This window comes from Gardnerella sp. c23Ub_4 (assembly GCF_055804115.1).
The window spans coordinates 691,179-748,849 of record NZ_JANUYO010000001.1 but is presented as its reverse complement, the minus strand read 5'-3'; the positions used below and the strand labels follow the sequence as shown (position 1 = coordinate 748,849).

Here is a 57,671-nt window from a genome sequence, read left to right as displayed (position 1 = left end):
TGCAATCTTTTGCAAGCTACCAGTCTCCGTGCTTGGTTCCATCTTAGAAACCTGCTCGCGAAGCTGTTCTTCTCGCTTATGCGATTCTTCAAGCTGCTTGTTAAGATCTTGAACCTTAGCATTTTCTTGCTGAGTTACAACAAGCTGCTGGCGAACCTCTTCTAGCTCACGACCCAAGTTTTCGCTGCTTGCACGGAAGTCATCGCGCTCGCGCGTAACGTTTTCAAGCTCTTCTTGAATCTTCTTATCAGCGTCTGCCTTAGCATTATCTGCATTTGCAGCTTGAGCGGTAAGCTGATCTACTTGAGCACCCAATCCATCCAGTTGCTCCTTAAGCTGCTGATTTTGCTCGCTCAATGCACGGTTGTTTTCTTCCGCTTCCTTAAGCTTTGCTGCAAGATCGTTATCACTCTTGCTTGCATTGCTGGATGCTTCTCGCAAATCATTATTTTCTTTAGTTAAAGATTCAACCTGATTTGTTAAGTCTGCAATCTTATTGTTTAAGCTAGCAACATCAGCGCCAAGAGACTGCGTAGAAGCCCCAAGTCCTTGCACGGCCTGCTGACCAAGCGCTTCGATTGTTTCTGTAACCTGATCTAAAAAGTCATCAACTTCGTCAACGTCATAGCCTCCCTTGAATCTAACGATCTGGAAGGTATGCTCGCGAATGTCTTTAGGCGTTAACAGAGCCATAATGCATTACACCTCACTTTTGGGCGCGCAGCCCTTTTGATATATCTCTTCGATGCTATCACGTCCATAGAAAAAATTGTGTAAAAAGCAATTATTTTTTACGAAATCTGCCAATATTTTATTATTCAGACTTATGTTGAGTAAATGTTAAGTAAATAATGCTGATTAAATAACGTGATTAATAGATAATAATACGAATATCATTTAAGAATAGTAGCGATTGCGCGCATATAGTAAACATTCTTAATGTCTTAATAAAAAATCTTAATAAATCATAGATAAAAGCATTTGTAAAACAATTATCAAAAAGTAAACAACCATAAAACTTACGTCTAAACTTATGTTACCAAGCCTTACAGGTGGTATGAATCTACGCGCAAATCTTAAAAGCGGTTCCGTTAAATAATATATAATTTGAGCAAATTTTCTAACAATCGCATTTGGCCTAAACGAATGAAATACGATTGGAATCCAGTCTAAAATTGCGCGAATAAATAGCACTGTTAAATATGCGCTTAGAAAAAGATTAATGATTAATATTAAGCTGTTAAAAATCATAAACTCACTTCCGTAAATAAACTTTCTTAAAACTTTCACAAGTAAACAATCATCACAATAAAAGTTAAGAAGATTTTTGTTATTAGATAATTTTTATTCGATAATTGATATTAGATAATTTAAGGCAGAAATCTCAAAGAGACTCTGCCTTAAATCTAAATAACGCATAAAGCAAATGCTATAGAGCGGTCTTTGCTACTAAGCTTGTATCTTTACGAGAACAATTCTCTAGCAGAACCGCCATTAGGAGCGTCTTCTACCTTTATGTTTACTTGCGAAGGACTTAGAAGAAACACTCTTGGCGTTACTCGCTCAATAGACCCACGAACACCAAACACAACTCCAGCAGAAAAGTCAACAATGCGATACGCAACAGATTCACTAACACCAGTAAGATTCAAAACAACTGGAGTTCCATCTCTTAACGCACGCCCAACTAATTGAGCATCGTCATAAGACTTTGGATGAATCGTTGTAATGCGACTCATGCGGACTGCTCCAGCACGAGAAGAAGTGCCATTACCCAACTGCGATTCTGAATTATGCAGACTTATAGGAGCAACGTTGTGATCGTTGTCAAACGAAGTTTCTTGCGCTTGAGAATCAACGAAGTCATCGTCGTCTTGAACATCACTCATGCCTACGTAAGACATCATGTTCTTCATAAAGCCAGCCATTAAGCTGCCCTCCTATCGCTATGCTTAACGTAGAAAATCAGGAATATCCAATTCGTCTGGTTCATCTTGAGGCTTATCTTTAGAAGCCGATGCTTGGTAATTCTGGCTTGGTGCAACAGAATCAAACATGGAAGAAACAGGATGCGAAGATTCTTCAGCAACAACAGGCTTTGCGGGAGGCGCGACTGGAGTTGTTGACTGAGCTGGGGCAACAGAATCAACTCCTGCTTGCATATCTACAAAAGCACCAGCCTTATCGTCTTCCACCTTAGGGTGGGAATCAAAACCAGCGGCAATAACCGTAACGCGGACTTCGTCTCCGTAAGAATCGTCCAAAGAAAGACCCCAAATAATCTGGGCTTCTGGATGAATCGCCTTGCGAACAAGTTCTGTTGCAGCACTTGCTTCTTGCAACTTCAAATCGCTTGGACCTGCAATGTTAATCAAAGCACCGTGAGCACCTTCAATGCTCTCTTCGAGCAATGGGGAGCTAATAGCAATTTCAGCAGCTTGAGTAGCTCTGTCTTCTCCCTTTGCAGCGCCAATTCCAAACAGCGCGGTTCCAGCACCACGCAAAACGGCGGTAACGTCCGAAAAATCAACATGAATATAAGAATTCATGGTAATCAAATCGGTAATACCTTGCACGCCTGCAAGCAATGCGGTATCTGCCGTCTTAAAAGCTTCAATAATTCCGATAGTTCGATCTGAAATTTCCAACAAACGATCGTTTGGAATAACAATCAAAGCATCGACTTCTTTACGAAGATTTTCAATACCAAGTTTTGCCGATGCAGCACGCTGAGGTCCTTCAAACCCGAAAGGACGCGTAACTACTGCGATTGTTAAGGCACCCTGCTGGTGTGCAGCTCGCGCAACTATTGGGCTTGCACCTGTACCAGTTCCGCCGCCCTCGCCGCAAGTTACGAACACCATATCGGCGCCCTTTAATGCTTCTTCAATGTCGGATTGATGATCTTGTGCAGCTTTTGCACCCTTTTCTGGATCAGCACCAGCACCGAGACCACGACTTGAAGCATCAGATAATGAAATCTTTACATCAGCGTCGGAACGCAACAAATCCTTAGCATCAGTGTTGATTGCTACGAATTCTACGTTCTGTAAACCCTCGGTGATCATTCGGTTGACGGCGTTACCACCGGCTCCACCGACGCCGACTACCTTGATTATGGTTTTGTCGTTGAAATTGTCAGTCTGGGCAATCTCGCTCACCGTTGTCTCCTGTCACTCACACGCACGTTTTACGCAATACTTTAGCGCAAAACGCTCGATAATGGCGACGTTTTACAAATAAAAACTTAAAAAATGTCACCGATTCGATAATACACCGTGCTATACGCAAATATTTAAGGCGTTTTACCAACAAAAGTTTTGAACATTAAGCAATAGCTTAGACGCCATTTTTAACAGCCGCTAAACCCTAGAAAACTCTAGAAAAACGCTAGTAGCTAGCATCCATCGGGTCATTGCCAAAAAGCTCTTTGCGCTCCTCGCTAGTGGTAATTCTTGAATCCAACCAGCCATATGGCAAATGAACTTTTTTAGCAAAACGAACTCGGCCGCGCGGCGTGTCTAAAACCTGCTCAGGAAGCTTAAGCGATAAATCCAATGCATCAATATTGCGTTGAACATCCTCAATAGACTCGCATTCCATAAAGCTTTTGCGAGTTCCTCCTCCAACTGGGAAGCCTTTCAAATACCACGCAATATGCTTTCGCAAGTCATGAACTGCCATTCGTTCGTCGCCATCATAAAAGTCAACAAGAAGCTCCAAATGCCTTAAAATCACTTTGCAAACTTCGCCAAGACTTGGATTAACGCGATTATCGCTGCCATTGCAAGCAGAACGAATATCAGCAAAAATCCAAGGACGCCCCTGGCATCCGCGGCCAATCGCAACGCCTGCACATCCTGTTTCTTTAAACATTGCAAGAGCGTCATCCGCGCCCCAAATATCTCCATTACCAAAAACAGGAATATCTAAAGCCTCTACAAGCTCGCTAATACGGCTCCAATCGGAATGGCCACCATAATATTCTGCAGTCGTACGCGCATGCAAAGTAACAGCCGCACAACCCTCTTCTTGCGCAATATGACCAGCTTGCATAAAAGTCTCGTGGTCTTCGTCAATTCCAACGCGGAATTTAGCTGTAACTGGGATTCCTGCTGGATTACACACGCTTACAACGCGATGCAAAATCTCTTGAAGCAGATCCGTTTTCCAAGGAAGAGCAGATCCGCCACCGCGCCTTGTAACTTTAGGAACTGGGCAGCCAAAGTTTAAGTCAACGTGATCTGCCATATTTTCGTCAACAACAATTCGAGCAGCTTGCTCCACAATTAAAGGATCCACTCCGTAAAGTTGCAAGGAGCGCACTTTTTCGCTAGGCGCAAAACGGCATAAACGCAAGGCTTTTGGATTTCTTGCGACTAGTGCGCGTGCAGTAATCATTTCTGCAACATACAAGCCATCTGGCCCGTACTCTCGGCAAATCACGCGAAAAGGCCAGTTAGTAATACCAGCCATTGGAGATAAAACAACAGGAGTTGCAATATGAATTTTCCCTAAATCCACTGGTTTAATAGAAAAATCCATATTGCTTTAACTCCATTCACTTTAATATTTTTGCTAGATATATTTTTGCTGGCGATTTTACGCGACTTTTCACTAGCGACTTTTTACTAAATACTTATTAGTACAATCCGCCAGCTTGAGCAATCTTTACAGGCTGCGACTCGTCAACGCCGCTTTCCTTAGAAACATCCACACCGCCGTCTGCAGCACGAGCTCCAACAATCTCTACAGGACCTTGCGGATACTTAACGCGCTTTTCGTTAATGCGGCTTGCTACGTAATCTGCAACCTTGTCTAAGGAAACACGCTCTTGTTGCATAGTGTCGCGCTCGCGGATTGTTACAGCATGATCTTCCAAAGTATCGAAGTCAACTGTTACACACAAAGGAGTACCAATCTCGTCTTCGCGGCGATAGCGGCGACCAATAGCACCAGCCTCATCGTAGTCAATAACCCAATCATGCTGTCGAAGATCCGCAGCCAAATCTTGAGCAACCGATTGCAATTCTGGCTTCTTGCTTAATGGCAAAACAGCAGCTTTAACAGGAGCCAAGCGAGGATCAAGTCTAAGAACTGTACGCTTATCCACTCCACCCTTAGTGTTTGGAGCCTCATCAACATCATAAGCATCAACCAAAAATGCCATAAGCGAGCGCGTAAGACCAGCAGCAGGCTCAATAACGTAAGGCACGTACTTTTCGCCAGTAGCCTGATTAAAGTAGCTCAAATCCTCGCCAGAATGCTTAGCGTGAGCAGACAAATCGTAGTCGGTACGGTTTGCAATTCCTTCAAGCTCTCCCCAGTCAGATCCTTGGAAGCCGAATTTGTATTCAATATCTACAGTGCGCTTGGAATAATGGCTTAGCTTCTCTTTAGGATGCTCATACATGCGCAAATTCTCTGGCTTTACGCCCAAATCAACATACCAATTTACGCGCGTATCAATCCAATACTGATGCCAAGCTTCGTCTGTTCCAGGCTCTACGAAGAACTCCATTTCCATCTGCTCAAACTCGCGAGTGCGGAAGATGAAGTTTCCAGGCGTAATCTCGTTACGGAAAGACTTACCAATATTCGCAATGCCAAATGGCGGCTTCTGGCGAGTAGAAGTCATAACGTTCTTAAAATCAACAAAAATACCTTGCGCTGTTTCTGGTCGCAAATAATGCAAGCTGTTTTCGTCTTCTACTGGCCCCAAATGAGTGCGAAGCATCATGTTAAAATCGCGAGGCTCCGTCCAATTTCCGCGAGTTCCGCAATCTGGGCAAGCAATGTCTTTTAAGCCATTTTCTGGCATTTTATCGCCATGCTTTTCGGCATAAGATTCTTCGAGCTTATCTGCACGATGGCGCTTATGGCAATTCAAGCACTCAATAAGAGGGTCGTTAAACACAGAAACGTGACCAGACGCAACCCAAACTTGAGAAGGCAAAATAACAGACGTATCTACGCCAACAACATCGCCACGAGTAGTGACCATATAACGCCACCATTCGCGCTTGATATTATCTTTTAACGCAACGCCCAAAGGGCCATAATCCCACGCGGAGCGAGTTCCGCCGTAAATCTCTCCAGCTGGAAACACAAATCCACGACGCTTAGCCAGCGACACAACTTCATCAAGCTTTGAAACAGCCACAATACACCTTTTTCGTAAATCTAGAAAATTCGGGTGAAACGGTGTTTATTATAGAAAAACCCTGTGACGCTAACGCAACATATAAAGCTACATAAACATATAAAGCTACATATATAAGCTAAACGAATACAATAATGTATAAGCATAATTTTTCATACACATTTATATTTTGAAAGGCCTTAAAATGAGCGAAAACAATGTTGAAAAGACTAATAATAACAAGACTTGCGATACTTGCGATACTTGCAATAACAAAAATTCCCACAAAACTAATACAGTTGCAGCATTATGCATTGCTCCTAGCGGAGTTGGCGAAGAACTCAGCGAATACGTAGCAGATTGCGTTAAAGTGATTCGTGATTCTGGATTAAAAAACGAAACAAACGCAATGTTTACAAACATCGAAGGCGAATTCGACGACGTTATGCGCGTTGTAAAAGACGCAACTATGGTTCTTGTAGAAAAAGGCTACCGCACAGGCGTTATATTAAAACTAGACATTCGTCCTGGTTTTAGCGGTCAAATCGACGCAAAAGCTGCTCTTGTAGACAAGATTCTTGAAGAACGCGAAAACAAGTAATTTGTTAATAAATAATTTATAAATAAAACATAAAATAGAGCTAAATTGCAATAAGCAAAATAAGAAAGCAGAAATTAATGCTGCAAATTAAATCAGTTAAGCAAATATTGTCCAACATGAAAGAAACTCAAGCAGATAGAGAAAAGCAGTATAAATACCTGCATCAGCATCCTGAATTATCTATGCAAGAAACGCATACAGCACAAGCAATCATAGATATTCTTACTAAAGATGGAATTGAAGCAAAGCGCGTTGGAAAAACAGGAGTTGTAGCAATAATCAAAAATGGAGAAGGGCCAATAGTTGCTATGCGAGCAGATATTGATGCTCTTCCTGTTACAGAAAATTCAGGAAAAGACTACGCTTCAACAGTTACAACACAAGATGAAAATGGTAAAACAGTTGGAGTTTCACACGCTTGCGGTCACGATTTTCATATTGCAAGTTTACTTGGATCTTTACAAGCTTTTAACAATCATAAAGAAGCATGGCATGGAACCTACATTGGAGTGTTTCAACCAGGAGAAGAAACAGCTCAAGGCGCAAAAAGCTTGGTAGAAAATGGCATTACACGCATTATTCCAAAGCCAGATGTTTATCTTGGTCAGCATGCTCTTGCAGCAATTCCTGCAGGAACAGTTGGTATTAAATCAGGAGCATTTTTAACTACCGCATCTTCAATCCGCGTACACATTTTTGGTAAAGGATCTCATGGATCTATGCCAGAATTAAGCGTTGACCCTGTGGTTTTAGCTTCGTCTATTGTGTTGAAATTGCAAACGATTGTGTCTCGTGAAGTAGCTGCTAAAGATTACGCAATAGTTACAGTCGGCGCAATAAACGCTGGAAGTAAGTCAAACATTATTCCAGACGATGCGGAACTTTTGATTAATACTAGAACATACAGCGAAGATACTCAAAAATTTGTTCACTCTGCCATTGAGCGAATTGTGCGCGGAGAGTGCAATCTAGCACGATGCCCAAAGGAACCAGAATTTACATACTATGACCGCTATCCATTAACCAATAATGACGAAGCATCAGTTTATCGCGTGCGCGAAGCTTTCGACGAATATTTTGGTGAAAATTCTGTACAAATCAGCAAACAGTCTGCTTCTGAAGATTTTTCTATTGTTGCAAATGCTTTCAATACACCTTACGCATACTGGGGATTAGGTGGATTTGAAGATATGAAAAATGCTCCAGGAAACCACAATCCAGCTTTTGCTCCAGATTTGCAACCAACTCTAAATCGTGGACTTGAATCAGCTGTTGTTGCAGCTTGCGCATGGCTAGCTTGCGACTAATAAATTAATTCTACTAACAGATAAGTTTAAGCGTTTTTTACGCCACCAAACCTGCGGTCGCGATGCGCATAACGGTCAATTGACCTCCACAACGCTTCGCGACCATAATCTGGGAAGAGTTCTGGAACAAAATCAAGCTCCGCATAAGACGCTTGCCAAGGCAAAAAGTTGCTAGTGCGCTGCTCTCCCGAAGTGCGAATCACAAGATCGCAATCTGGAATATCTGGATTATACAAATGTTCTGCAATCATCTTCTCGCTAATGCGATCACCCTTAATTTTGCCGCTTTTAACTTCCCTAGCAATTGCCGCGCAAGCATCTGCGATTTCCGCGCGACCTCCATAGTTTAAGCAAAAAACAACGTCAATCGTAGTGTTATTTTTTGTGATTTCTTGAGCTTTTTCCAACTCGTCAATAACAGACTTCCACAATTTTGGCCGTCTTCCAGCCCAACGCACGCGCACTCCCCACTCGTTCATTTGCGCAACTCTGCGGTGAATAATATCTCTAGAAAATCCCATCAAAAAATGCACTTCTTGAGGAGATCTCTTCCAATTTTCGGTAGAAAACGTGTACAAGCTTAAGTAGCGAACACCTGCTTCTATGGCTCCTGCAATAGTGTCAAAAACCACTGGTTCCGCCGCTTTATGCCCTTCAGTGCGAATCATTCCGCGCTCTTTAGCCCATCTGCCATTGCCGTCCATAATCACGCCTACATGGCGAGGAACTTTACCTTTAGGAAAATCTGGCACACGGCTAGGATCACTAAATGGAGCTGCTGGAATATTTAACGAAGTGTAGTCAACGTTTTCAAAACTCATAGTTAAAATCTAACAACCCCATTGAACGAATAGCTAAAGCGTTTTGCAAAGCTAAATAAAAGCATGCAAAATCAAGTAAAAAATCAAGTAAAAAATCAACTAAAAAATCCGCTATAGTTCTTGTAAAGCTTCCAATAAATAGTTCAAATATCTTTTCCCAAAGCAAGATTTGTACCATCTAGCATGCTCTAAGAATCCAGTATCGTAGCCCCAAATCTTAAAATCGTAAGATCCATTTGACTTTAAGTAATAGTCTACAAATTCCACACATTGCTCGATTTGACTTACGCTAAGAACAAGCGGAAGCAACTCTTTTTCAACATCTGCTAATGGTTTAACGCTAGAATATCCTTGCAAAATTGACTTAACTAAGTCCGTTCTAAATGAATCTTTTTTGCCATTCGCAATATCTACCCATTGAATTGTGTTGCGTTCTAAAGTCATTGCTAAATCGTAGATTGCTGTGTTTTTATACGACATTCCAAAGTCAAATACTGCGCTTGGAGCGCTACCTTCCCACATAAAATTAGATATATGCGGATCTCCATGAGTCCACTGCTTTTTTAGATTCGCGTACCCTAAATCGTAAATTTTTTTGCATGTTGGAGCAAATTCGCTTAAATCTTTTACAAAATCACGATTCTGCTCTTTTAAGAATTTTGCTAAATCAGGTCTATTTTTTAACCAAACTTCTGCAGCTTTTTGTACGTCTTCGCTTGCACAAAGACTAAATCTTGATTGAAAAGCGTTGATTTCCTTAGGATTTGGCTCGTCAAAACTTTGCGAAGCTAAGGCGATTCTTGCCATCATTACTCCAAGATTTTTGGCTTCTTCGCACGTTTTAGGCGGATCCCAAGTGTACGCGTCTTTGTACCGGTCTTCCCCACTAGCTTTTAAAGTCACTTCGTAAGCACAATCGCCTATTACAAGAAGAGTGCCGTCTACGTAAATATCGCCAGAAGTATCGCCACAAATATTCTTTTCTAAACCTAAAGTCTCGCTATTTTTATTAAAATACAAGTACTTTGGCGTGCTTATTTTGTTTTGTAAAAGATGCTCCGCAAAACGATGATACGGCCTAATTGTGCTTGCTTGCCTCACTTTTGTGCTGCATCTTTTAATATAAACGTCTAAACTTTGCGATTTTCTTGGCGAATCATCTTTGTAATGCGCGCGAATCAATGAACCTGCAGCCATCGGGCGCAAACTATGGCTTAAAACGCAATCTGCTTCTAGCGGCTCCTCTAAAAGCGAGCACACAGTATTTGCCTCATCTAAATCAACATTTGCCCATCTTTGAGCAACAATATCTAGTTGAGGGTCGTTGCTTTCGTTTTCCATATTTGCTCCAATTATTGCCACAGGTTCATTGAATTGTGATATTTATTTTCGATTGTAATTGCGTTTGCAATCGTTATTATGCTTGCGATTCAAGCACATGCTGGCCGACTATTCTGGCAAATACTCGTTTGTTACGCATCCGCTTTCTAGGCTCTTTAGCGCGCAATCAAGAGGCACACTTAAGTGGCCATTTTCACCCATCCAACGAGTGTAGTTTTCCACCAAAGCCATGTCTGCTGTACCCCAACGACCATTCTTGTCGTACCAAGACGGAATCACTTCGTCTAGCGAGGCGCGCAAAGCCTCTGGGCTAATATGGCAAAGCGCATTTTGCAAAGCATCAACGCCAGCCTGCGGGTCTTTTCCTGCAAGTTCATAGCCCTTAACGGTTGCGCTTGCAAAGTTGCGTATTAATTGCGGATTTCGCTCAATCATCTCTTGGCGAGCGCAAACATAGTAAGAATGATGCGGAGCTACGCCAATAGAATCGAATGGAAGAACAACAACTTGATCAAATGGAAGCGAACCCTGGTATGGCTCCCACCAAGCAACGTTAATAAAAGCGTCGCACATTCCGCGCTCTACTGCTCGAATGTCTGGCTCCCATGGGCCTGGGTCAATTGTAATCAGCTTGCTAAAGTCGCCTCCGTCGGCAGCAACCGCCTGCTGAAGCTCCGTGTATAAGCGCTTAACGCCCATAGGGATTACTACGCGCTTTCCTTCTAGATCTTTAAATCGCGTAATGCCCGTGTTTTTATTTGTTATGATTCCACCAATTTGAGATTGATTCATTACAGCAAACGACGTTAGCTTGTTTGCGCCATTTTGATGAGCAAAAAGCTGATTTAAGCGAACAAGAGCTATGTCTACTTCTCCGCGCTCCAAGCATGCTGGAACATCTCCACGCTCCGTATCTGTGCTTGTAAACTCTACGTCTAATCCGTATTGCGCATATAATCCGCGCTTTCTTGCAAGGTACATTCCTGCGTGATTCGTCCATGGATGCACATATTCAAGACGTACTCTTAGCATACTAACTCCTTTGTTTTATAGTGATTTGTGATTTTATCTTGACTTTTATTTGCGACTTTTCTTGCGACTTTTGCGCGCTGCTAACTTGCGATTTTTCTTGCGACTTTACAAAAGTGGGCGAGGTGATTAATCCCCCGCCCACAAATCAAATCTTACTAGCAAAAGTTAAGACTTAAGCGCGTACTTCTTTGCCAGAAGCAAAACGGCTCAATGCGCCAGTAGCAGCAATACCCTTGTACAAGTACCACATAACTACACCACCAATTACAGCACCAGAAATCATGCTGCAAAGTGTGTGAATCATCATGAATGCGCCGAAGATTGGAACACCTGCGTAGTAGAACGGATAGGTTGAAACGATTCCACCCAAACCAGCTAATGCGCCAGAAAGTGCAGTCAAACCAACGTTCCACTTGCGATACATAACAAACAAGAATGCAAACTCAGCAAACAAGCCCTGAACAAAGCCAGGAAGAACGGTACCAATACCGCCCCAGTGGCTACCAACAGTCAACTCAACCATTGCAGCAATAAACTCGCCGAATAGTGCAGCGCCTGGCTTGCGAACCATAATAGCAGCTAAAGGACCAGCGAAGTAGAACAAACCATAGTACAATGCGCTAACGCCTGGAACTGGAATAAGCTTAAGAGCAGCAGAAATAGGCTCACTAATCAAGCCGATGCCCCAGAAGATAATACCAGAAGCTACAGCAATAACAACCGTGAGCGTAACATCAGCCACGTTCCAGCGCAAGGATGGACGCACGGTCTCTTCTTCAACAGATGTACCCATTAGGGTCTCCTTTCATCTTTAACCAATCAAACAAAGGCGACCCTGCAGAAAACTCCGTACGTCGGCATTACCCGATTCACGTTAAACGGTTAGACAGTAATCTTCTCAGCTCTTAAAAGAGCACCCGTGCCTGATATCATTCATATTGCATCAGACAGCGAGGACAAATTTTATAAAATTCAAACATAAAATTAACAAAATCGCTCATTAAGATAATAGAAACTCTAATCAAAATACAGCGAATTAGAATTTTTTTCGCTTAAACGCATAGATCTAATAGGCTTTTCTAACCAATATTCGCACCATTGTTCAACGCATTTAGACGTTAAATCGTCAATACTTGTTCCGTCTAAATTTTGCCAATCGCCATTAATTAATGAAATCATTTGAAAACGCGCTAAATCATTGCACTTAATAGACTCTAAAGCATGATCTTTAGAGCACATAACTCCACCACTAGCTGCCGAAAAATAGTCTAAATCATTGCGTGTTGAACAAATAACGCACTCATTTAACCTAGGAGACCATCCAGCTAATTGCAATGCTCTTAAAACGTACGAAAGCGCGATTGATTCAGCACTATGCAAACTTTTAGAAAGAGCAGACAAAGCAGCTATAAGAAGATTGTATTGTGAGCAAGAATCCGAATATTGTGCGCAAGACGAGACCAAATCGTCTGCAATCTCTGCAATCATGCTAGCACAACTATACAGATTGTAATCCGCACAAATGCTACCAGCATAAGGCGAAACTAAAACCGCTTGAGAAATAACATCAAAAGTTTTGCCAGTTGCAAAAAGTGCATTAACACGCATAAATGGCTCTAAGCGCCCACCAAATCTAGATTTTAACCGCCTTACACCTTTTGCAACAGCTCGAACCTTGCCATGCTTTTTAGTGAGCATAACAATAACTCGATCAGCTTCCCCAAGAGGAAAAGTCTTAAGAACAACAGCTTCATCGTTATATAACGGCATTAATCAATAACTCTTAGCTTGTATAATCCCTAAATCTAAGTGAAAAATAGATTATTAATTATGATTTGGGTTTACAAATCCGCCAAAATTAGATTCGCCAGTATCGTCAAAATCATCTGAATCATTATTTGCTTCGCGAGAAGAATCTTCAACCGAAGTGTCAAAATGGTTCATAACAGGGAACGAAAGATCTGGAATATCTAAATTAAGACTTTGCGAAGGCTCGAACTTAGGCGAAGCAAGAAGTGAAAGATTCAAATCTCCAATGGATTTAGAATCATTTGCATTGTTATTACTTGCATTGTTAGCATTTGCATTATTTACACCATCAGCATTCGCACTAACAACATTCGCGCTATCTTCCTTCTTTTCTGCATCTTTAACTTTTCCAAAATCATTATTGTTAGTAGCAAAATTGTTGGAAGCAGCATTAGGAGCATAAGACGGAGGGAATGCTGGAGGCATAACAGTAGACGCTTGCGACATTTCGTCGTCTGTATCGTCACTTGCTTCAACACTCGCAGAGTGAGGAGTAAAAATCGCCTTCTGCGCATGATGCTCAACAGGAATAGATGGAGGAATTGCTGGAGGCATTAATGGAGATGGAGCTGGAGCTGCCGCAGGTTCAACAACACTAGGTTCAACAACACTAGGTTCAACAACACTATGTTCAACAACACTAGGCGCAGAAGATGTTTTAGAAACAACATTTTCTTGTAAATCATTATTAGACTTAGCAGAAACGCCAAAATTAGCAGAATCAACAGAATCACTAGGATCGAAGTCTGTATACTTAGCAACTCGATCATAAGACTCAAGTCTGCTTAATAAGCGAACGCAAGCATTTAGATAATAGTCCACCTGGCGCTCGTCATATCCTCGTTTTCCAGAACGTTGAGTAAACAGAACATTAGAAACAAACATTGCGTCAATTTTGTCTAAATCGCTTAAACTGCTTCCCCAAACTGGATTATATCCAAGAAGAACAGCAATCTTATCTAGAGACTTATTTACAACATTGTCTACTTGTTTTTTATCGTAAGAAGGCTTACGCGATTGCGCAGAATCAAAGCGCATTTTATAATCGCGCTGGGAATGAGAAAGCAAAACTCTATATTCTTCGTCTGCTTGTGCCTTCCAAACAACCTTGCCGCGATTAGAAATCTCGTACTGCGTAGTCTTATCTACAACTGCACGCTCTAATCTAGAAAGAGCAGCATCTACTTGAGGAATAGCATATCCTTCATCTTCTAGATCGAAAGATACGTCTTGAATATCTTTTTGAGTAAGACTAATGTCGCTAGATTCATACAAAGAATGAGCACGCTCAAGAAAATCATTAACTTGCTCTACGCTGTAACCCTTCTTGCGCTTACCTACACGCTCAATACCCGAAGAATTACGCGCGGTATCAGGTTTACTCGCCATAAACAATAGACCTCCTGAACAGATTCTTATTCAATACACTTTACGCGATTGTTAAGACGCATAAACAAAACACGCAAAACACGCAAATGATATATGCGCAAAACACGCCTAAAACACAAATCAACGTTCTAGTACACACCATACTGTATCTTGTTTCAAGCGGGCGATTAGCTCAGCTGGCTAGAGCGCCACCTTTACACGGTGGATGTCGGGGGTTCGAGTCCCTCATCGCCCACTTTCCGCTTTACAAGTTCTTAAAGAATCTAGATTCTTCCCAGCCTTTATTTTTACTAACGCTTTGTATGCGTCATCCAATGTTTTTACGCTTACAACTTTTAAGCCTTGCGGAATATTCCCAGCAACTTCATTGCAATTGCTGTTTGGCGCTAAAAACCATTTAGCTCCGTCTCTTTTTGCAGATATCATCTTTAATCGAATACCGCCAATTGGACCAACTTTCCCAGAGTTATCAATGGTTCCCGTTCCAGCGATTATTTTCCCACCAGCCAAATCTGTGTTTGTAAGCTTGTTCAAAATACCCAAAGCGTACATCATGCCTGCAGAAGGTCCACCAATATCGTCTATATGCAACTTAATTTTTACGTTTTTTACATTCACATTAAGATGTTTCTTCGCATAATCCAAAGCCGCCACTTGCGCAGAAGATTGCGAAGAAGTCATTTGCTTATTTGTTTCTTTCTTATAATCGCTTGCGTTTTGATTTACTGGAACAAGAACTTCTCTAGGTAAAACTTGCTTTTTAGAATCGAACCAAGATGCAATCGCATATATATTTGGAATCTCGTAACCTGGTATTCCAGACGTATTTACTGTTACTAAAAGAAGCTTTCCACTTTTTGACGAAGATTTATAGTCAGTATTCTTAACAGCGCTATTTTTAACATTAATCACATATTTTCCAAAAGACTTTCCCAGAACATCTTGAGTTGGCCCAGGTTCTTCAACAACATACGCACTTGGTAGAAAAAGCGCGATAATCGACATAACTACAATAAATAACCCAACAAAATACCTAAATGACTTAGCGGAAAAATATTCAATAAGATCCCCAACAGTATTTTTAAGAGTAGTGAATATATTTTTATTGATTTTATTAAACACGTATGTAATCTTATTAGGCATCTTATTAGACATAAAATTAATAGTATATGTAAATGTGCATAACCTACACTCTAAAAACCCTCACAAGATGCGGTTTTTGAAAAAATTTGAAAAAGTTATACACATTATTAATTTATTAGCAAAAATCACCATGTATCGAGTAGAATCTTTTATACGTGGTTAAAACTGTATAGTTAAAAACTATGTAAACAAACATAAAATATACGCAAATATATTTAACTTAGGTACAAACTTCATAAGGATTGAATATGAGCGAAGAAGAAATTCACCAATGGCTTGTTAGCTGCTTTGGCCCCGAAGAAGGAGAAAGAGCTTGGTCTAACTTTGAAAATCTTCCTTTTGAAGTTCGCGATGACATTCTTACAAGATGTTCAAACGGAGGCCTTCCATCTCCAGAAGAAGTTCATTCGTTAATGAGTGCCTTTGCCAATGGCGGCTTAAACACGCCTTTTGAGATGACGGAAACACTTAAAGAAGGTCCAATCAATAAAAGACTTGCTCAATTGCTTGCTTGCCAAAAAGCAACTGGAGATGGCGGTACAGTAAACGCACAAGTTGCAGATGCAACAAGAAGAGCGCTAAGTGAAGCAAACTTATGGCTAGACGCTAATTGCAATCTAAATCCAGTATCTGGAACCCCCGATGTTCTTTCAAGAGAAGACTGGGTTAATGGAACTATAGATTCGTGGATTAAGTTTGCAAACCCTGTTGCCAAATCGGTTAGTAACGCTTTTTCGGATGTTATTGCCGAAAAATTTGGAGAAGACCAAGACTTAGAAGTAGAAGGATTATACGACGGCGTTATGCCAATACCTATGCCAGATGGCGTAAAAAAGCCAGAACAAATGATGAGCCTTCTTGCTAACACGTCTTTTGCAATGCAATTAGGATATGCTGCTGGAAATTTATCTCACGAGATTCGCGGAAGCTTTGATCAAGGTATTTCACTTCTTAAAAACCCTGCAGGCGGTCTTGTTCCTTACAATTGCATAGATTACGCAAAAAAGTGGGGATTAGACATTAACGAAGTTATGAATTATCTAGCATTGCGAGAGCTTGCTCACGCACGATTGTTTGCATCTGCACCTTGGCTTATGCCTCGTTTTGAAGCACTAATAATAAAGTATGCAGCTGGAATTTCGATTGACTTAAGCGCTATGGAAGAACAGCTTAGAGATATTGAAGGAATGAGCCCAGAGTCTATTTCGGGAGCTGTTGACTTATGTAATATTGCTCGAAACGATACAGAAGGTCAAAAACAAGCATTAAAAGGATTAGAAACACTTCTTGCGCTTAGCGAAGGATGGGTTGATTGCGTTATTTGGCGTGCTGGAATGGCACACATTCCACACATTGAGCAGCTTAGAGAGATGACTAGGAGAGAACGCGCTGCAGGCGGCCCTTCCGAAATGACTTTCCAAGCTTTAACTGGATTAAAGTTGCGTCCTAGAGCAATGCGCGAAGCTGCTGCAATGTGGGATGCGATTACAAACGAAAAAGGCATTGAGGAACGCGATGCCATGTGGAACCACCCAGATCTTTTGCCAGAATTACCAGATTTTAGCGAAGATAAAGAAAATAATAAAGACAATAAAGATAAAGAAGATAATAAAGGCGATACTAATAAAGTAAATAAAAATAACGAAAACAATACAAGCAGCGAAAACAACGAAAACAACACTAATAGTCAAAACAATACGAATAGTCAAAACAGCGATAATACAAATAAAAAAGAATCTGAACAAACAGATAGCAATGATTTAGAAAACGCAAATCTAGAAGAATTAAGCAAGAATATGCTTGATTTAGAAGATTTTAAGAACAGTGACGATTTAGAGCAAAAACTTAAAGACGTTAATTGGGACGACGAATTAAGTAAATTATTGGCATCTAGCGATAGTGACAGCCAAAACGACGAGCAAGACTCAAACCAAGATTCCAATGCGAACTCTGGCGAAGATTCTGGTACAGACTCTGGCGAAGACTCTAATCAGCACAAAAGCGACAAATAAAGTCATAAACTAATTTATAAGCGATTTACGTTAGAACAATTGCATAAATGCATTTATTCTAAAAAGTGGCTTACAGACCTTTGCATTCCATTGCCGTAGTCTTTGCAAATTGCATAAGACATGTGCAAGGTTGCTTCCGCGCGCGTTATTGCAACATACATAAGTCTGCGCTCTTCTTCGTCTGTATCTTGAGTTCTATTAACGCTTCCAAATGGAAGTAGTCCTTCGCTGCAGCCGATTAAAAACACGTGCTTAAATTCCAAACCTTTAGATGCGTGAATCGTAGAAATCGTTACAGGAAGTAAAGATTTTTTGATTAAATCTACTTTTTCGCGCTCGCTTTCGCTTTCTTTTGCAAAGTCAATGTCTTTTGCATCGCCACTTTCGACGTATTTTTCTAAATCACTCAAATCGCTAGCGTTTGAATCTTCAAAATTGTTTTCTAAAACATCAATCTGCAAACCAGCATCTTTTCTAACAGAAAAATGTATTCCTAAATCACCCAAAGTTTTGCAAAATATATTCTGTTGAGCATTAGTGCGAGTTAGAATAGCAAAATCTGTAGGGAGTGCTTTGCCTGATTTAACAGCATTATAAATTCGTTGAGCAACATCAACAGCTTCGTCGTAATCCGTGTTATAAACAGTTTTAGTAACGCGAGCGCCACCCTTATTTTTTGACACGAGTCTTAAATAATCACATCTAAAAGCAGACTTAGAAAGAACCCGATTAGCAAGACCTACAATACGTTCCGTAGATCTGTAATCCGTATTTAGACTAATATCTGCACAAAGCGGCGCAAACTCGTTAGGAAATTCAAGTAAATCGTAGCTGCTTGCTCCTGCAAAAGAATAAATCGTTTGCGCAGGATCTCCAACAACGCAAATATTTCGATTATTGCCAAGCCAACATTTAAGAAGCTCATGTTGAAGAGGAGAAACATCCTGATACTCGTCAACAGTAACCCAGCCGATTTTACTACGTATTTTCTCACATGCTTTAGGAAAAGTGCGCAAAACATGGCATGCAAGAAGTAGCAAATCGTTAAAATCAATAAGATTCCTTGTGTTTTTTTCTAACTCGTAAGCTTTATATGCTTCAACAAATTGATTAACGTCTAGAGCTGCAGGAAGATCTCGGCTAACGCAAGAATATGCGCGCGCGTAATCATCTGGAGCAATAAGACTAACCTTTGCCCAGTTGATTTCTGCAATAATGTCTCGTATTTGTGCAGAGGTCATATCTGCAAAATCTGTGTAGTGGATTAACGCTTGCTCAGTAACGCTTTTTGGATCATCCATTATATTTGGAAAAGGAGCTTCGCAAACGTCATTCCAAACTCGTCTTAAATGCTGTAAAGCTGCAGAATGAAAAGTTGCAACAGTTACATTATTTACGCCTAATTTTTTAAGGCGATTTTGCATTTCTTTAGCAGCTTTTACGGAAAAAGTAACAGCTAAAACGCGATTTTCGTCCCACTCTCCTTTTGCACACGCATACGCGATTCTTCGTGTAATAGTGCGAGTCTTACCTGCTCCAGCGCATGCAGTAATGCGCACTGGCCCTTGTAACGCCATTGCTGCTTTGCGTTGAGAATCATCTAAACCTTCTAGCAAAGATTGCGCATAATCTTTACCATGATTTTCGTTAGATTCGCGCTTTTTGCTTTCTAAAGACTCTTGAGTAGAAATCATAATTCTATTGTTACAACAAATAAAGAAAAATAAAAGCATAAAACGCTAATGTGGTTAAAGGCTATTTAGCTATATCTCGTTGCTTTGTATTAATGTTGAACTGTGACACAGATAAGCAGATTCAAGTTGGTAGCGCTGGCCTCATCGGTCATGCCAGAAGTACAATTCGCCGGAACGCGCCAAAGCGAGCAGGCAAACGCCACCGATGCCGCTGCTGGCATATCTCACGCTGTTATTCAAGACGTTTCGGGCAGACTTTACGACATTTTTGTTAGCTCTAACGCTAAAGGTCAAAAACGTTTGCACGATAGAGCGCGAGCAGCATGGGTATTGCAAAAAACTAAGGGGCTTGCAGCTCTTGGATTTGCTCACGAAGAAATGCTTAAGTTTGTTCCTGGGTCGCTTTCAAATAAGGCAAATCAAACTAACCAGCAGAACCAAGCAAATCAACAAGATTCTACCAATAGTCAAAATCAAAACGAATTACATTTTGACTCAATAGGAGAAGCCGATTTTAACAATCCAACAGTGCTTATTTGTAATCATCTAAACGGAAATGCAAGAGAATTAAGTCTTCTTACAACAGATGATTGCGTAAACGCTGGAACGGCAATAGGCGCGATTCATAGACTAAGTCCGTCATTTTTAACTAAAAGCGATTATCCTTCCTTTACTACTGGTCAAATTCGCACGCAATTAACGTCTTGGATTAAAAGATTGCGTCAAGCAGGCCATATTCCTACAGAAATAACAGACAATTGGTCTAGAGTTTTAGAAACTGATGGATTGTGGTCATTCGACACTTGCCCAGTTCACGGCGGATTCAAAGATGGTGATTTTCTATTTTCTGGGTCTACTATTACAGCTATAACCAATTGGCAAAGTATGCAAATCAACGATCCTGCTCGCGATTTAGCGTGGATTTTTGCAAAGCTTAACGAGCAGCATAGAAACGCTTTGCTAAGTGCCTATGGAAGAATGCTTGGGTCTAGATTAGATAGCATGATTATGCTTCGAGCAAATCTTTGGCTGCAAATGGAGCAAGTTGGAGACTTTATTCAAGCTTTGCAACGCGCAGATACAACTGGAATCATGCGATTTAAAGCGCAAGTGGAACGTCTTGCTCACGAGCTTACGCGCATAAATAACTCCAGAGCAGCAAGCGCAAATCAAAACAATAATAGCGCAAATCCAGCGTCTTCTCTTACTGTAGGAGATATTGTTAAAGACGATATTGTTAAAGATAATTCTATTAAAGATGATGTTGTTAAAGACGATACTATATCTTCGGACGCTACTAACGAAAAAACTGTTGTAACACTCAAGCAAGAAGATCAAAAAGACTATAAAGATAATACATACGAACAAACTATAACTATAAACGACAACACTAACGCCACTGAAACTGCAACTAAAACCGCCACTATTGCAGACGGCTTAGAAACACAAGTTATAAGCAGCGTTAACAAAACTAACGATGTGAATAACAATACAACGAACGAAGTTAGCGATAGCAATAATGATTTTGCAGATAAAGCTAATGCAAATAATAGTGTAGAAAGTGCAAATAGCGGCGAAAGTGTAGACAGTACCAATATTGTTGAAAATGTCAATATAAATAGCAACGATGGTAATGGCAATAATAGTAATGGCAATAAAAATGAAGTTTTAGACAAGCCAGCAACGATTATTATTCCAATGCTAAAAGATGCAGAACTTGCTATTAAAGACGCAAAAAACAAACTAGAAAACAATACCGAAAACAGCGAAAACAATTAAGGAATAAAAATGAAGGTAACAATTGGCGTTAAGCACGTAAAAGACACTATTAGCTTTGAAAGCGACCAAAGCGAGCAAGATATACAAAACATTATTGAAAGTGCTATTAAAGACGCAAAAGCGATTAATCTTACAGATAAAAACAATCGAAAAATTTTTATTATGGCAGACTCTTTTGCATATGCGATTATAGGAGATACTCCAACTCATACTGTTGGTTTTAATGCGTTTTAACACTGCTAGAACACTGCTAGAACACTGCTAGAACACTACTGAACACTGCTAGAACACTTAACACGTTTATAACGTTTTAACAGCGCAATTTTAATTCATCTGGTAATTTAGGATTTTAGAAACAACATTGCAACTTGTTGTTTCTTCTCCGATTTTATTTGGCTTGCCACTACCATGCCAATCGGAGCCACCAGTAACAAGCAAATTCAAGTCTTTTGCTAACTCCAATAGTCTTTGTCTTTGCGTTAAAGAGTTTCCACGATGATATACTTCTAATCCATTAAGGCCAACGCTTGCATAGTGTTCTATTTGAGAGTCCGAAAGAATAACAAGATTCCTGCTATAATCCGCAGGATGTGCAATAACGCTTACTCCCCCAGCGTGTTTAATAACTTTAATAACTTCATCAACGCTTGGAGATGGCGTTGGAATGTAGTATGGACCGCGTGGAGCAACAGGACCTGCAAAAGCTTGCGACCTTGTTTCAAAAACGCCTGCAGCAACAAGAGCGTCTGCAATATGCGGGCGACCAATCGTAGTTAGCTCACCTTGTCCTGCTTGAGCAAGAACATCTTGCCAAGTAATCGGAAAGTCGTGCGACATAAGGTCAACCATTTTGCGCGTGCGTTCCAATCGGCGTTTTCTTGTAGTTGCAAACATTTCATTGATGCACTCGTCGTTTGGATTGTAGTTATAAGCAAGCATGTGAACCGATATATTCCCCTCTACAGATGTTATCTCTGATCCAAAAATAACTGGAAAATCAGCGTTTTTAGCAGCTTCTTCAAAATCATGCCAACCAGCAGTAGTATCGTGATCGCTAATAGCTACTCCACTAAGGCCAAGATTTTTAGCTTCATCTACTAATTCTTTTGGAGATTTAGTGCCATCGGAATATAAAGTATGACAATGCAAATCCCACCCTAAATCTTGCGATTTAGAATCCAAATTAAAGTCGTTATTCGCACTACTACCTATTACAGTCATATAATTATCGTAAACTGTGGCATGTAACGGTTTTAAGTCTAAACAATATCTAAATACATTAGCGCTTTGAGGAGTGTTTATGGGTAGCCACAATAATCGCATGAATTCTTGGCGACATTCTGCCGCTTGGGTTTACATGATTATGCTTATTTCATCCGCAATTGCACTTTTAACATCGCTAATACTTTCTTCCGAAACTTTAGCTCTTGCACGCGCACCGCACAAAGCGCTTGGATGCGACGTAAACACCGTTGTTTCATGCTCTAAAGTGGCTCAATCTTGGCAAGCGGAATTCATACGATTTGGCGAACTAAGCTTCCCTAATGCTTTCTTTGGAATTGCAGCAGAAAGCGTTTTCGTAACGCTTGCTGTAGTTGGAATAGCAAAAGTAAAACTTCCAAAATGGCTAGCAACTTTTAGCTGGATTGGCGGATTAGGCGCACTCTTGTACGCTTATTGGCTGTTTACGCAATCAATGTTTGTTATACAAATTCTTTGCCCATGGTGCCTTGTTTTAATGTTTTGCACAACTTTGCAATTTATGTCACTTACACACGCAACATTTAGCGTGCAAGAGATTGCGTTTAAAAATAAGATTTTAAGCGCTTACTACCGACTAAATTACGATTTAATCGTGGATTTGCTTTGGATTTTTGCTCTCGTATTGCTTATTTTAGGCAAATACGGCAATGCTATATTTGCCTAAGACACAGGTAAAATCGCAATTTAAGTCACAATTTAAGTCACAATTTAAGCTACAATCAAAAATCACCATTAAATAACGATTGCGATAGCTTAGCAATACGATTACTTGAATCGGAGTTAGTAAGCAGAACGCTCCCACTATTTTCGATTGTCGCAAGCAAATCTTTAGATTCTAAAACGCTTTTAAGATGATGAATAGTGCCATCATTACCGTCTACAATATTCACGCAATCAGGCAAAAACTCACGGAAGTAGCTTTTATAAAACACAAAATGAGTGCATCCTAAAACAACTGAATCAATATTCGTTAAATCGTAAGAATCAAAATACTTGTGCAAAGCGCTCATAACAATATTTTTATTGCCTAAATTGCCATTTTCCACAATTTCTACCAAATCAGGGCACGGTCTAGAAAAAATCTTGTGATTTTGCGTAAAACGATTCATAAGTTCTGCAAACTTGCGTTCTCTAAGAGTTAAAGGCGTAGCTGCAACGATTACGCGCTGAGGCTTGCCGCCACCCAAATCGCAAGCAAGCTTAAGAGCAGGCTCCATGCCAATAATCGGCATATTGTAATGCGCGCGCAAATCTTTAACAGCAGCAGAAGTGGCAGTATTGCAAGCAATTACAACAGCTTTAACATTAAGACTTGCAAAATGCTCAACAATCTTAAAACTAAGATCTCGCACTTCTTGAGGAGTTTTTATGCCATAAGGCGCATTTGCAGAATCGCCAAAATAAACAATGCGCTCGTTAGGCATAGCTGCGCTAAGTTGACGAACTACAGAAATGCCACCAAGCCCTGAGTCAAACACACCAATTGGAGCGCATGAAGTCATAAAAAACCTCCTAATAGACTCTTATTATGTTACTTTTTAGCACAAACATAAGCTTTACAAAACGGAATCAATAAGGCTTTGCGTGTAGGAATTCTTAGGGAAACGCAAAACGTCTTTAACGCTTCCCTGCTCAACAATTCTTCCGCCTTTTATAACGCTAACTTGGCTAGCAATACGGCTTACTAAAGCCAAATCATGCGTTATAAACAAGCACGAAAAGTTGTACTGCTTTTGCAAGCTACTTAGAAGATTTAAGATTTTTAGGCAATGGTTTGCATCTAACGCCGAAGTTGGCTCATCTGCAATAATCAAAGAAGGACGATTTATTAACGCTCGCGCAATGCCAACTCGCTGTTTTTGGCCGCCAGAAAGCTCGTGCGGGAACCTGTTTATTAAGCTTAATGGCAAATGCACTTGATTAAGAACAAACTCCACGCGCTTTTTGCGCTCTTCTTCGCTAAGACTTTTATTGGCAAGAAGAGGCTCGGCAATGCTCCAGCCTACTGTTTTTAAAGGATTTAACGCCGAGCCAGAATCTTGGAAAATGAATCCAATATTGCTTAAAATCTTGCGATTTGCGTGCTTTTTGCAATCGGAGTATAAATTAAGGCCCTCTATGCTTATGCTGCCAGATTCTGGCTTAAGCTGGCCAGAAATAAGCTTTGCAATCGTTGTTTTTCCAGCACCAGATTCGCCAACCAGCGCATGCGTCTTCCCCTTTAAAATATTAAGGTTCAAATCACTTATTGCGGATTTGGAAGAGTTGAAAATTTTAGAAGACTTAGCATATTTGGCAGAAACATTTTGAATGTTTACGCAAAAATCGCCAGCATCCGAGCTAGTTGATTCGCTAGCTAAATTATTAATATCAAAATCAACAATAGAGTCTAAAAGAGAGCGCGTATAGCTGTTTTTAGGATTAGAAAACACATCTTTAACTAGTCCACTTTCAATAATACTGCCACTGTTCATAACATAAACTGTGTTTGCAACAGCCTTAACAACGCTCATATTATGCGTAATAATCAAAACCGCAATATTATGCTTTTTAGCTAAATCGCACAAAAGCTGCAAAATCTTACGCTGAGTTGTAACATCTAAAGCTGTTGTAGGCTCGTCTGCAATAAGCAAAGAAGGTCGATTAATAATTGCCATTGCAATCATTGCGCGCTGAAGCTGCCCGCCAGAAAGTTCATGCGGATAAGACCTATAAACGCGATTTACATCCTTTAGGCCAACCTCGCTAAGGGAATCAAGAACTCGCGATTTTCTAGCGCGAGCGCTCATCTTGCCAAACTTTTCGGGATGATATTTTAACGCCTCTTCAATTTGCTTGCCAAGACGCATAACGGGATTAAATGCAGTAGATGGCTCTTGGAACACCATTGAAATAAGCCCCGAACGAATATAAGAATACGGAGCATTATTGCTTAGTAAATCCAAACTGTCATTAGCGCTTGTATTAATAACCGCTTTGCCAGAAACACTAAAATCGCCTGGAAGAAGACCCATTAACGCCAACGAAGTTAATGACTTTCCTGAACCAGATTCGCCAACCAGCGCGCTAATTTTGCCCGCATATAAGTTTAAATATACGTTATGCGTAATCTGATTTTTGCCAATCGCAATAGACAAGTTGTTAACACTAAGCACTGGATTTTCGCGATTTTCCAACATTTTATTAAATCCTTTTCTAGTTTCTAAGCGAAACTCGCGCATAGTTTGGATAAGCCGGGAAAGACCCAACGAAGAAGTTTTCCACATTGCTTCCGTGAATATAAGTGTTCTTAGAGTAAATAAGCGGAACAATTGGAGAATCGCGCATAATCTCTTTATCAACCTGCTGCCAAAGCAAATCTGCACGCGACTTATCTATAACGCCAACAGCTTGGCGAATCAAGGAATCCACTTTTGGATTCGAGTAGCGAGATATATTCCAATTGCCGCCGCCTATTTGCGAAGAATCAAAAAGCGGACCAATATTCGCATACGCAGAAGGAAAATCAGGCTGCCATTTAGACAAAGCTAAATCATAATCGCCAGAATCGCCAGTAATCATATCTGTAAAAATCTGCGAATCCACAGTTCGTATAGAAACATCAATTCCAACGCGCTTTAAGCTTGCTTGAATAGAAGATGCCACTTGCGCCTGATCTGGGCGAGCAATAAGACTAAACTTTAGTTTAGATTTACCCGATTCCTTTAATAATTGTTTAGCCTTTTCTACGTCCCCACGCGGATTTGCAGAATATAGATTATAGACTTTGCGCTCGCTTACACCTGGAGTAATAAGCGTTGTTGCAAAACCGCCAGCAACCGCACCGCCCTTTGCTCTCTGATACGACTGCTTATCTACAGCGTACTGAATTGCCTTGCGAATCTTAACATCTTTAATACGTCGATTGTTCATGGCCAAGTATTCCAACGCTCCGTCACCGCTTGTAATTAAAAGATTGCTTGACTTGTAGCTTGCTTTAGCTTGCGCGCGTTGAGCTGTAGGCACAAAATCTGCAAGAATAGCATTGTCTGCACCAGAATTGCCTTGAATCATAGATTGTGCAGCAACAGAAGCATCAACGCCAAGCTTCCAAATTATCTTGTCTGGGTAATTAGCTCGAATTGAATCCGCGCTGGAATCCCAATTAGTGTTTCTAACCATAACAATTTGCTTGCCAACTTCGTTTTCAACAATTTTGTACGGTCCAGAAGCAACTGGGCTTTTGCCATAATCCTGCGCGTTACCAGAATTTAGTGGAACGGGAGCGAATGCAGCCAAAGACGCAACCCAAGGCCAATTAGCAAAAGCAGCATTTAGCTTAAAAATGATTGTTTGATTGTCTGGAGTTTCAATCGAATCCAAAGATTTACCACTAAACGGACCGGCATAATCTTTAGCGCCTTGTAAAAGCGCTTTGTGGTAACCAAATCCGCCTGTAAGCGAGTTTGCAAAAGAACGCTCAAGACCATATTTAATATCTTTAGACGTTATTGGGCTTCCATCCTGGTATTTAATCCCTTTTTTAAGAGTGTACTTCCAAGTTTTTCCGCCGTCTAAAGCAGTTCCTGTATCTGTTGCTAAATCGGCAACAACACTCGTTTTGCCACTTGGCGTTACTTTCCACGTTGTTAAAGCACGGAAAACTAGGCTATTAGATGTTATTGGTAAACCCTGACTTCTTGCAGGATCAAAATCCATTTTTGATTCGGAGCTTAGAATCGTAAGCGTTCCACCCTTTTTTGGATTGCTATTAAGCACAGAAGCATTAGGGAGTCTTTTTTGTAGATTTTGACCACTTTGCACAGCAGATCCGCAAGCAGAAAATGCATAAACCAGCGAAAACACTAGAATTACGGAAATTGCTCTTAATGTATTTAGAGCAAAACCACGATTAACTTTTTTGATGATTTGATAATAATTTTGCATATTTTGTGCATTTTGCATGATTTTTCCTTAATTTTTTATAAAGTTATAAAGTTATTAAAAATTTTTATTATTGTGATTTAAAGAAGACTTTAGTAGCGACTTTAGTTGCAACCTTAATGGCAATTTTGCTGGCGATTTTAACGCTCACTAATCACCGCTTTAAAGGGCGACTTTAGCCGCTCTAGGATCAAGCAAACAATAACAGACGTCAACAATAAGATTTGCAATTATTACAAGAGCGGCCGAAAACAGCGTAACTCCAACCAAAACTTGCAAATCAAAAGTCTTAACAGCGTCTAAAAGAAGCGAACCCAACCCGTGCATAGAGAACACGCGCTCAGTTATAACCGCTCCACCAAGAAGACCGCCAAGATCTAAACCAAACATTGTAAATATTGGTAAAATCGCATTTCGCAAAGCATGATTTAGTACAACATGTGAATCGGGCATGCCCTTTGCTCTTGCAGTTCGCACATAATCTTTACCAAATTCCCTAAGCATTGTAGAACGAGTAATGCGCGCATAAAAAGCGCCATTTATCAACGCTAAAACAATCCAAGCGAGTAGCAGATGCCAAGCCCAGTTAAAAGGATTAGCAAAGAAGCTAACATATCCGCCCGTAGGAAAAACGGGAATGTAAACCGCAAAAGCAATAATCGCCAGCAAACCAATTAAGTAGGTAGGAGACGAAATACCAATCGAAGATAACGCTACGATTATGCGGTCAATCCACGAATCACGCTTAACAGCTTGCAAAACGCCTGCAAATACGCCAATTAGCATCCACAAAACAGCAGCGCCGATCGCGATTGATGCAGTAACTGGAAAACGACTAAAAATCAGACCAGTAACAGGCTCATTAAGAGCAAAAGACCATCCTAAGCAAGGAGCCGCGCAAACAATTGCGCTGGCAGATGCAGAATCGCCAAAAGTACGGCTAACAAAAATACCCTGCAAATAGTTAAAAAGCTGACTATACCAAGGCAAATCAGTTCCCATAAACGCAGAGACTTGGGCTAAACGTTCAGGCGTGCAAGGTTTGCCGCACATAAGCTGCGCAGGATTTGTTGGAGTCATAAAGAAAATCAAAAACATTGCCATTGCAATAACAGCAATAACAGCCAAAGCGCTTGCAACGCGCCTAATAATGTAAAGAAAAACGCTCATGCTGCTATCTCCATTTTTGAAGAAAGCCAATCGCCCATCATATTAAACCCGAGCGCAAGCAGGGACAAAGATAAACCTGGGAATATTAAATACCACGGGTCTACCAATGCCCACTGCACTGCGTCGGATATTGAGCGTCCCCACGAAGGCGAAGGCGGATTCATGCCAACGCCAAGAAATGAAAGTGCCGCTTCGAGTGCAATACGGCCTGGTATAGAAAGTGTTGTATTAACAATGATTATTGGAAGCATGTTTGGCAAAATCTGATTGCGCAAAACATGAAAAGCACTAGCGCCCATAACTCTGGAAGCAACAGCAAAATGACGATTTTTAAGGCTAAGTGTTTCGCCTCGTACCAATCGCGCCATACTAGGCCAACCAAAAAAGCCGATTACAAGAGTTAAAAGAAGCGGACGCGGGAAAGTTTGAGGAACAATCGCAGAAAGCGCAATCGCAAAGATTAGGAATGGGAACCCAAAGAACACGTCCATAATGCGAGAAATTGCAAAATCAACAAAACCACCAAAATAACCAGCAATAACGCCAATTACAACTCCTAAAACAACGGAGATTGCAGTAGAAGCTAAGCCAATTCCAAGAGAGATTCTTGCGCCGTGAGAGATGATTGCAAATAAGTCAATTCCGCGCAATGGTGTTACGCCAAACCAATGTTTTGAGCTTATTCCGCCTATGCCTGTAGGCAACGAAGAATCCGACAAAACATCGGGATTTTCGCTATATGGATCATTACCTGTAATAAAAGTAAAAAGGTCGGCAAAAATCGCCAATAAAACAAACAGTGATATTATTGCAATTCCAACAATTGCGGTAACACTTGATAAGTCGCGCTTACTACGCGAATAAAATACACCGCCCCTTTTCATCGCCACTCATTTCGTTACCTGCACTTTCATATTGCAATTTTTCTATAAAACTAACAAATACAAACATGAGTAAATTTGTACTGTTGTTATAACGAATCTATAGGAAGGTGTGGAAGTGTAGAAAATCGGAGTGTCGCATTGCTCAAACAAAACGTGCCGACGTATGAATCATACACGGCACGTTTTTTGTTTAGTTAGCTAAAATTTACGTAAGGCTTTAAACTACGCACGCTTAAGACTTACGCTAAGCTCGGTTGCGCTAGAATCAGCCTCTGTAACTTCAAAGCTTGTAGCCAAAGTCTCTTCCGCAATCAAATCACGGAACTGCTCAACTTTAGCAACATCCGAAGCAGGCACGCTCAAAGTCAAAGAGATTCGGTCGCTAATATCTAAACCTTTCTCCTTACGAGCATCTTGAACAGCGCGAATAGCATCGCGAGCATAACCTTCCGCAAGCAAATCGCTAGTCAAAGCAGTGTCAAGCATAACGAAACCGCCAGTTGGCATTGCAGCAGAAGCCGTATTTGCAGCCGCTTTAGCATCCGAAGACTCAACGCGATTCACAAGCTCATATTCGCCCTCAACAAGCGCAACTTCGCCGTTTGGAGTGTTAACAACAGGAGCGCCAGACTCGTCAACACGCCAATCGCCACTCTTAGAAGACTTAATAGCAAACTGCACTTGCTTACCCAAACGAGGACCAGCTGCGCGCGCATTCACCTTAAGCTCGTGAACAATCTTCAAACCATGGCTGCCAGCATCTTCCAAAGTGCAGAATGTAACATTCTTCACATTAAGCTCGCGCTCAAGCACCTGCTCATAAGGCTCTACAGCATCAGTATTTTCTGCAACAACCGTCAAATTTGCCAACGGCTGGCGCACACGCAACTGCTCCGCCTTACGCAACGAAAGCGTAGAAGACACGACCTCGCGAACCTTATCCATAGCAGCAACCAAAGCATCGTCGTGCGCAAGAACCGCTCCAAGCTCAGTCACTTCGCCAGCCTTAGGATTTGGCTCACCATCCGAAAGAGTCTCAGGCTCAACCAAATAAGGCCAATCAGCCAAATGCACGGATTCGCCGCCAGTAAGACCACGCCACACAGCCTCTGCCTCCATAGGAGCAAGAGGAGAAATCGTGCGCATGAACACTTCAAGAACAGTGTAAAGCGTGTTAAAAGCAGTCTCGTCTTCATTCCAGAAGCGGTCACGGCTGCCGCGAATATACCAATTTGTAAGCACGTCAATAAAATCGCTGACGGATGCGCAAGCATCGCTAATCGCAAACTCGTTCAAGCACTTTTCTACGCGCTCAACAAGCAAACGCGTGCGAGCAAGCAAGTAGCGATCCATGTTGCAAAGGCCTGCAACCTCGTCCGCGCGAAGCCTGCGAGCATCGTAGCCCTTGCCACCGTTTGCAGCATTCGCATACAAAGTGAAGAAGTAGTAAGAGCTCCAAACTGGAAGCATAACCTGACGAACAGTATCTCTAATGCCGTCTGCAGTCACAATCAAATTGCCACCACGCAAAATTGGCGAAGACATAAGGAACCAGCGCATAGCATCCGAGCCATACTCGTTGAAAACGCCATTAACATCTGGGTAATTGCGCAAATGCTTACTCATCTTCTGGCCGTCGGAACCAAGCACAATGCCGTGGCAAATCACGTTCTTAAAAGCTGGTCGGTCGAATAGAGCTGTAGCCATAATGTGAAGCGTGTAGAACCATCCACGAGTCTGGCCAATATATTCAACGATGTAATCGCATGGGAAGTGCTCTTCGAAGAAGTCCTTATTTTCAAACGGATAATGGAACTGTGCAAAAGGCATAGAACCAGACTCAAACCAGCAATCGAGAACATCCGTAATACGATGCATTTGAGACTTTCCAGTAGGATCGTCTGGGTTTGGTCGAGTAAGGCGATCGATATACGGGCGATGCATATTCACATTGCCATCGTCGTCGCGAGGATAGTCGCCAAAATCAGCCTTAAGCTCATCCAACGAGCCGTAAACGTCTACGCGAGGATACTTTGGATCATCGCTCACCCACACTGGAATTGGCGAGCCCCAGAAGCGATTACGGCTAATCGACCAATCGCGAGCGTTAGAAAGCCACTTACCGAACTGGCCGTCTTTAACGTTTCCAGGAATCCAATTAATCTGTTGATTAAGCTCAAGCAAACGCTTCTTAATCTTTGTAACAGACACAAACCAGCTAGAAACAGGCTTATAAATAAGCGGAGTTGCGCAACGCCAGCAATGAGGATAGCTGTGCACGTAGCTTTTTTCTTGGAATAGCAACGCGCGCTGGTCTTCTGGCATTTGAGCAAGCGGGCCGTCTCCTGCACGCAAGTTGCGCAAAATTGGCAAATTCGCGTCGAAAACGTACAAGCCTTCGTAATCTGGGCAGTCGCTTGTAAACTTGCAGCCTGCGTCGAGCACGTCAACGCTGCGAATTTCGTGCGCGTTAAGCGTGTTCATATCGTCCTCGCCGTAAGGAGCCTGGTGAACAAGACCAGTACCTTCTGCAGTGTCAACATAATCTGCTGTGAAAATCGTAAAAGCGTTAGGACCAGGAGTGCCACCCTCAGCGAGCGCAGAATCGCTTGCAAAGTATGGGAACACTGGGTAGTAGCGCCAGCCAGCCATCTCAGCGCCCTTAAGTTCGCGCACAACTTCGTAATTTTCGCCAAGTTCCTTAGTGTAGGAACCAAGCAAAGGCTTACCAATGTAGAACTTTTTGCCAGCAAACTTGCCTTCAGTTGGACGAACTTCCACGTAGTCGATGTCTGCGCCGACTACGATTGCAAAGTTTGTTGGAACTGTCCAAGGAGTGGTTGTCCAGAATACTGCGTAAGCGTCGTCTTCGTCGCGAAGCTTAACGGCCACAGAAACAGTGGTATCCTGGCGATTCTGGTACACATCAGCATCCATGCGAAGCTCGTGCGCACTAAGTGGAGTCTGGTCCTTTGGGCAGTACGGAAGCACGCGGTAACCCTTATAAGCCAATCCCTTATCGTAAAGCTGCTTAAATGCCCACATTACGGATTCCATGTATGGAATGTTCAGAGTTTTGTAGCCGCGCTCAAAATCAACCCAGCGAGCCTGACGATGCACGTAATTTTGCCACTCGTTTGTGTACTTCAAAACGCTGGCGCGGCAAGCATCGTTGAACTTTGCGATGCCCATTTTTTCGATTTGATCAACAGACTCGATGCCGAGTTCCTTCTGCGCTTCCAACTCTGCAGGAAGACCGTGAGTATCCCAGCCAAAAACGCGGTTTACTTTGCGACCGCGCATAGTCTGATAACGCGGAACCACGTCTTTTGCGTAGCCTGTGAGCAAGTGGCCATAGTGAGGAAGACCGTTTGCAAATGGAGGGCCATCAAAGAACACGAACTCGTTTTGGCTACCCTTGCCAGACGGGCGATATTCGATTGACTTGCGGAAAGTGTTATTTGCATCCCAGTATTGAAGAACGGACTCTTCAAGCTTTGGGAAGGAAGGATTTGGTGCAACTTGCGCGGCGGCGTTTTCTTGCGCTGATGCTGAAACACTTACCTTTGGGTATACGTTATTTGCGCATGACTTTTCGGACGCGTTTGCTGCTGGATTAGTGGATTCGCTCACTGTGCTCTCCTCGCTCAACAGGGTGAATATTTCCCTGCGAGGACGACAGTTATTGCCGCGGTACCACCTCGCTTGCTGCAAAATGCTTATGCAACGTTTGCAGCCTCTCGTGTTTGGCTATACGGGCCAACCCCGTCGGTTCTAATAAGCGAGGACCTTACGAATCCTCGCCGTTCTTCCGAAAACTCCCCGCCGATAACGGATCATCGCTTAAGTTAGAAACAATCTAACACTATCCCCTAACATTGGGAAGGATTTCGCGACTCGCGAATAATTTTCATGACATTTTCATGACATATTATCCAAAAATGCTTTAGCTTCATTAGCATTGCTAAAAACAATGCCGTCTTCAGAAATTTTGCCATCTATAATTTGATTAGCGTGATTCATAGCTTTAAGAGTTGCTTCGTTGGGAACAGACAAGTTACTATTCAAGGTAATATTTTCTTTAATTTTATTTTTCCAATCATAAAATTCATTAATACTAGACATTCCAATGCATTCAATAACATTTTTGGAACAACTTGGCACTTCAACGCAAAGCGCACTTAGTAATTTCTCAATCTTCTCTAAAAACTCTAGATAATAGTTAGTATCTAAGAATAAGTCGAAATCTTTAATAAGCTGAAAAACTGTTGCATTGAAACTATGCGGTCTAGCACAATACAAACGTTCATCATGCGCACAAATATTTCTGAACTCTTTAATTCTTCTATAAGTAGAATCAATTTTTATTGACGTAATATCTTTTTGAGAACAGTGTGAAGAATTATAAAGTTCAGTATATTCCCTAGCAACCAAACCTCTCGTGCATCTAGTTTGAACTTTGTAAAACCAGAATATCTGTCCGAAAGTTAGGTCATTAGATAAAACCCATAATGGAACCTGACCATCGTGATTATTGATACAATGCCGTATGTATTCTTTCCCTAGATTTAATTTTTTATTATTTGACGTATTATTTTCTATAATTCGATTAAATGCTCTAACTAAACCGCGCGATTCCTTTGGATCTTCATAATTAGCTTCATTAAGGTAAGCATTGACTTCATTATCGTGAATCTGGCTAAAACAATATGAACATGATGACCTTAACAATGCTTCTGTTCTAGTTGTAGCCGCAAAAATAATACCACGAAGTTCGCGATCAAATTTAAAAAGATAATAAATGTGTTCAAACTTTGTTCCTTGAACATATTTATTCGAATTTTTTGATTCAAAAAATGGATTTTTATACCCATTCACAACGCTATAGTAACCTTCTCTTTCAAGTATTTCCATAGCTTTAAGCTCATCAGAAAACACTACTCCTCTAGACTTAAGCAATTTTATTTGTTGCTTGATAGTAGTAAAAGGCTTATAAATCACCATCATTCCCACCAAATCCCCCGCCATTAGATGCACGAAGAGCCAATCAATCACTTGATTGGCTCTTCGCGAACCAGACACAGCCTGGCTTCACCACGTATCTATTCTACAAAAGAAACTAATATTTGTCAAAAAATAAACAAACTATATATAGCACACAACTAAATATAGCTATACACAAAAAGTGCCCCGAATCAGAATCGAACTGACGACACCCACTTTAGGAGAGTGGTGCTCTATCCACTGAGCTACCGAGGCAACAAATGGCAATTATACACTATAGCGTGGTTTACACGCTATAACATGCTCAAGATTCAAGATTTGATTGCGTTCCAGCCGTCGCAGCTGTAGCCGACTGCTCTGCCTGAGCCGCATCAAGCTTAGCGCGAACAGATGCAAGTAAGCCCTGCGCACGCTTTGCTAGCGCTTCTCCAAGCTCCCATTGATGCATAGACTGATCCAAAGTCAAACCGCCAGCCTCAAGCGCTTTAACAGCTTGCACAAGCTTTTCGCGCGCTTCTTCGTAAGGCATTGCGTTAATCGCAGCTCGCTCTTCGCTGCTAAGCGTGCTAATCGCGTCAGCTTTTGCACTTGCGTCTTTTATTTCGTCACTCATAATCATCCTTTTCTAATATTTTATTTAAGATTTTTATTTAAGATTTTGCGTTTTAGTTTTAAGACTTTATAACTTTACAACTTTACGACTTTTCTACAGATATAACATTAGCCGTAATCAAGCCACTTTTAAGAGTAACTGTTATATTATCGCCAGCTTTTACACGACTAGAATCGTCAAGCACTTTCCCACCGCTAATTTGCACAACCGCGTAACCGCGATTAAGCGTTGATTGCGGACTAAGAGCCGTAATGCTGGCATGCGCCTTTTCAACAGTCAAACTAGCATCGTCCAGAAGCCGCACCAAACCATGCCTCATGCGTTCAACCGCCTGCTGCACAAACAACTCATGCGGCTCCAGCATAGTGGTTGGCTGAGTAATACTTGGCCTATTTGCGTATCCCTCAATAAGCTGAATCTCGTTGCTAACTCGCGCAGAAATCCTCATGCGCGCGTGTTGCAAAGCGTTATCAATCAACTGCCATTGCTCGTTAACATCTGGAACAACGCGCTTTGCTGCATCTGTAGGCGTAGAAGCTCGCATATCTGCCGCCAAATCAATAAGCGTCCAATCATCTTCGTGACCAATCGCAGAAACAATCGGAGTTACGCAAGCAGCCGTAGCGCGAACCACGCCTTCGTCCGAAAATCCAATCAAATCCTCAAAGCTGCCGCCACCGCGCGCAACAATAATCACATCAACCTCTGGGTCTGCGTCTAACTGCTTAATGGCCGCAATTACGTCTGATGGACATTGCACACCCTGAACATGCGCGTGAACCACCTTAAAACGCGTTACAGGCCAGCGCAAATTGACGTTTGTAATAACATCTCCCTCGGCTCGAGCTTGAGGCGCACACACCAGTCCAATGCACTTTGGAAACTCAGGAAGCGGCACTTTATTTTCCGCGTCAAACAAGCCTTCGCCTTTAAGCTTTTTGCGCAACTCATCTATTTGCGCTTTTAAGTCGCCAGCACCAACACGCCTAATTTCGTCGGCAACAAAGCTCAATCGTGTTGCTTTTACCCAAATATCTGCCTTGCCGTGAACAACTACCCTATCGCCTTGATGCAAATCTTTAGCTTGCTGAACAAACTTACTAAAGCCCATTATGGAGATTGAAACGTCTTCATTGCTGTCTCTAAGCGTTATGTAGCCAGATGTAGACCTTCGCATGTTGATTTCAACAATCTGACCTTCTACCCAAGCCGCAGGCCACTTTTCTACAGCACCATGGAACTTTTGGCTTATAACACTTACTGGCCAAGGATTTTCAGCACTTGTTTCACTTGCGCGTAAAGGTAGCGTGCGATTAGATTGCGCTTTAGGCTGCAACTCTGAGTCTTGATGCTCATTTTGCAATTCTTGCAACACCATACTTAATGTCATGCTTACAGCTTGACTGTTAAGAAGGACAAACATGCAAACACGCCAATTTAACAAATGAACATACAAAACATAAAGCGCACTAATCAAATATTCCCCATGCTGTTACACATGGGGAATATATCTATTTTAGAACTTAAAGGTAACTAGTTAACACTTTACATGCGCATTTTGCGAACAAAAAGTGCAAAAGTGCCACTTAGCAGCAACAAAGCCAATGTAGACAGTGTGAATACTATTCCAGCACCAGTCACACCTAACTTTGAAAGCATTCCCTTTGTATTAGTGTTCTTTGAAGAAGATAATGAGTTACTTAAGGAAGAATTAGCATTATTATTAGCATTCTTACTATTGCCATTAACATTGCTACTATTAGCATTACCATTAGCACCTGCATATGCTCCTGAGTTAGTCTCAGAACCATTTACCTCATTATTATCTGCAATATTACTTGCAGATTCATAATCTTCATCACTAGACGCAAAAGTAAATCCAGAATGACTTTCAGAATGTCTCAAGTTATATTCTGCGATAGTCTCATCGAATGAAGTTGCATTAGCTGGAATAACCCACACATTAGTCCAAGCAATTTGTAATCCTCTGTTATCAATAAGAACAATTGTATGTTTACCCGAATATCCTTCTGGAATCTCAGCATCAAAATGAGGCTGACCTTTATCGTCCAAAGTAACCTTTACGTAGCTAGCACCATCTTTGCCATGCAACAAAACAGGAAGAGAATAAATGTACGCATATGCATATACAACTTTATTCTTCTTAAGCTGCTTAATAATATCACTATTTTGGCTAAGTCGAAGCTTCATAGGATTTTCGACACCTGCACGGGCAACATTGTTTTCATATTTACCAACTAAAAGATTACTCTTAAGAGCTTTTGTTAATTCAACAACACTCTTAGGAGCTACTGGAACAGGAGTATTTACATCTGGAGGAGCAGGAATTTCTTGCTTCTTTGGAACATTTGGATTCACATTATGACCAGGCACATCTGGCTTAGAATGATCAGGCTTAACTGGTTCAGCATGCTTCTTTTTAACAAACGGAATAGAAGTTCGCTGATTATCTCCAGCAGCTGAGTTTCCAGCATAATCAGTAGCTTCTACGCGAAGAATATGATTACCTTCTGCCAGATCTTTAGCATGAATAACTGCCTTTAATTCCAAATGATCCTTTTCAGGTTTATCTACTTCAGTATAGGAACTATATCCTTGAGTTAACGAAAGCAACGTGCTTTCTACAGGATGAGGAGCTAAATTCGTATTAGAAACAGCACTGATTGGCTTGTCGTCAACATATGCAGCTATGGATTTAAGATTTGCATCTTTAGCCTTTATAGTAACCGTATAGTCACCTTCTACTGATTCATCGTCTTTCATGCTTACATCTACAGTTGGATTTGTTTTATCAACAACAACTGGAATGGAACCATAAACAGATGAATTAACCTTGTCTTCAAGCTCAAGAAAAACATGATCTCCATCTTCTACATCAACATCACGCTCAAATTCTTTTTTGTTTGCTTCTGGACCATCACCATTTTCCAAAGAAGTAAACTCTGCAACAACAGAATGATTGATAGAAAGCCTATATCCAGAAGCATTATCTTGAGCACTACCCTTAAACTTTACGGTATCTTTGTTTGTAAACAATGTATGACCATATAATTGAGGATTAGCAAAAGTAGCTTTTGGAGCTTCTTTATCAAACAAGAAAGCAACAGCAAAGTCCATAAGATTCTTGCCATCAGCAGTTTTTACAACAGCGCGAAAATCATTAATTCCCGTATGCATTGGCAAATCAATAGAGAAACTATGCGCTTGACTGTCTATTTTTGCAGCAATAGCTGGCTCTACCACATACTTGCCATCTTTATTAAGACGCGTAGAAGGAGTAAATTCTACACTCTTTATATCTGGCCCAACAGTACCTTGCAAAGTAAAGGAGTCTAAGCTTGGCCCCGCAGTAATAGGATTAATCATCCAAATATTTGCTCCAAGTGGAGTTACATTACTTGGATAGAACACGCCATTACTTACTTCCATAAAGTTTGGCTCGTTACGACCCTGAAGCTTAACAGACTTAATTTTAAGATTCTGACCGTTACTTGCGCAGAGAGTAACCTGATACGCCTTAGCAGAAGGCTTTACTGTTACTTCAAATGTTCCATCCGAGTTAATCGTTACTGAATCCTCTTTTGTCTCAGTGTCATCTACATCTTCAGCAGATTCGCTGCTTGAATTAGAAGAACCAGGATCAGTAGAACCAGCCGCTTGCTTCACTTTATCCACTTGGTAACGAATTGTTAAATCAAGCTTTTGCTTAGGCTCAGAACTATCTTTTACTTTGCCTTTTACAGTTACACTACCATCACTTGCAACCGGCAAATTACCGTCACTATCTCCAGTATCCGTATTAGTAACACTAATACGCGGACGCTCTGGATTGTATGTTAACGTAAACTCTTCGCTAGCTATTTGCGTTTTGCATTTATCGTCAGAGAATCCAAGCACCTTTACAGTGTTTTCACCACGTACGATTTTTATATTACTAGCAGTAAACTTTGGTGCTTTATTTAGATTCACTTTAACTGTTGTTTTAACAATTGATCCATCGTATTTCTTGTAGCTTGCTAACACTTTCATGGATTTAACATCATCAGAAACATAACCTTCAAGATTTAACTTATTGTCATGCACTACAGATGTTCCAACCATCTTCCCGTCCATTTCCTTTCGACGAGAAATGAAGATTTTATGATCTTTATTAGCAAACACCTTAACTACACGAGTTCCATTCATTCCTGCGTCTTTGGCAACAACGGAAATAAATGGCGTTGTGTTACCAACATTTATTTTGCACACACGTTTATGATGTACTTTATCTAAAGTGCAACTAGTTGCATCATCATACTTAAATACATCATCATCACCAACACGGCGAATAACTGGAAGACCAGGATCTTCACTTAAGTTATCACTTAAAGTGATTGTTACAACGCCATTAGAATCGCGGTCGGAAACATTCACATTAGGACCATGCGTATCTAAAGCAAACTTCATGTCGTAGTTTTGCCACTGAAAGCCTTTGCCCAAACGAGCTTGAATGCGATACACGTAATTTCCATCCTCAAACCGCACAAACTGCGCGATTTTCGGATCATAACGCTTACCATCAAAACGACCATTCACGCCTTCATGACCCATTGAATCTGCCGCAGAAGGAAAAGTAGGTCTAGAAACATTGTGGTCTTCACCTAAAACTCGTAATACCTTGCTTGCATTTTCATCCATAATCTCGTAGCGAATGTCTGCCGCACTACGCAATAATGGCACATATGGTGTGATTAAATCATACCAGCCATCATCATTAGGTGAGAACATAAATCGTTTAGATCCATTTATCTTAACTTGCATACTTCCGTCTGCTGAATCAGACATAAGGGCAGTAGTTGAATCAATTTCACCATTACTTTCATCGGCAGACTGGTTCGGAGCTGCAGGAGAAGGATTTTGTGCAGGATTAACAGGCTTATCTGGTTTATCAGCATTCTTATACTTTTCACCAGGTTTAACCAAAATCTGCTCAGCATTCCAATTACCAACAAAACCAAGATATGGAACAGACAAATCAGGCTGACCTTTAGTCTTAGACTTTAAGCAAGCCCATCCTTCAATGTAATGGTTTTCCCCATATTGAGGATTCAATGTGAAAGTAATATCAACTGTTTTACCAGCCTCTACAGTTACGGAAGACTTATCTGCAGTTAATGTTTCTGTATCATTCACAAATGTGGATGTTTTTTCACCAGGTTTATTCGTCTCGTTTACAACAACCTGATTCGGTATGCTATATTTAACATTCTCAGAACCATAATTGTGCAATGTTACATTAAACTTGCGTTCACCCTGCTTTAACTCATAAAGAGAAACATATGCTTTACTTTCATTACTGCGACTATCTTTAGTAGTTGCAACAACATCCGTCTTAATGGCTTTGTCGATCTGCGCTAAACCAGCGCCAATTTGTCTAGGAGCATACGGAACTTTTTTATTACCATCATCGCGAGTAAGAATCTTAGCTGTATTCATCAACACTTGCTCAATGCGATCAACTAATTCAGAAGACTTAAGTTCTTTGCCCTTAAAACGCTTCTTGTAATTTTCCATCAGCAAAGCAGAAAGACCTGATATATTTGGAGCTGCCATAGAAGTACCAGACATGCTTCTGTACTTATTATCATTCTGCGTAGACCACACATTCCCACCAATACCAGAAATATGAGGCTTAAAATTAAGATCTGGAGTTGGCCCCCAAGACGTAAATCTAGATGGCTTTAACGAATCTGGGTTAGCAATAGCAACGAAATCATTGGTGAAAGTTACTTCCACTTTTCCATTATTCTTTTTGATTGCTTGATAGATTGCCTCACCATCTTCATAGCGTATTGATGTTACAAAAACATCTTTAATCTTATCGACGCCTGCCATATCTAGGAATTGAGTAGGATCATCCTTTACATTGTATACAACAACACCTTCAGCACCTTTTTCTTTTGCGTTATTAACCTTTTCTGCAAACGCAATATCTCCGCGTTTAACTAATGCATATTTACCCTTTAAGTTAAGGTCTTTAACATCATCTTTTTTACCAAGGTTAATATCAACAATTTCATGTGATTTTCCATCAGCTACACCTGTAGAAAGTGAGTAAGGAAAATCATTTTTCTTAGCATCATTAGAACCAGAGTTTGTAGCAGATGCATTATTAACAAACCATTGCGCCTTGGTTTGTGTAACTTTTGAATTTTCAACAGAAGCAACACTAAAAGCATCTGGGAAGGAAGATGGAGACCCCAAAGTGCCATCATCCCATTTTCCAAACACATCATCTAATCCACCAGAATTCGAGAAGTTCAATCCAGAATTTCCAGCCGAAACGACAGGCAACACTCCAGCTTTTCTAGCCTTCATTAACGCTAACGCAGCAATACTTGAAGTAGAATCAAGTCCATTATCGGAGCCAATAGACATGTTTATAACGTCGGCACCAAGCTTAACAGAATCTTCTATAGCTGCCACAACATCCGCATCACGGCATCCAGGCATATCTGGGTTGTTAGAAAACACTTTCATAGCAAGCAGCTGCGCATTAGGAGCTATGCCATTAACACGATGATTGCTAGCTGCAGGAGCATTTTCTTCATCTCCATTAGCTCCAACAATTCCAGCAACATGCATGCCATGCTGTTCAGCATGATTATCTTTCACTTCATTAGTTTCATCTGCATAATTAAATCCTGCAGGAACTTTATCTGTAAATCCTGGTTGTGGATTTAACTTTTTTGCACTTTTAGCAGATGAATCCAGCTTCATATCTTTACTGTTAATATCAATTCCAGTATCGATTATTGAAACCAACATGCCAGTACCATCTAAGCTTTTATTACTTTCTCGGAAAGCCTGCGTAAGACCCTGAAGCTCACGAGCAAAATTTTCCAGCGGATAATATAAACGCTCTTTTTCTACAGATCTAACTTCTGGCTCATGGCGTAAAGCTTGCATACGGTTTGCTGGAATTGTTGCTTCAAAGCAATTCATTAAATATCCAAGCTGACGTCGAACACTCATATTGTACTTTTTACGCCATTTAGCAATTAAACGATTTTGCTCGTCTTTATTTGATTTTTCAGAAACAACTGAAGGATGACTCGGCTGCTTACGCAGAGTAACAATAACAGCAATAGGCTTATTAGACACGCTAGCACTGTTCTTTATAGCATATTTTTCAAGCAGTGCAGCTTTATTTGAATCTAAGTATAAATTCTCATCTCTAGTAAGCTTATGGCTTACAGAGTTATTTTTATACATTCTAAACTGCTTTTTAATAGAAGACGCATTTGCATCATTTACATAAGCACTGTTATTACTAACTGAATTCTTAGTATCCGCAGCATTCGCTGCACCAAATGGCACGATAAGGGTTGCTGTAGCAACTCCTAATGCAGCTAAGCGAGTTAAATATGATGCTCTTTTGAACTTCATAAATACGCTCTCCTTCAATGAAATACTTATAAAATATTTTTCACAAGCCTAGCATTGAGGAAAATAAAAAAAAAACATAAATATGTAAATTTTTATGCATAAACAGTTAACAAATACGAATCAACCCACAAAGAACGGCTAAATATAGCCATTTCTAAAGAGAAAATTTTTCAGAATTGCGTTGATTATACAACTATAAATTAACATGTTGTTCACACAAAAGATTGAAAACTCGTTTTTTGTTACTGTTTTTTATAAATATTGCTTATATTTATAAACATATGTTACTTTAGCTAAACCTCTTATCGGAATTTTTCCGAGATATGAAATATGCAATTAAAACGTGTTTATAGCACTAACAACAAAATACGACACGCCGTAACTTGCAAATAAATCGATTCTGAGTATAGTTATTACTCGGCTCAAGAAAAAGCCAACGCCCCTTTAGCTCAGTTGGCTAGAGCAGCTGACTCTTAATCAGCGTGTCCAGGGTTCGAATCCCTGAGGGGGCACAAACAAAACCCAAGCTTTACGGCTTGGGTTTTTTCGTATTTAGATTTTTAATTACACAAATATGGGGTTATAGGCCAAAAAGTGTGTAAAGCTAAGCTGATGAATATTCTGTAAATAGAAGTAATCAGCTTAGCTTTTTAATAACTACTGGTAGTATTCACTACTCTTATGAAACTCATTCCAATCAACACCAGTACCATATCTTGCTGGTATTCCAAATACTTCATATAATCCTTGATTAGAACGCTCCCAGGCTTGCCTATAGAGTTGTTCTATACGTTTACTAGTAAAAGAATGAATGACTATCCAAGACTTATCTCTTGGCTTACTCGTGTTTAAATAACACCACCAGCATATAGCGTGTATACGTTTTAACAAGCTTAATCCACGATGATTACGTAGCATAGCGCGAATTCTACTATTCATTGATTCAATAGCATTATTAGTTGGTGGAATAGGATGATTGCAATCTTCTGGAGGATTAAGAAAAGTAAACATATAACCCTCACGAATACGCCTATCAATCATTGATTTAGCACGAACTAGTCTTTGGTGAGTATCAGCAATACTACCATCACAATACTTGCTTTTCTCTTTAAGAAAATCACTCCAAGCATTCACCCAATTATTGTAAGAAATAAGCCAATGACGAGCTTGATCTTCTGTTTTTATGTCAGAAACAATGTTAGCTAATGATAGTAATTGCTTACCAGGAGTAAGACGAGGATTAACTCCAGTTAAAGCTTTAATGTTAAGACCTATATGGAATAAGCAACGTTGTATTTTCGTGTTAGGCCAATATGTTTTTACTGCTTTACGAATACCACCAGAACCATCACAAACTACTACTAGAGGTTCCGCAATACGCTGCATGAGGTAACCCCACGCGCGACTATTCTCACTACGAGCCACGTACCAGCCTAAAACATGTTTACCAGAGTAAGCGATTAATACTACAGATTTACGTCCTAAATGAATACCATCAACATGAATGTAATCATAAACTTTGTCCACGAATGGTACTTGCGGCCATAAGTCCCATAAAAGCTTATTCTTACTTCTTAAGGTACGGGCTGAGAAATCGTATGAATACTTATCCTGAGTCTTATTAGATAAAAGCCAATTTAAGCCAACTGTTAAATCGTTTGATTGTTTATCATACGATCTACTTTTAGAGGCTCCGCAGTTAGGACAACGGTATCTAGTAGTGCCAGGATTGGTGTGACCATTCTTGCTCATTTTGTGATGACAATTAGTTATGACAATTATTGCATAGTGGGTTATTCATACAAATGAAGAATAACCCACATTCGATATACCACGAGCCCTACTGCTATAAGGGTTATGAGCTGATTTTTTACACACTTTTTGTCCAGGTGGCGAATGTGCAGAAAACAGATTCGATTACCGCAAAACGCTTGTATTGCAATGCGTGAGACATGATTTCTTACACACTTTTTGACCTATAACCCCAAATATGATTCATATATGATTTCTTCCTGTATTCCAACAAAAATCTGAATATTAGAGGCGCTTTCTTCATTTGCACAATAACGCTTAAAACACAAAAGTAAACATTTTGCGATGATTATAAAAAGATAAAAATTCAAAGAACACAAAACGACACACAAAACGACACACAAAACGACACACAAAACGACACACAAAACGACACACAAAACGACACACAAAACTACACACAAAACTACACACAAAACTACACAGAAAACTACACACAAAACTACACACAACGAGATATGTGCAATTCTTCAACAGAATACAAAAAGACCCCACGAGTTTCCTCATGGGGTCTTTTTTAAGCCTTAGCTAATATCTTCAGATTAGAAAATCAGAAAATACTAGGCAAGAATCTTGGTCACACGACCAGAGCCAACGGTACGGCCACCTTCACGAACTGCGAAGGTCAAGCCCTCTTCCATTGCAATAGCCTGGATCAACTCAACAGTGAAGGTTGCGTGATCGCCTGGCTGAACCATTTCGATGCCGTCTGGCAAAGTGATAACGCCAGTAACATCGGTGGTACGGAAGTAGAACTGTGGGCGGTAGTTGGAGAAGAATGGCGAGTGACGGCCACCTTCGTCCTTGGTCAAGACGTAAACTTCGCCTTCGAACTTGGTGTGTGGTGTCACAGAACCTGGAGCAGCCACAACCTGACCACGCTCAACGTCGGTACGGTTGATACCACGAAGAAGAAGACCAGTGTTATCGCCAGCCTCGGCCTCATCCATCTGCTTGTGGAAGGTCTCGATAGAGGTGACGGTGGTGGTCTGAGTATCGCGCAAACCAACAATCTCAACTGGGGTGTTGATTGGGAGCTTACCACGCTCAACACGGCCAGTAACAACGGTACCACGACCGGAGATGGTGAACACATCTTCGATTGGCATCAAGAATGGCTTGTCAAGATCGTGAGTTGGGGTTGGGATGTACTCGTCAACAGCCTTCATGAGTTCCTTGACGGTCTCTACCCACTTGTCGTGATCTGGAGCGTCATCATGCAAAGCGCCGTAAGCGGAAGTACGGATGACTGGGCAATCGCGATCGAAGCCGTTTTCGTCGAGGAGGTCACGAACCTCTTCTTCAACGAGGTCGATAAGCTCTTCGTCGTCAACCATATCGCACTTGTTCAAAGCAACAAGAATTTTTGGAACGCCGACCTGCTTAGCAAGCAAGACGTGTTCACGGGTCTGAGCCATTGGGCCGTCGGTAGCAGCAACCACGAGGATTGCACCATCCATCTGAGCGGCACCAGTGATCATGTTCTTAACGTAATCAGCGTGGCCTGGAGCGTCCACGTGAGCATAGTGGCGTGCAGCCGTCTGATACTCGATGTGGGCGATGTTAATGGTAATGCCGCGCTCCTTCTCTTCTGGAGCGGCGTCGATCTGATCGAAGTCATACTGAGGGTTCAGATCTGGATATTCGCCATGAAGCACCTTAGAAATAGCCGCGGTCAAGGTAGTCTTACCGTGATCAACGTGACCAATGGTACCAATGTTAACATGCGGCTTAGTACGCTCGTACTTTTCCTTTGCCATGTGTTTGTCCTCCTGGACGTCTCGTAGTTCGCTTCACACTCTTATGTGAAGCCTCTAGCTACATATTTACTGGGTTTCTGGGTTAGGTGCCACTTCGGTGCCAGAACCCAGTCAACGTACGAAATTTTAGCGTTGACTAGGGACACAAAACACCGAAGTAGCGTGCGCTTTTACTCGCCGCGCTGGGCTTTAATAATCTCGTCCGAAACAGCCTTTGGAACTTCCGCGTAAGAGTCCATTTGCATGGTGAACATTGCACGTCCCTGAGTCTTGGAACGAAGATCACCAATGTAGCCGAACATCTCACTCAGTGGAACCTTAGCGTCAATAACCTTAACGCCAGTAGCGTCGGTCATAGACTGAATGTTTCCACGACGGGAGTTCAAATCGCCCATAACGTCGCCCATGTACTCTTCTGGAGTACGAACTTCCACGGCCATAATTGGCTCGAGGATTACTGGGTGAGCCTTAGGAGCAGCTTCCTTGAAGCACATGGAACCTGCAATCTTGAAGGCCATTTCCGAAGAATCAACGTCGTGAGTCTGACCGTCGGTAACGGTTGCTTTAACGCCAACCACTGGGAAGCCAGCCAAAACGCCAGATTCCATAGCTTCCTGCACACCTGCGTCGATGGAAGGAATGAATTCCTTAGTAATGTGGCCACCAGTGACCTCGTTAACAAACTGATAGACTTCGCCAGATTCTGGATCGATTGGCTCGAAGTTCATCAAAACCTTTGCGAACTGACCAGAACCACCAGTCTGCTTCTTGTGGGTGTATTCCTGGTTCATAACAGCCTTGCGAATGGTTTCGCGATAAGCAACCTGTGGCTTACCAACATTCGCTTCAACCTTGAACTCGCGGCGCATACGATCCACAATAATGTCGAGCTGAAGCTCGCCCATACCAGAAATCAAAGTCTGACCAGACTCTTCGTCGGTCTTAACCTGGAAGGTAGGATCTTCATCGGAAAGCTTAGCCAAAGCCAAGCTCATCTTTTCCTGATCTGCCTTCGTCTTTGGCTCCACAGCAACCTCGATAACAGGATCTGGGAATGTCATGGATTCCAAGGAAATTGGGCTCTTCTCGTCGCACAAGGTGTCACCCGTGCTAACGTTCTTCAAACCAACGAAGGTGTAAATGTTTCCAGCTTCTGCAGAATCTACAGGATTTTCCTTATCTGCGTGCATCTGGAAGATCTTACCAACGCGTTCCTTCTTGCTCTTAGTGGAATCGTACACGGAATCGCCTGGCTTAACTTCGCCAGAGTACACGCGCACGAACACAAGCTTTCCATAGAATGGATGAGTGGAGATCTTAAAGACCAATGCAGCAAATGGATCTGTATTTACTGGCTTACGATCAATCTCAACGGATTCGTCGCTTGGATCAAAGCCCTTAATAGATGGAACATCTTCTGGGCTTGGAAGGAAGTCAACAACAGCATCCAGCATTGGCTGAACACCCTTATCCTTAAATGCAGAACCGCAAGTTACTGGGAAGGCTTCGCGAGCAATAGTAAGCTTGCGAATACCCATGCGAATCTCTTCTTCGGAAAGTTCTCCCGATTCAAGATACTTCTCGAGCAACTCTTCGTCGGCTTCTGCAACCTGATCCATAAGCTCGGCACGATATTCTTCTGCACGCTCTTGCAAGTCGGCAGGAATGTCAACGGTGTCGTAGTGGGCACCCATATCGTCCTTAACGTCATTCCAAACGTAAGCCTTCATGCGAATCAAGTCAACAACACCAAGGAAGTCGTTTTCAGCGCCGATTGGAAGCTGAATAACGAGTGGCTTAGCGCCAAGCTTTTCCTTAATGGTCTTAACAGAATAGTAGAAGTCTGCGCCCAACTTATCCATCTTGTTGATGAAGCAAATACGTGGAACGCTATACTTATCTGCCTGACGCCAAACGGTTTCGGACTGAGGCTCCACGCCTTCCTTACCGTCGAACACTGCAACAGCACCGTCGAGAACACGCAAAGAACGCTCTACCTCGGCGGTAAAGTCAACGTGTCCTGGTGTATCGATGATGTTGATTTGATAGCGGTCATCTGTGTCATGGGTTTGACGCTGCCAGAAGCAAGTGGTTGCAGCAGACTGAATAGTAATACCGCGTTCCTGCTCCTGCGCCATAAAGTCCATGGTAGAAGCGCCATCGTGAGTTTCACCAATCTTGTAATTCTTACCAGTGTAGTAAAGAATACGCTCGGTGGTAGTAGTCTTACCAGCATCGATGTGCGCCATGATGCCGATGTTACGAACCATATTCAGGTCGTTAAGCACATCTTGTGCCATATTATTATCCTTAGCTCTTTAAGATACCGATTATCTTGTGGATTACCAGCGATAGTGAGCAAAAGCCTTGTTTGCTTCTGCCATCTTGTGGGTATCCTCGCGGCGCTTTACAGAAGCACCCAAGCCATTGGAGGCATCGAGAATTTCGTTAGCTAAACGCTCAGCCATAGTCTTCTCACGACGAACGCGAGAGAAGTCGGTAAGCCAGCGCAACGACAAGGTGTTTGCACGAGCAGGCTTAACTTCGACTGGAACCTGGTAGGTTGCGCCACCAACGCGGCGGGAACGAACCTCGAGGCTTGGACGAATGTTATCGAGAGCGCGCTTCAAAACAGAAACTGGCTCCTGCTCGGTCTTTGCCTTCACCTGCTCAAGAGCGGTGTAGACGATGTTTTCTGCGATGGACTTCTTGCCATCGAGAAGAATTTTGTTAATCAACTGAGCCACGACGGTCGAGCCGTAGATTGGATCAGGAAGCAGCTGATGCTTTTTTGCAGGTCCTTTACGTGACATGTTTTACTTCGCCTTCTTTGCTCCATACAGGGAACGACCCTGCTTGCGGTCCTTAACACCCTGGGTATCGAGAGCGCCACGCACGATGTGGTAACGCACACCTGGGAGATCCTTCACACGGCCACCGCGCACAAGCACAATGGAGTGCTCCTGCAAGTTGTGACCTTCGCCTGGAATATAGGCGGTTACTTCAATACCCGAGCTGAGGCGCACACGAGCAACCTTACGAAGCGCAGAGTTTGGCTTCTTAGGAGTGGTTGTGTACACACGAGTGCACACGCCACGACGCAACGGGCTACCTTTCAAGGCCAAAGTCTTTGACTTCTTAGGCTTGGCCTGACGTCCCTTACGGACGAGTTGTTCAATCGTAGGCAACTTAAGTTCTCCGATTCATTAATGTCTTCTATTTGGTGAAACCGCAGCACTGCAGCACACCTTAAACCTGAATCGGTTAAAGAGAAAAGCCACAGTCCACCGGCCCGATGGCCCTTGCGCCTCCAGACGCACATTACTGCGCGCTATCTTTGGCACTTGGGATATCCCAACCAGCACGCCTATTACATAAGGCACGCCGTTGGCACACACAAAGTACTATTATACACATTTGCTTGACAATTAAAAACCGCTTAAGCAACTATGCTCTGGAGCTGCTTAAGCAGACTACTTAAAACTACTTAAACAAGCTACTCAAGCAAACTACTTAAGAATCGGCCTTGCAGGAGCAGAAACATCCAAAAGCTGACGATTGCCGATTTTACTTGGATCGCTAATAATCGTTTCCACAATCGCCTTTTTAAGCTCCAAATCCGAAGAATCGCCCCAAACAACAATCCTATGAACTTCTCCGCTTGGGCCAGGGTAAGAAACTTCTGTTTCAACAGAATCCTGCGTTTTTGCACTAACACGGATAACGTGAGACCTAAAATCTTGAGAAAGCGAGCTTACAATTCTCAACGCTTCCTTAACAGCCCTGCTGTTTAGACTTTTACTAACGTCGCTAACTTCTATAACTGGTATTCCGCTCGTAGAAACGTTTTGAACAGCGTTTAATACTCTACCTTTAACATCTACAGCCGTAAGTTTTTCGCCACCTTTTGCTTTAAGCATTGCAGCAGGTTTTTGCGCACGAACAGTTATTTGCAAACCGTGCGGGAATTGCTTTACAACCTTTGTTTCTGTTACGCCAGGTATGTTGTTTAATTGCTCAATTATTTGCTGAGAAGAAACCAAAAACAGCGACTTATCTACTTGATTAGACGCAATTGACGCGATTTTCTGTTCACTCACCCATTCGTTAGATCCAAAAATGTGTATATTTTTAGAATCAAGACGGAAGAATGGAGATAAAAATAGCATCCAGCAAAGCAAAGCGATTAGCGCAACAGCAAGGAAAGTGTAAGCAAATCGCAACAAAAAGGTACGTATTTTAGCAAAATTCTTTTCTTTTTCGCGAGCACTAAAATCTATTACTTTAGGTCTAGATGTAATTCCAAGAGGACCCGAGCTAGACTTTAATGTTTGCTTTACAAAATCAACTACGGAAAGTCTTCTTGCATCTACAAAAGCATTTTTAGAAGATTGATTTTCTAACGAGCTACTCGTAGTCGCTTTTTTGCTATTAGATAAATCATTTTTAGCTAATCTTGTAAAATCTTGTGAGTTTAGATTGGATTGAATTGACCTTTTATGCGCATCAAGATTAGAAAAATTAGTAGACTTAGGGAAATTATCAGTTGCAGCAAAAGTGGATGTAATAGACCTAGTATGTTTAATAGAGCTAGCAGATTTATTAGGATTGTTAGGATTATTCGGCTCGTTAGGCTCATCATTGCCGGCAGACTTGCCAAAAATCATTCGACCCATAGCTATCACTCACCTACTTCCACTTGCATCTATACGCGACTTTATTTACTACTTTATTTGCGACTTTATTTGCGACTTTACAGATTGCTTATTATCGCTTGTTTGCCGACTATTATTGCCCATTTAGCTTATTGCTTTAAGCGTAACTCTTCTAGCATAACAGACGTCATAGTGGTAATGCTTCCAGCACCAACCGTAAAAAGTACATCTCCACTATTAGCTCGGCGAGCAAGAAGCAAAGCACCATCCTCCATGTCTTCTACAGCTTCAATATTGCAATTAAGCGCACACTCTTTAGCTGCGTTAACAATAGTCGAAGCGTGAATATTTGGAAAATCTTCCTGCTTTTCTCGAGCTGGGAAAATGCCAGTTACGATTACGTCATCTGCAAGAGATAAAGCAGAAGCAAATTCGCGCGCAAAAGAGCGCGTTCTAGAAAACAGATGTGGCTGGAAAAGCACGCGAATCGTAGAATCTGGGTATCTTCTTCTTGCGGCGCGCAAAAGAGCGTCGATTTCTGTAGGATGATGCGCGTAATCGTCTACAACCGTTACTCCGCCAACGCATCCGCGAATGTCAAATCTTCTAGAAGCACCAAGGAAGCTCGAAGCTCCATCTGCTGCATCTTTAGGATTCATACCCAAAAGTGTTGCTGCAATAATCGCAGCACACGCGTTTCTAGCATTGTGCAAGCCTGGAATCATAAGATTAACGCTTATAGAATCGCCGTTAAAGTCAATAGCAAACGACTCGCTGCCACTACCCGTCTGTTCGATTTCGTGATTAATAAACGCAAACTTTACAAGGCTTTTTACTCTATTACTTAAGCAAGAAACACTATTCTTACTACTTGCGTAGGCGATTGTTTTTTTAAGAGAATCATCGCTTAAATCCTCTAGAACAGCGCGAGCGCCATCATCGTCTGCACAAATCACAATAAATCCTAGAGCGTGGCTTAAATGCTCAACAAACGCTGCGCGATAATTTTGCGCATTCTTATAATGGTCTAGGTGGTCCGCTTCTACGTTTGTAACAATTGCAATATATGGATTGTATTTTTCAAAGCTGCCGTCGGATTCGTCCGCCTCTGCAACCATAACACTTCCGCAACCAGCATGACCTCCGTCAACTTCGCCGCCGCCCTGCGCTTGAATCGAACCGCCAATCGCATAACTCGGGTCTGCTAAATCGCCTTTACCACAAACTTTCAAAATATGAGCCAAAAGAGAGCTTGTTGTAGTCTTACCATGCGCTCCCGCAACAGTCACACCTTTTTTAGAGCTTAAAAGTAAAGATAAAATGTCACTTCTATGAACAAGTTTTACGCCATTTTGCGCAGCCGCCACTACTTCTGGATTGTTCGGTTTAATCGCGCTAGAGTACACAAGAATATCCGCATTTTTTACATGGCTTGCACTTTGACCAATCTGTACACTTATTCCGAGTTCTTCTAAGCGATTTGTGTGGTCGCTTTCTTTACTATCGCATCCGCTTACGCTAACGCCTTCTTCGTGCAACATCTCTGCTAAAACGCTCATTCCAGCGCCACCAATGCCAATAAAATGCACAGAACCTAAAGAATTTACAGTCTGATCTTTACTAAAAGCAGCACAAATAGGATTCATATTAATTTCCATGATTATTTTTTGCTTTCTTTTGCAATCTTAAGAATATGCTCTGCCATTACTCTTGCAGCATTACGAATGCCGTATTTCCAAGCTTTTTCACGCATTTGGCAAAGCTCGTCTGGGTTATTAAGCAATTTCAACACGTTAGCGCGAATCCAATCATCGCTAAAATCGCAATCGTTTACAATAATCGCTCCTCCTGCGTTTGCAACAGGCTGCGCGTTAAATCGCTGTTCGCCGTTTCCAATTGGAAGCGGCACGTAGATTGCAGGAACGCCAATCGCCGAAACTTCTGCAACAGTTCCAGCGCCCGATCGGCAAATAACCAAGTCCGCGCAAGCAAAAGCCCAATCAATTCGCTCTAAATATTCGCAAATATGGTAATCACCAAGGCCTGCATGCTCTGGCTTAATGTCGTTTATTTGATTAAGACCAGCCGAACGCTCAACATTATCTTTAACTTCTTTAGATTTTCCGCTACCCGTAAGATGAATGATTTGCGCGCATTTGAGTAAATCGCCAGCAGCAATAGAAACAGCTTCGTTAATGCTTTTAGCACCCAAAGACCCGCCAGTTACAAGAATAATCGGCCTGCTAGGGTCTAGTCCAAGATTTTTAGCGCCTTCAAATCTAGCTAAATCAATGTCTTGAGTAATCTTTGCGCATAAATCGGATATGGATTTTCTAAGAGGAAGACCAACTCTTATAGCTTTGCTATTCGACGCCGCCTTTGCGACTAAACCAGTGCCATCGTAAACGCACCCAATCATGCTTGCCCAACGCGCGCCAAGCTTATTTGCCATTCCAGCGCGCGCATTTTGCTCATGAATCACAATAGGCAAATGCATTTTATGCGCTTGTGCATAAACTGGAGCAGACGCGTAACCGCCAAATCCAACAACAATATTCGCATGCCTTTGCTCAAGAATCTTAGCAACCTTGCGCGTTTCGCGAATCCACTTAAAAGGAAACTTAAGCATGTACAAATTAGGTTTTCTAGGGAATGGAACTTTTTCAATAACGTCTAATGGCAGACCAGACTTAGGAACTAGCGTTTTTTCTAAACCAGCATTAGTGCCAATAACACTGATTTCTACCGACTCATCTAAATCTTTTAATGCATGCGCTACAGAAAGAAGAGGATTAACGTGACCAGCAGTGCCCCCGCCTGCTAGAACAACATGCAAAGAATTGCTATCTTTATATTGATCTTGCGCCAATTCGCCACCTACAATCTGCTTATTTAATAATCCCAATCAGAAATCCCAATCAGAACTAATCTACTTAAAACTTTAATATATGACTTAACAATTAAATATAAATTAAACAAAATTTTTACGAAAAGCGGATTTTATAATTTTATAATACTTTCCCAATTTTGATTAACACTTGTTTTTGATTAACACTTGTTTATTATTGAGCTGATTAATCACCACTTTGCTGCCGCGATTTTGCACGCTTTAATGACCATTTATTCCCAAATTTTATGTTCGGATTGCTCTTAATAAAACTATCCGCAACACCCATCGCAAGAAGACACATAACAAGAGAAGATCCACCTGCGGAAACAAATGGCATAGGAACGCCCATAACTGGCAAAATCTGAACAACAACCAAAATGTTTATTAGTCCTTGGCCAACAATCCAAGTAGCAATGCTAATAAGAGATATTGAAACAAGCTTATTTGTTGATTGCAAGGCAGAAGTTAGCAAGCACCATCCAATTACAATGTAAAGAAGGATTACGCAAGAAGCAACAATAAAGCCCATCTCTTCGCCAATGATTGCAAAAATAAAATCGTTGTGAGCATACGGCAAATAATTCCACTTTTCTCTAGAATTACCTATGCCAACCCCCATTATTCCACCAGACGCCATTGCGTATTGCGCATGAATCGACTGAAAACAAACGCCTCTAATCGACTTTGCATCGCATCCATGAATCGTAGCAAGAATACGACGCATACGATTTTGGCTAGTCACAACAAGCAATAAAACCGCTGCACAAGCCGTTAGAAGGGCCACAACAAGCCATTTTGTAGGGAATCCTCCCACATAAAACGCCACAACAGCAATAAGCAAAATAATAAGAGCCGTACCAAGATCCTTGCCTGCAACAACTAAAAGAACCGAAACACCCAAAGCTACAACTGTTGGAATATATGCGCGCATAGCAACACGCTTATAAGCCTTTTTTGCAAGAATAAGTGCCATTGGTAGCCAAATACATATAGCAAGTTTGGTGATTTCTGCTGGTTGCATTGTAAGCGGGCCTATTTTGATCCAGCTAGCATTACCATTAACCTCGTGCCTAATACCTGGAACAAAAGTCAAAAATTGCATAAAAACCGATATTGCGTAAATGGTAATAATCCTGCTTTTATAAAAATCAACAGGAAGATGTGAAAAAATCAAATATCCAACAAGACCAATAATGCAATAAAACAGTTGGCTCATTCCAGAACCCCAAGGGCCAGCTCCGTAAGTAATCATCGTTACCGACGAGCTTGAAAACACCATAAATAAGCCAAAAACGGTTAATATTACAACAGATATTCTTAGTCCAAAAAGACACCACAATGGGTTAAAAATACTGCGAATACCAACGTATTGCTTAAAAGCCTTTGTATTATCACTAAATGTTTCTTGAACACCCGAAATATTAGTAGATGAATCTGCCTTAGTTCCAGAAGATTTACTACTAAAAGATCTGCCACCAAAAATGCCAAAACCGCGTTTTTTAAGCTTTTTAGGGCTTCTAGAACTTGATGAGCTAGCTTTTTTATTGTTCTCATTCATGGCTCTTAACCCATCGCTCAGATTCTTTAGCAAAACGATTGCCACGATCTGCGTAAGAAACAAATTGATCCATAGAAGCGCATGCTGGTGCCAGAAGAACAACATCTCCAGGCTGCGCGTACCTTCCAGCAGCTTGAACAGCTGTAGAAATAACTTTTTGACCCAAAGTAGAATCCGCGCTAAGGACTGGCGACTTTTCAACCTCTTTAAGAACGCGATCATCTACAGAATCAAAAGATTCGCAACTTTCGCCATTCGCGGAAACTATTGTTACAGGAATACCTTGACCTTTAGAATTAAGCGCTTCTACAATCGGCTTTTGATCTAGCCCAATAACAACAACAGCCTTAATAATACTACGATTTTGATTAACTAAATCTTCAAAATGGCCACCTTTTGCAAGACCTCCAGCAATCAAAATTACGGATTTTTTGCCGAAACTAGAAATAGAGGCTGCAGCAGCATGAGCATTAGTAGCTTTTGAATCGTCCACAAAACGAATCGAGTGTTCTGGAAGATTATCTTTAGCTTTTAGAGTTGCAACAGTTTGAATCCTATGCCCTCCTGGAGCAAAGTTGCACAATGCTTTAACTGCATTTTCAACGTCTTGTTTTAAGCCAAGAGTTAGAGCTAGTGCAGTTAGTGCGTCTGCAAGAAGATGAGGATACACGCTTCCATCTGGCTCGCATAAGTGTTTTAGTTCTTTTAGCGCTACTATTTTGACTGGATCACCAACTTTTGCGCCAGAAACGCCACTTTTGTCTACAATCCAACCATTTTCAACGCCTATTTCTCCGCATTTTGGCGCGCTGAGCGTAAAACCGATTTTTTTACAACCATCTTTGACTTGTGCCTTTTTTGCTAATTCGCTAACTCGTGAATCTTGAGCATTATACACAAGCGCTTTTTTAACTCCATTAAAAACTTTCGACTTATCTTTTGCGTAAGCTTCAATGCCGCCGTGCCAATCCAAATGGTCAGCCGCAATATTAGTAATCGCAGCGCAATCCAACTCTAAGGAATTAGTAAAATGAAGTTGGAAGGAGCTTAATTCAACACATAACGCGTCGTGTTCTTTTTCTAGCGCAGCGTAAGAAACAGACTTGCCAATGTTGCCAACTGCAGGAGCATCTAGACCGCAAGCTGTAAGCATATCGGAAGTCATCTCTGTTGTAGATGTTTTTCCATTTGTTCCAGTAATTCCAATCCATGCAGCTGGAAGATTAGTTTTAAGCGACTTTACGCGCACAAGCCACGCAAGCTCCACTTCGCTGATGACTGGAATATTGCGCTTTTGAGCCTCTAGAATAAAAGGCGTTCTAGGGTTAAAAACTGGCGATGTTACAACGGCATCAATCGTGTTCCAATCGATTTTAGAAAAATCGTGGATTTGCGCTTCTTCCTTACGCTCGTCTGCGCTAATCGCATTAGCGCCAACAGTTTTAAGCACTTCCATGGCTCCTATGCCAGAAACACCTAATCCTGCTACAAGAACGTTATGGAACGGGAACTCATTGTGCAAAGAGAACTCCTTGCACAAATCATTTGCAACATTGCTCATATAATCACCTTAAATCAACAGTCCAGAACGACCTGCCCAATCCGCATAGAACGTCATCAATGCAGACAGAACAAACATAAGCTCAATCATCCAAAAACGAACAACAACTTTGCCTTCTGCCCATCCAACAAGCTCAAAATGATGGTGGATTGGCGCCATTTTGAACACGCGCTTATGCGTCAACTTAAAGCAACCAACCTGAATCACATCGCTGCAAGTTTCTGCAACAAAAAGTCCGCCTAAAATAACAGCCAAAAACTCTGTGTGAGTAGCAATGGATAGCGCAGCAAAAAGGCCACCTAAAGCCAAGGAACCAGTGTCTCCCATAAACACTTGAGCAGGATTTGAGTTGTACCACAAGAATCCAAAGCAAGCAACAGCAGCACAAACAGAAATAATTGTTAAATCAAGCGGATCCGATACAGCATAAGAGAATCCAAAATGACCGCCGCCTTTAACGTGGTAACTTTCCCAAAAAGCTATAAGCGCATATCCTGCAAAAGCAATCATAGAAGATCCAGCAGCAAGACCGTCTAACCCATCTGTAAGATTTACAGCATTAGACCATGCAGCCATTAAAAAGTTTACCCAAACAATAAAAATTACAATTCCTATTGCTTTGCCAAACATAGAAAAATCAAAGAATGGCTTTTCTATAAAACTCATGCCAGGCTGCGCACTTGCAATGCCCGACTGAGTTGGAAGCATAAGAGCCAAAAGCGCATAAATGCTTGCAAAAATAATCTGACCGAATAACTTTGCTCGCACAGAAAGGCCAAGATTCTGCTTTTTTCTAACCTTTGCAAAATCATCAACAAAACCTAAAAAGCCCATTGAAAGCATTGCAAAAAGAACAAGAACTGCAGACCAAGAAGGCGTTCTGCCAACAGAAAAATACCTGTATAAAGCAGATGCAGCCCAGCCAACTACAACAGCAAGATTAATAACAACACCGCCCATTGTAGGAGTGCCACGCTTAACTAAATGGGATTGCGGGCCGTCTTGGCGAATGTATTGTCCGTAATTTAATCGGTGTACTAAGCGGATTAAAAGCGGCGT

Annotated in this window: 41 protein-coding genes, 3 tRNA genes, 1 pseudogene and 1 riboswitch (2 of these 46 cut by a window edge); of the genes and pseudogenes, 8 read left to right on the top strand and 37 right to left on the bottom strand. The window is 41.5% G+C overall.

All coding sequences use genetic code 11. The features are described from left to right. The 6 genes from NYP67_RS02950 to NYP67_RS02925 all read right to left on the bottom strand — a co-directional run. Window positions 1-693, bottom strand: partial view of a DivIVA domain-containing protein gene (locus tag NYP67_RS02950; RefSeq protein ID WP_004132601.1) — the 5' portion only. The gene continues 621 nt to the left of window position 1, outside the view; only the first 693 of its 1,314 coding nucleotides appear in the window; the start codon lies at window positions 691-693; its stop codon lies off the left edge, out of view. 264 nt (window positions 694-957) lie between these two features. Further along, complete coding sequence (locus tag NYP67_RS02945; RefSeq protein WP_004130342.1) at window positions 958-1,251, bottom strand: YggT family protein; 294 nt, start codon at window positions 1,249-1,251, stop codon at window positions 958-960. A gap of 212 nt (window positions 1,252-1,463) precedes the next feature. After that, window positions 1,464-1,928: a cell division protein SepF gene (locus NYP67_RS02940; RefSeq protein WP_004130343.1), complete on the bottom strand. Its 465-nt coding sequence runs from the start codon at window positions 1,926-1,928 to the stop codon at window positions 1,464-1,466. A 24-nt stretch (window positions 1,929-1,952) separates the two neighbouring features. After that, on the bottom strand, window positions 1,953-3,161 hold the full coding sequence (gene ftsZ, locus NYP67_RS02935; protein WP_018616189.1) for a cell division protein FtsZ: 1,209 nt from the start codon (window positions 3,159-3,161) through the stop codon (window positions 1,953-1,955). Between the two features lie 229 nt (window positions 3,162-3,390). Then, window positions 3,391-4,545 (bottom strand): tRNA dihydrouridine synthase DusB, encoded by a 1,155-nt coding sequence (gene dusB / locus NYP67_RS02930; RefSeq protein WP_004130345.1) that lies wholly within the window; start codon window positions 4,543-4,545, stop codon window positions 3,391-3,393. Between the two features lie 97 nt (window positions 4,546-4,642). Further along, window positions 4,643-6,163 (bottom strand): glycine--tRNA ligase, encoded by a 1,521-nt coding sequence (locus NYP67_RS02925; RefSeq protein ID WP_004130346.1) that lies wholly within the window; start codon window positions 6,161-6,163, stop codon window positions 4,643-4,645. A 184-nt stretch (window positions 6,164-6,347) separates the two neighbouring features. Here NYP67_RS02925 and NYP67_RS02920 point away from each other — a divergent pair, with 184 nt between their 5' ends. Beyond that, entirely contained in the window at window positions 6,348-6,743 is a 396-nt protein-coding gene (locus tag NYP67_RS02920; protein WP_004130348.1) for an MTH1187 family thiamine-binding protein, read from the top strand. Between the two features lie 77 nt (window positions 6,744-6,820). Then, window positions 6,821-8,050: a M20 family metallopeptidase gene (locus NYP67_RS02915; RefSeq protein ID WP_415695126.1), complete on the top strand. Its 1,230-nt coding sequence runs from the start codon at window positions 6,821-6,823 to the stop codon at window positions 8,048-8,050. A 26-nt stretch (window positions 8,051-8,076) separates the two neighbouring features. On the opposite strand, the gene NYP67_RS02910 is transcribed toward NYP67_RS02915, so the two are convergent. The 6 genes from NYP67_RS02910 to NYP67_RS02885 all read right to left on the bottom strand — a co-directional run bounded on the left by NYP67_RS02910 (window position 8,077) and on the right by NYP67_RS02885 (window position 14,442). Next, window positions 8,077-8,871, bottom strand: coding sequence for an isoprenyl transferase (locus tag NYP67_RS02910; protein ID WP_004112377.1), 795 nt, complete (start codon window positions 8,869-8,871; stop codon window positions 8,077-8,079). Window positions 8,872-8,982: 111 nt separating this feature from the next. After that, window positions 8,983-10,212: a phosphotransferase enzyme family protein gene (locus NYP67_RS02905; protein ID WP_020758211.1), complete on the bottom strand. Its 1,230-nt coding sequence runs from the start codon at window positions 10,210-10,212 to the stop codon at window positions 8,983-8,985. A 108-nt stretch (window positions 10,213-10,320) separates the two neighbouring features. Then, a complete protein-coding gene (locus NYP67_RS02900; RefSeq protein ID WP_116689693.1) occupies window positions 10,321-11,244 on the bottom strand; it encodes an ABC transporter substrate-binding protein in 924 nt (307 codons plus the stop codon). Between the two features lie 172 nt (window positions 11,245-11,416). Next, the gene (locus NYP67_RS02895; RefSeq protein WP_004130359.1) at window positions 11,417-12,037 is read right to left on the bottom strand and encodes an ECF transporter S component; all 621 of its coding nucleotides are present in this window, start codon (window positions 12,035-12,037) and stop codon (window positions 11,417-11,419) included. Between the two features lie 36 nt (window positions 12,038-12,073). Then, a riboswitch (TPP riboswitch) is annotated at window positions 12,074-12,175 on the bottom strand. Window positions 12,176-12,261: 86 nt separating this feature from the next. After that, window positions 12,262-13,014: a DNA repair protein RecO gene (recO, locus tag NYP67_RS02890; RefSeq protein ID WP_020973338.1), complete on the bottom strand. Its 753-nt coding sequence runs from the start codon at window positions 13,012-13,014 to the stop codon at window positions 12,262-12,264. A 54-nt stretch (window positions 13,015-13,068) separates the two neighbouring features. After that, window positions 13,069-14,442, bottom strand: a complete 1,374-nt coding sequence (locus NYP67_RS02885) for a DivIVA domain-containing protein (protein WP_415695125.1) — start codon at window positions 14,440-14,442, stop codon at window positions 13,069-13,071. Window positions 14,443-14,603: 161 nt separating this feature from the next. Here NYP67_RS02885 and NYP67_RS02880 point away from each other — a divergent pair. Continuing rightward, window positions 14,604-14,677 (top strand) — tRNA-Val (locus tag NYP67_RS02880). On the opposite strand, the gene NYP67_RS02875 is transcribed toward NYP67_RS02880, so the two are convergent. Further along, a complete protein-coding gene (locus tag NYP67_RS02875; protein ID WP_415695153.1) occupies window positions 14,668-15,585 on the bottom strand; it encodes a YlbL family protein in 918 nt (305 codons plus the stop codon). The two genes, NYP67_RS02880 and NYP67_RS02875, sit on opposite strands and share 10 nt — an antisense overlap. A gap of 248 nt (window positions 15,586-15,833) precedes the next feature. Between NYP67_RS02875 and NYP67_RS02870 the strand changes: the two genes are divergently transcribed. Beyond that, window positions 15,834-17,597: a zinc-dependent metalloprotease gene (locus tag NYP67_RS02870; RefSeq protein WP_415695123.1), complete on the top strand. Its 1,764-nt coding sequence runs from the start codon at window positions 15,834-15,836 to the stop codon at window positions 17,595-17,597. A gap of 53 nt (window positions 17,598-17,650) precedes the next feature. Here the strand turns inward: NYP67_RS02870 and NYP67_RS02865 are convergent, their stop codons facing one another. Then, on the bottom strand, window positions 17,651-19,291 hold the full coding sequence (locus tag NYP67_RS02865) for an ATP-dependent helicase (protein WP_102704968.1): 1,641 nt from the start codon (window positions 19,289-19,291) through the stop codon (window positions 17,651-17,653). Window positions 19,292-19,441: 150 nt separating this feature from the next. On the opposite strand from NYP67_RS02865, the gene NYP67_RS02860 reads away from it, so the two are divergent. Beyond that, window positions 19,442-21,070, top strand: coding sequence for a phosphotransferase (locus NYP67_RS02860; RefSeq protein WP_102704967.1), 1,629 nt, complete (start codon window positions 19,442-19,444; stop codon window positions 21,068-21,070). A 9-nt stretch (window positions 21,071-21,079) separates the two neighbouring features. Beyond that, window positions 21,080-21,304 (top strand): DUF3107 domain-containing protein, encoded by a 225-nt coding sequence (locus NYP67_RS02855; protein WP_020758939.1) that lies wholly within the window; start codon window positions 21,080-21,082, stop codon window positions 21,302-21,304. 90 nt (window positions 21,305-21,394) lie between these two features. Here NYP67_RS02855 and NYP67_RS02850 read toward each other — a convergent pair whose 3' ends face one another. Beyond that, window positions 21,395-22,291 carry a PHP domain-containing protein gene (locus tag NYP67_RS02850; protein WP_102704966.1) on the bottom strand — a complete coding sequence of 299 codons (897 nt, stop codon included), beginning with the start codon at window positions 22,289-22,291 and terminating at the stop codon, window positions 21,395-21,397. 79 nt (window positions 22,292-22,370) lie between these two features. Between NYP67_RS02850 and NYP67_RS02845 the strand changes: the two genes are divergently transcribed. Further along, on the top strand, window positions 22,371-22,997 hold the full coding sequence (locus tag NYP67_RS02845) for a vitamin K epoxide reductase family protein (RefSeq protein WP_032839929.1): 627 nt from the start codon (window positions 22,371-22,373) through the stop codon (window positions 22,995-22,997). 55 nt (window positions 22,998-23,052) lie between these two features. On the opposite strand, the gene murI is transcribed toward NYP67_RS02845, so the two are convergent. From murI to NYP67_RS02790, 11 genes are all read right to left on the bottom strand, one after another. Next, window positions 23,053-23,835, bottom strand: coding sequence for a glutamate racemase (gene murI / locus NYP67_RS02840; RefSeq protein WP_102704965.1), 783 nt, complete (start codon window positions 23,833-23,835; stop codon window positions 23,053-23,055). A 54-nt stretch (window positions 23,836-23,889) separates the two neighbouring features. Next, window positions 23,890-25,512, bottom strand: coding sequence for an ATP-binding cassette domain-containing protein (locus NYP67_RS02835; RefSeq protein ID WP_172540160.1), 1,623 nt, complete (start codon window positions 25,510-25,512; stop codon window positions 23,890-23,892). Between the two features lie 16 nt (window positions 25,513-25,528). Beyond that, window positions 25,529-27,277, bottom strand: a complete 1,749-nt coding sequence (locus NYP67_RS02830; protein ID WP_415695121.1) for an ABC transporter substrate-binding protein — start codon at window positions 27,275-27,277, stop codon at window positions 25,529-25,531. A 141-nt stretch (window positions 27,278-27,418) separates the two neighbouring features. Then, window positions 27,419-28,426 (bottom strand): ABC transporter permease, encoded by a 1,008-nt coding sequence (locus tag NYP67_RS02825; RefSeq protein ID WP_415695120.1) that lies wholly within the window; start codon window positions 28,424-28,426, stop codon window positions 27,419-27,421. Continuing rightward, the gene (locus NYP67_RS02820) at window positions 28,423-29,310 is read right to left on the bottom strand and encodes an ABC transporter permease (protein ID WP_004130389.1); all 888 of its coding nucleotides are present in this window, start codon (window positions 29,308-29,310) and stop codon (window positions 28,423-28,425) included. Before NYP67_RS02820 ends, NYP67_RS02825 begins: the two co-directional genes overlap by 4 nt. 222 nt (window positions 29,311-29,532) lie before the next feature. Continuing rightward, the gene (ileS, locus tag NYP67_RS02815) at window positions 29,533-32,943 is read right to left on the bottom strand and encodes a mupirocin-resistant isoleucine--tRNA ligase (protein ID WP_415680730.1); all 3,411 of its coding nucleotides are present in this window, start codon (window positions 32,941-32,943) and stop codon (window positions 29,533-29,535) included. Window positions 32,944-33,231: 288 nt separating this feature from the next. Continuing rightward, entirely contained in the window at window positions 33,232-34,317 is a 1,086-nt protein-coding gene (locus tag NYP67_RS02810; protein WP_349292020.1) for an Abi family protein, read from the bottom strand. 179 nt (window positions 34,318-34,496) lie between these two features. Beyond that, window positions 34,497-34,569, bottom strand: a tRNA-Arg gene (locus NYP67_RS02805). A gap of 49 nt (window positions 34,570-34,618) precedes the next feature. Continuing rightward, window positions 34,619-34,927, bottom strand: a complete 309-nt coding sequence (locus NYP67_RS02800) for an exodeoxyribonuclease VII small subunit (RefSeq protein WP_004130399.1) — start codon at window positions 34,925-34,927, stop codon at window positions 34,619-34,621. Between the two features lie 82 nt (window positions 34,928-35,009). Then, window positions 35,010-36,350 (bottom strand): exodeoxyribonuclease VII large subunit, encoded by a 1,341-nt coding sequence (xseA, locus tag NYP67_RS02795; protein WP_020758200.1) that lies wholly within the window; start codon window positions 36,348-36,350, stop codon window positions 35,010-35,012. Between the two features lie 122 nt (window positions 36,351-36,472). After that, window positions 36,473-42,376 carry a S8 family serine peptidase gene (locus NYP67_RS02790; RefSeq protein WP_415695119.1) on the bottom strand — a complete coding sequence of 1,968 codons (5,904 nt, stop codon included), beginning with the start codon at window positions 42,374-42,376 and terminating at the stop codon, window positions 36,473-36,475. A 438-nt stretch (window positions 42,377-42,814) separates the two neighbouring features. On the opposite strand from NYP67_RS02790, the gene NYP67_RS02785 reads away from it, so the two are divergent. Further along, window positions 42,815-42,888, top strand: a tRNA-Lys gene (locus NYP67_RS02785). Between the two features lie 145 nt (window positions 42,889-43,033). On the opposite strand, the pseudogene NYP67_RS02780 reads toward NYP67_RS02785, so the two are convergent. The 11 genes and pseudogenes from NYP67_RS02780 to mraY all read right to left on the bottom strand — a co-directional run. Beyond that, window positions 43,034-44,177, bottom strand: a pseudogene (locus tag NYP67_RS02780) (IS1249 family transposase). Window positions 44,178-44,748: 571 nt separating this feature from the next. After that, complete coding sequence (gene tuf / locus NYP67_RS02775) at window positions 44,749-45,948, bottom strand: elongation factor Tu (protein WP_004130138.1); 1,200 nt, start codon at window positions 45,946-45,948, stop codon at window positions 44,749-44,751. A 170-nt stretch (window positions 45,949-46,118) separates the two neighbouring features. Beyond that, entirely contained in the window at window positions 46,119-48,248 is a 2,130-nt protein-coding gene (fusA, locus tag NYP67_RS02770; RefSeq protein WP_004130136.1) for an elongation factor G, read from the bottom strand. A gap of 42 nt (window positions 48,249-48,290) precedes the next feature. Further along, window positions 48,291-48,761 carry a 30S ribosomal protein S7 gene (gene rpsG, locus NYP67_RS02765; RefSeq protein WP_004127577.1) on the bottom strand — a complete coding sequence of 157 codons (471 nt, stop codon included), beginning with the start codon at window positions 48,759-48,761 and terminating at the stop codon, window positions 48,291-48,293. A 3-nt stretch (window positions 48,762-48,764) separates the two neighbouring features. Next, window positions 48,765-49,136, bottom strand: coding sequence for a 30S ribosomal protein S12 (rpsL, locus tag NYP67_RS02760; protein WP_003813881.1), 372 nt, complete (start codon window positions 49,134-49,136; stop codon window positions 48,765-48,767). A 321-nt stretch (window positions 49,137-49,457) separates the two neighbouring features. Further along, window positions 49,458-50,624, bottom strand: a complete 1,167-nt coding sequence (locus NYP67_RS02755; RefSeq protein ID WP_415691296.1) for a cell division protein FtsQ/DivIB — start codon at window positions 50,622-50,624, stop codon at window positions 49,458-49,460. Between the two features lie 128 nt (window positions 50,625-50,752). Continuing rightward, on the bottom strand, window positions 50,753-52,261 hold the full coding sequence (gene murC, locus NYP67_RS02750) for a UDP-N-acetylmuramate--L-alanine ligase (protein ID WP_473411156.1): 1,509 nt from the start codon (window positions 52,259-52,261) through the stop codon (window positions 50,753-50,755). Window positions 52,262-52,263: 2 nt separating this feature from the next. Next, window positions 52,264-53,472 carry a UDP-N-acetylglucosamine--N-acetylmuramyl-(pentapeptide) pyrophosphoryl-undecaprenol N-acetylglucosamine transferase gene (locus NYP67_RS02745; protein ID WP_473411217.1) on the bottom strand — a complete coding sequence of 403 codons (1,209 nt, stop codon included), beginning with the start codon at window positions 53,470-53,472 and terminating at the stop codon, window positions 52,264-52,266. Between the two features lie 205 nt (window positions 53,473-53,677). Next, window positions 53,678-55,051, bottom strand: coding sequence for an FtsW/RodA/SpoVE family cell cycle protein (locus NYP67_RS02740; protein WP_473411155.1), 1,374 nt, complete (start codon window positions 55,049-55,051; stop codon window positions 53,678-53,680). Next, window positions 55,044-56,612: a UDP-N-acetylmuramoyl-L-alanine--D-glutamate ligase gene (gene murD / locus NYP67_RS02735; RefSeq protein ID WP_473411154.1), complete on the bottom strand. Its 1,569-nt coding sequence runs from the start codon at window positions 56,610-56,612 to the stop codon at window positions 55,044-55,046. The genes NYP67_RS02740 and murD overlap by 8 nt, the downstream gene beginning before the upstream one ends. Window positions 56,613-56,621: 9 nt before the next feature. Then, window positions 56,622-57,671, bottom strand: partial view of a phospho-N-acetylmuramoyl-pentapeptide-transferase gene (mraY, locus tag NYP67_RS02730; protein ID WP_018619883.1) — the 3' portion only. The gene runs 54 nt beyond the window's last position; only the last 1,050 of its 1,104 coding nucleotides appear in the window; its start codon lies off the right edge, out of view; the stop codon is at window positions 56,622-56,624.

Bases quoted from the DNA above. Each gene is read 5' to 3' on its own strand.
- NYP67_RS02945 (WP_004130342.1), bottom strand. From the start codon at position 1,251: ATGATTTTTAACAGCTTAATATTAATCATTAATCTTTTTCTAAGCGCA.
- NYP67_RS02940 (WP_004130343.1), bottom strand. From the start codon at position 1,928: ATGGCTGGCTTTATGAAGAACATGATGTCTTACGTAGGCATGAGTGAT.
- dusB (WP_004130345.1), bottom strand. From the start codon at position 4,545: ATGGATTTTTCTATTAAACCAGTGGATTTAGGGAAAATTCATATTGCA.
- NYP67_RS02920 (WP_004130348.1), top strand. From the start codon at position 6,348: ATGAGCGAAAACAATGTTGAAAAGACTAATAATAACAAGACTTGCGAT.
- NYP67_RS02915 (WP_415695126.1), top strand. From the start codon at position 6,821: ATGCTGCAAATTAAATCAGTTAAGCAAATATTGTCCAACATGAAAGAA.
- NYP67_RS02910 (WP_004112377.1), bottom strand. From the start codon at position 8,871: ATGAGTTTTGAAAACGTTGACTACACTTCGTTAAATATTCCAGCAGCT.
- NYP67_RS02905 (WP_020758211.1), bottom strand. From the start codon at position 10,212: ATGGAAAACGAAAGCAACGACCCTCAACTAGATATTGTTGCTCAAAGA.
- NYP67_RS02900 (WP_116689693.1), bottom strand. From the start codon at position 11,244: ATGCTAAGAGTACGTCTTGAATATGTGCATCCATGGACGAATCACGCA.
- NYP67_RS02895 (WP_004130359.1), bottom strand. From the start codon at position 12,037: ATGGGTACATCTGTTGAAGAAGAGACCGTGCGTCCATCCTTGCGCTGG.
- recO (WP_020973338.1), bottom strand. From the start codon at position 13,014: ATGCCGTTATATAACGATGAAGCTGTTGTTCTTAAGACTTTTCCTCTT.
- NYP67_RS02885 (WP_415695125.1), bottom strand. From the start codon at position 14,442: ATGGCGAGTAAACCTGATACCGCGCGTAATTCTTCGGGTATTGAGCGT.
- NYP67_RS02875 (WP_415695153.1), bottom strand. From the start codon at position 15,585: ATGCCTAATAAGATTACATACGTGTTTAATAAAATCAATAAAAATATA.
- NYP67_RS02870 (WP_415695123.1), top strand. From the start codon at position 15,834: ATGAGCGAAGAAGAAATTCACCAATGGCTTGTTAGCTGCTTTGGCCCC.
- NYP67_RS02865 (WP_102704968.1), bottom strand. From the start codon at position 19,291: ATGATTTCTACTCAAGAGTCTTTAGAAAGCAAAAAGCGCGAATCTAAC.
- NYP67_RS02860 (WP_102704967.1), top strand. From the start codon at position 19,442: ATGCCAGAAGTACAATTCGCCGGAACGCGCCAAAGCGAGCAGGCAAAC.
- NYP67_RS02855 (WP_020758939.1), top strand. From the start codon at position 21,080: ATGAAGGTAACAATTGGCGTTAAGCACGTAAAAGACACTATTAGCTTT.
- NYP67_RS02850 (WP_102704966.1), bottom strand. From the start codon at position 22,291: ATGACTGTAATAGGTAGTAGTGCGAATAACGACTTTAATTTGGATTCT.
- NYP67_RS02845 (WP_032839929.1), top strand. From the start codon at position 22,371: ATGGGTAGCCACAATAATCGCATGAATTCTTGGCGACATTCTGCCGCT.
- murI (WP_102704965.1), bottom strand. From the start codon at position 23,835: ATGACTTCATGCGCTCCAATTGGTGTGTTTGACTCAGGGCTTGGTGGC.
- NYP67_RS02835 (WP_172540160.1), bottom strand. From the start codon at position 25,512: ATGTTGGAAAATCGCGAAAATCCAGTGCTTAGTGTTAACAACTTGTCT.
- NYP67_RS02830 (WP_415695121.1), bottom strand. From the start codon at position 27,277: ATGCAAAATGCACAAAATATGCAAAATTATTATCAAATCATCAAAAAA.
- NYP67_RS02825 (WP_415695120.1), bottom strand. From the start codon at position 28,426: ATGAGCGTTTTTCTTTACATTATTAGGCGCGTTGCAAGCGCTTTGGCT.
- NYP67_RS02820 (WP_004130389.1), bottom strand. From the start codon at position 29,310: ATGAAAAGGGGCGGTGTATTTTATTCGCGTAGTAAGCGCGACTTATCA.
- NYP67_RS02810 (WP_349292020.1), bottom strand. From the start codon at position 34,317: ATGATGGTGATTTATAAGCCTTTTACTACTATCAAGCAACAAATAAAA.
- NYP67_RS02800 (WP_004130399.1), bottom strand. From the start codon at position 34,927: ATGAGTGACGAAATAAAAGACGCAAGTGCAAAAGCTGACGCGATTAGC.
- xseA (WP_020758200.1), bottom strand. From the start codon at position 36,350: ATGTTTGTCCTTCTTAACAGTCAAGCTGTAAGCATGACATTAAGTATG.
- NYP67_RS02790 (WP_415695119.1), bottom strand. From the start codon at position 42,376: ATGAAGTTCAAAAGAGCATCATATTTAACTCGCTTAGCTGCATTAGGA.
- tuf (WP_004130138.1), bottom strand. From the start codon at position 45,948: ATGGCAAAGGAAAAGTACGAGCGTACTAAGCCGCATGTTAACATTGGT.
- fusA (WP_004130136.1), bottom strand. From the start codon at position 48,248: ATGGCACAAGATGTGCTTAACGACCTGAATATGGTTCGTAACATCGGC.
- rpsG (WP_004127577.1), bottom strand. From the start codon at position 48,761: ATGTCACGTAAAGGACCTGCAAAAAAGCATCAGCTGCTTCCTGATCCA.
- NYP67_RS02755 (WP_415691296.1), bottom strand. From the start codon at position 50,624: ATGGGTCGAATGATTTTTGGCAAGTCTGCCGGCAATGATGAGCCTAAC.
- murC (WP_473411156.1), bottom strand. From the start codon at position 52,261: ATGGAAATTAATATGAATCCTATTTGTGCTGCTTTTAGTAAAGATCAG.
- NYP67_RS02740 (WP_473411155.1), bottom strand. From the start codon at position 55,051: ATGAATGAGAACAATAAAAAAGCTAGCTCATCAAGTTCTAGAAGCCCT.
- murD (WP_473411154.1), bottom strand. From the start codon at position 56,612: ATGAGCAATGTTGCAAATGATTTGTGCAAGGAGTTCTCTTTGCACAAT.